The 57,671-nt window shown below is 36.9% G+C and carries 41 protein-coding genes and 1 riboswitch (2 of these 42 only partly in view); of the genes, 15 read left to right on the top strand and 26 right to left on the bottom strand.

Annotated elements, in window-relative coordinates; all coding sequences use genetic code 11:
- The 3 genes from K5X82_11330 to K5X82_11320 all read right to left on the bottom strand — a co-directional run.
- A protein-coding gene (locus tag K5X82_11330) for a TonB-dependent receptor (protein ID QZT35885.1) crosses the window boundary here: on the bottom strand, positions 1-53 show its beginning. The gene continues 2,359 nt to the left of window position 1, outside the view; the window shows 53 of its 2,412 coding nt (coding positions 1-53); its start codon is at positions 51-53; its stop codon lies off the left edge, out of view.
- Positions 54-58: 5 nt separating this feature from the next.
- Entirely contained in the window at positions 59-1,267 is a 1,209-nt protein-coding gene (locus tag K5X82_11325) for a DUF4249 domain-containing protein (protein QZT35884.1), read from the bottom strand.
- A 256-nt stretch (positions 1,268-1,523) separates the two neighbouring features.
- A riboswitch (cobalamin riboswitch) is annotated at positions 1,524-1,724 on the bottom strand.
- Between the two features lie 129 nt (positions 1,725-1,853).
- Positions 1,854-4,217 carry a transglycosylase domain-containing protein gene (locus K5X82_11320; GenBank protein QZT35883.1) on the bottom strand — a complete coding sequence of 788 codons (2,364 nt, stop codon included), beginning with the start codon at positions 4,215-4,217 and terminating at the stop codon, positions 1,854-1,856.
- A 193-nt stretch (positions 4,218-4,410) separates the two neighbouring features.
- On the opposite strand from K5X82_11320, the gene topA reads away from it, so the two are divergent.
- The 7 genes from topA to gldN all read left to right on the top strand — a co-directional run bounded on the left by topA (position 4,411) and on the right by gldN (position 14,475).
- Positions 4,411-6,870 (top strand): type I DNA topoisomerase, encoded by a 2,460-nt coding sequence (gene topA, locus K5X82_11315; protein QZT35882.1) that lies wholly within the window; start codon positions 4,411-4,413, stop codon positions 6,868-6,870.
- A gap of 490 nt (positions 6,871-7,360) precedes the next feature.
- Entirely contained in the window at positions 7,361-8,509 is a 1,149-nt protein-coding gene (locus K5X82_11310) for a hypothetical protein (protein QZT35881.1), read from the top strand.
- Positions 8,510-8,560: 51 nt separating this feature from the next.
- Complete coding sequence (locus tag K5X82_11305; protein ID QZT35880.1) at positions 8,561-9,517, top strand: type IX secretion system membrane protein PorP/SprF; 957 nt, start codon at positions 8,561-8,563, stop codon at positions 9,515-9,517.
- Positions 9,518-9,576: 59 nt separating this feature from the next.
- Positions 9,577-10,890 carry an SUMF1/EgtB/PvdO family nonheme iron enzyme gene (locus K5X82_11300; protein QZT39124.1) on the top strand — a complete coding sequence of 438 codons (1,314 nt, stop codon included), beginning with the start codon at positions 9,577-9,579 and terminating at the stop codon, positions 10,888-10,890.
- Between the two features lie 223 nt (positions 10,891-11,113).
- Complete coding sequence (gene gldL / locus K5X82_11295; GenBank protein ID QZT35879.1) at positions 11,114-12,034, top strand: gliding motility protein GldL; 921 nt, start codon at positions 11,114-11,116, stop codon at positions 12,032-12,034.
- A gap of 3 nt (positions 12,035-12,037) precedes the next feature.
- Positions 12,038-13,579, top strand: coding sequence for a gliding motility protein GldM (gene gldM, locus K5X82_11290; GenBank protein ID QZT35878.1), 1,542 nt, complete (start codon positions 12,038-12,040; stop codon positions 13,577-13,579).
- A 92-nt stretch (positions 13,580-13,671) separates the two neighbouring features.
- Complete coding sequence (gene gldN / locus K5X82_11285) at positions 13,672-14,475, top strand: gliding motility protein GldN (GenBank protein ID QZT35877.1); 804 nt, start codon at positions 13,672-13,674, stop codon at positions 14,473-14,475.
- A gap of 101 nt (positions 14,476-14,576) precedes the next feature.
- On the opposite strand, the gene K5X82_11280 is transcribed toward gldN, so the two are convergent.
- Positions 14,577-15,677, bottom strand: coding sequence for a mannose-1-phosphate guanylyltransferase (locus K5X82_11280; GenBank protein QZT35876.1), 1,101 nt, complete (start codon positions 15,675-15,677; stop codon positions 14,577-14,579).
- Positions 15,678-15,862: 185 nt separating this feature from the next.
- Between K5X82_11280 and K5X82_11275 the strand changes: the two genes are divergently transcribed.
- Entirely contained in the window at positions 15,863-16,603 is a 741-nt protein-coding gene (locus K5X82_11275; GenBank protein ID QZT35875.1) for an ABC transporter permease, read from the top strand.
- On the top strand, positions 16,600-17,358 hold the full coding sequence (locus K5X82_11270; GenBank protein ID QZT35874.1) for an ATP-binding cassette domain-containing protein: 759 nt from the start codon (positions 16,600-16,602) through the stop codon (positions 17,356-17,358). Before K5X82_11275 ends, K5X82_11270 begins: the two co-directional genes overlap by 4 nt.
- Before the next feature lie 92 nt (positions 17,359-17,450).
- On the opposite strand, the gene K5X82_11265 is transcribed toward K5X82_11270, so the two are convergent.
- From K5X82_11265 to K5X82_11230, 8 genes are all read right to left on the bottom strand, one after another.
- Positions 17,451-17,630, bottom strand: coding sequence for a hypothetical protein (locus tag K5X82_11265; GenBank protein QZT35873.1), 180 nt, complete (start codon positions 17,628-17,630; stop codon positions 17,451-17,453).
- A 98-nt stretch (positions 17,631-17,728) separates the two neighbouring features.
- Entirely contained in the window at positions 17,729-18,496 is a 768-nt protein-coding gene (gene trpA, locus K5X82_11260) for a tryptophan synthase subunit alpha (GenBank protein QZT35872.1), read from the bottom strand.
- 4 nt (positions 18,497-18,500) lie between these two features.
- Positions 18,501-19,688: a tryptophan synthase subunit beta gene (gene trpB, locus K5X82_11255; GenBank protein QZT35871.1), complete on the bottom strand. Its 1,188-nt coding sequence runs from the start codon at positions 19,686-19,688 to the stop codon at positions 18,501-18,503.
- A gap of 242 nt (positions 19,689-19,930) precedes the next feature.
- Positions 19,931-20,551 carry a phosphoribosylanthranilate isomerase gene (locus K5X82_11250; GenBank protein ID QZT35870.1) on the bottom strand — a complete coding sequence of 207 codons (621 nt, stop codon included), beginning with the start codon at positions 20,549-20,551 and terminating at the stop codon, positions 19,931-19,933.
- A gap of 41 nt (positions 20,552-20,592) precedes the next feature.
- Complete coding sequence (gene trpC / locus K5X82_11245; GenBank protein ID QZT35869.1) at positions 20,593-21,372, bottom strand: indole-3-glycerol phosphate synthase TrpC; 780 nt, start codon at positions 21,370-21,372, stop codon at positions 20,593-20,595.
- A 6-nt stretch (positions 21,373-21,378) separates the two neighbouring features.
- A complete protein-coding gene (trpD, locus tag K5X82_11240; GenBank protein ID QZT39123.1) occupies positions 21,379-22,371 on the bottom strand; it encodes an anthranilate phosphoribosyltransferase in 993 nt (330 codons plus the stop codon).
- Positions 22,372-22,375: 4 nt separating this feature from the next.
- Positions 22,376-22,942 carry an aminodeoxychorismate/anthranilate synthase component II gene (locus K5X82_11235; protein ID QZT35868.1) on the bottom strand — a complete coding sequence of 189 codons (567 nt, stop codon included), beginning with the start codon at positions 22,940-22,942 and terminating at the stop codon, positions 22,376-22,378.
- Positions 22,939-24,345: an anthranilate synthase component I family protein gene (locus tag K5X82_11230; protein QZT35867.1), complete on the bottom strand. Its 1,407-nt coding sequence runs from the start codon at positions 24,343-24,345 to the stop codon at positions 22,939-22,941. Before K5X82_11230 ends, K5X82_11235 begins: the two co-directional genes overlap by 4 nt.
- A gap of 394 nt (positions 24,346-24,739) precedes the next feature.
- On the opposite strand from K5X82_11230, the gene K5X82_11225 reads away from it, so the two are divergent.
- Positions 24,740-25,339 carry a hypothetical protein gene (locus K5X82_11225; protein QZT35866.1) on the top strand — a complete coding sequence of 200 codons (600 nt, stop codon included), beginning with the start codon at positions 24,740-24,742 and terminating at the stop codon, positions 25,337-25,339.
- Positions 25,340-25,898: 559 nt separating this feature from the next.
- Positions 25,899-26,246, top strand: a complete 348-nt coding sequence (locus K5X82_11220; protein QZT35865.1) for a TonB family protein — start codon at positions 25,899-25,901, stop codon at positions 26,244-26,246.
- A gap of 561 nt (positions 26,247-26,807) precedes the next feature.
- Here K5X82_11220 and K5X82_11215 read toward each other — a convergent pair.
- The 3 genes from K5X82_11215 to gltX all read right to left on the bottom strand — a co-directional run bounded on the left by K5X82_11215 (position 26,808) and on the right by gltX (position 32,494).
- Complete coding sequence (locus tag K5X82_11215) at positions 26,808-28,403, bottom strand: metallophosphoesterase (GenBank protein ID QZT35864.1); 1,596 nt, start codon at positions 28,401-28,403, stop codon at positions 26,808-26,810.
- A gap of 343 nt (positions 28,404-28,746) precedes the next feature.
- A complete protein-coding gene (locus K5X82_11210; protein ID QZT35863.1) occupies positions 28,747-30,612 on the bottom strand; it encodes a sulfatase-like hydrolase/transferase in 1,866 nt (621 codons plus the stop codon).
- A 352-nt stretch (positions 30,613-30,964) separates the two neighbouring features.
- The gene (gltX, locus tag K5X82_11205; protein ID QZT35862.1) at positions 30,965-32,494 is read right to left on the bottom strand and encodes a glutamate--tRNA ligase; all 1,530 of its coding nucleotides are present in this window, start codon (positions 32,492-32,494) and stop codon (positions 30,965-30,967) included.
- A gap of 270 nt (positions 32,495-32,764) precedes the next feature.
- Here gltX and kbl point away from each other — a divergent pair, with 270 nt between their 5' ends.
- Positions 32,765-33,955 carry a glycine C-acetyltransferase gene (kbl, locus tag K5X82_11200; GenBank protein QZT35861.1) on the top strand — a complete coding sequence of 397 codons (1,191 nt, stop codon included), beginning with the start codon at positions 32,765-32,767 and terminating at the stop codon, positions 33,953-33,955.
- Positions 33,956-34,338: 383 nt separating this feature from the next.
- On the opposite strand, the gene K5X82_11195 is transcribed toward kbl, so the two are convergent.
- The 8 genes from K5X82_11195 to K5X82_11160 form a co-directional block, all read right to left on the bottom strand.
- Positions 34,339-35,034: an ABC transporter ATP-binding protein gene (locus K5X82_11195; GenBank protein QZT35860.1), complete on the bottom strand. Its 696-nt coding sequence runs from the start codon at positions 35,032-35,034 to the stop codon at positions 34,339-34,341.
- Positions 35,031-36,467, bottom strand: coding sequence for a TolC family protein (locus K5X82_11190; GenBank protein ID QZT35859.1), 1,437 nt, complete (start codon positions 36,465-36,467; stop codon positions 35,031-35,033). The genes K5X82_11195 and K5X82_11190 overlap by 4 nt, the downstream gene beginning before the upstream one ends.
- A gap of 37 nt (positions 36,468-36,504) precedes the next feature.
- On the bottom strand, positions 36,505-37,845 hold the full coding sequence (locus tag K5X82_11185; protein QZT35858.1) for an ABC transporter permease: 1,341 nt from the start codon (positions 37,843-37,845) through the stop codon (positions 36,505-36,507).
- An 11-nt stretch (positions 37,846-37,856) separates the two neighbouring features.
- On the bottom strand, positions 37,857-39,095 hold the full coding sequence (locus tag K5X82_11180; GenBank protein ID QZT35857.1) for an HlyD family efflux transporter periplasmic adaptor subunit: 1,239 nt from the start codon (positions 39,093-39,095) through the stop codon (positions 37,857-37,859).
- A 212-nt stretch (positions 39,096-39,307) separates the two neighbouring features.
- Positions 39,308-46,678 (bottom strand): cell surface protein SprA, encoded by a 7,371-nt coding sequence (gene sprA / locus K5X82_11175; protein QZT35856.1) that lies wholly within the window; start codon positions 46,676-46,678, stop codon positions 39,308-39,310.
- A gap of 82 nt (positions 46,679-46,760) precedes the next feature.
- The gene (gene ruvA, locus K5X82_11170) at positions 46,761-47,342 is read right to left on the bottom strand and encodes a Holliday junction branch migration protein RuvA (GenBank protein ID QZT35855.1); all 582 of its coding nucleotides are present in this window, start codon (positions 47,340-47,342) and stop codon (positions 46,761-46,763) included.
- A 128-nt stretch (positions 47,343-47,470) separates the two neighbouring features.
- Positions 47,471-48,547: a 4-hydroxythreonine-4-phosphate dehydrogenase PdxA gene (pdxA, locus tag K5X82_11165; protein ID QZT35854.1), complete on the bottom strand. Its 1,077-nt coding sequence runs from the start codon at positions 48,545-48,547 to the stop codon at positions 47,471-47,473.
- A 177-nt stretch (positions 48,548-48,724) separates the two neighbouring features.
- Entirely contained in the window at positions 48,725-50,155 is a 1,431-nt protein-coding gene (locus K5X82_11160; GenBank protein ID QZT35853.1) for a leucyl aminopeptidase, read from the bottom strand.
- 160 nt (positions 50,156-50,315) lie between these two features.
- On the opposite strand from K5X82_11160, the gene K5X82_11155 reads away from it, so the two are divergent.
- Positions 50,316-50,852 (top strand): hypothetical protein, encoded by a 537-nt coding sequence (locus K5X82_11155; GenBank protein QZT35852.1) that lies wholly within the window; start codon positions 50,316-50,318, stop codon positions 50,850-50,852.
- A gap of 92 nt (positions 50,853-50,944) precedes the next feature.
- The gene (locus K5X82_11150) at positions 50,945-52,393 is read left to right on the top strand and encodes a transposase (protein ID QZT35851.1); all 1,449 of its coding nucleotides are present in this window, start codon (positions 50,945-50,947) and stop codon (positions 52,391-52,393) included.
- 657 nt (positions 52,394-53,050) lie between these two features.
- Here the strand turns inward: K5X82_11150 and K5X82_11145 are convergent.
- From K5X82_11145 to K5X82_11135, 3 genes are all read right to left on the bottom strand, one after another.
- Positions 53,051-53,620, bottom strand: coding sequence for a hypothetical protein (locus K5X82_11145; protein QZT35850.1), 570 nt, complete (start codon positions 53,618-53,620; stop codon positions 53,051-53,053).
- 53 nt (positions 53,621-53,673) lie between these two features.
- Positions 53,674-54,237 (bottom strand): hypothetical protein, encoded by a 564-nt coding sequence (locus K5X82_11140; protein QZT35849.1) that lies wholly within the window; start codon positions 54,235-54,237, stop codon positions 53,674-53,676.
- A gap of 411 nt (positions 54,238-54,648) precedes the next feature.
- Positions 54,649-55,812, bottom strand: a complete 1,164-nt coding sequence (locus K5X82_11135) for a hypothetical protein (GenBank protein ID QZT35848.1) — start codon at positions 55,810-55,812, stop codon at positions 54,649-54,651.
- A gap of 1,429 nt (positions 55,813-57,241) precedes the next feature.
- Between K5X82_11135 and K5X82_11130 the strand changes: the two genes are divergently transcribed.
- Positions 57,242-57,671: the 5' portion of a hypothetical protein gene (locus K5X82_11130; protein ID QZT35847.1), read on the top strand. 2 nt of this gene lie beyond the right edge of the window; 430 of the gene's 432 nt are visible here — the first part of the coding sequence; its start codon is at positions 57,242-57,244; the stop codon is cut by the window's right edge — 1 of its three bases falls inside, at position 57,671.

The raw sequence follows: 57,671 nt of genomic DNA, 5'->3' as shown, positions 1-57,671 counted from the left end.
TATAGCGTTAAAACCATGGTGGATATGGTTTTAAGTAGTGTGATTGTTTTCATAGAATCTAATAATATCTTTTATAATAGTAAACTGCAGCTTCCGTGGTGTTTTCAGCAGCAAATATCCCTACGCCATTTTTAACATTGCTTTGTACCTGTATGATAGGAGCAAACATTTTTGATTTGATGTTTTGTTGTATTTGAGCATTCTTAAAATATCGGTTTAACACAGGGCTTTGGTGAGAGATCAAGAGTTTCACTTCATAGTGTTCCCAACCTTTTCGTCTAAGTATATCTTCTTTATCTAGATAGCACTTATAATCTTCGTCATATTGCTCGAAATTAATGTTTAAGGTCTGTCCATGATAGTGATCCAGGTTGCCTATTAGACAGTTCACAAAGTTTTTGTTGCTAGAGAAGATAATATTATTCGAAAAAATTTTACTGTTTTCGTCCTTGCGCATTTTGTATACAATGGGAATAATATCTTGCAGTTCATAGATATATGGATTAATCCAATTGCCGTACTTTTCTTCCCAAGCTTTTATCTTTTCTTCCGAAAGATTAGGGGCATATATTTTTCTATCTCTCGTTGCATACTCCGATATATCGTTAAAGCCACCCCAGAAATGGTGATTGCCTGACACATTTTCAATGAGGTGTATCATCTCTTTACTCAGGCCTCTTTTTTGTAGTTCTTTTTTATAATTGTCTTTAACCTGAAATGCATGTGCTGTTTTACGGTGAGTAGATTTTCTTATAATTATAGAAGAATGGCTGTTGAAATGGCTTTTAATTTTTAAATCACAACAGTAAGTATCAATAAAATAGTTCGATTCTACATGTTGTCTCTTCTTCTTGAAATGGAAATCAACAATCTCGACTTCCAATTTTGCAGGAACGATATCTTCAGCAGTTACTGTCGGAAGATTAGGTCGTTCAATGATCAGCTTATAGTGAGAACCAACCTTAGGGTGAAGGTCACTTTCATAGCATTTGTTTTCAGTATTGTAGGTGAGATTGATCTCTTTTATACCATCCTCAATAATAACAACACTACTCACATTGGGTTCGTTTGTTTGTTTGTCTTGTTCATTAAACTTAGAGGTCTCAAATAGGTATATACTCCATGGTTTTTTGGGAGAAAAGACACACTCTAAGCCTAGTTGTGGTTTTTCGTTGGTGACATACTCATTCGTAACATCTTTTTTACAGCTTGAAGTCAAGATTAGTATCCAGATGGTAGAAGAGATTAAATATGCAATATTCTTCATTAGATCTTCTAAATGTTAATTATTGCTGTAAATATATCAATTTATGTTAATTAAACGGCAGCTTTATTATGCATTTATAATATAGACTGGGTCTCTAATGATGGAGTGAATTGGTCTGGATGGCAATAAAAAAGCCGAAAGTTATGGAGGTAACCTTCGGCTTTAGTAAACAGTATTTTTTCGGAAAGAGGTTATGGCAGCAACCTCTTGCTTTTTTAATGGTGTAATCGTATCCCAATATTATCACTCTTACTCCCGAAAGCATTTCCTATCAGGTCGGTCTTCTGGCTTACTATTATCTTGCGATCTACTCCTTCCCATCTACACTAGACAGTGGATAATGTAGGGCAATTACAGAAAATTATATATGAACTGTGAATAGCTTACAGCTGCGGGTACAGCTTCCGATTTGAACGGAATTCCCCAACACTATATCATCTAAATAAATAGTAAGATACAAGTGTTTTTTCCCTGATACTACGCAATATAGAAAAAAAAATCCAATCATTAAAGGAATTGAATGATTGGATCCTAAAATATGAACAAATGAATTGTTTTACTCTATTTGTCCAGTTTTTGTGATGATTTAAAAGAAGTCTGTACTTTCATCTTCAATAACAGTATTTGTCTGTTCTTCAATTTCTTTTTCAACGTCTTGATCACAGTCAATATTGATATTAAATCCGGCAGGTTTTTCAAATTGGGTATCTTGTGTATATCCTAAAGTTGGGTCATCATAGACTTTATGCATATAGAAACCATATATCGGGAGTGCAAGATTAGCACCTTGTCCCATACGAATATTATCAAAGTGGATACTACGCAAATTGGCACCTGTCCAAATACCAGTAACTAATTCAGGAGTTACCCCCATAAACCAACCATCAGAATGGTTCTGTGTCGTGCCTGTTTTTCCTGCCATAGCAGCAGTAAATTGGCCATACTCTTTATTCCAACGAAGCCTTGATCCTGTACCTCTATTGATAACCCCTTGTAGAAGATTGATCATCAAATAGGCTGTATTTTTACTTATTGCTTCATCTCTAAATGGTTCGAAGTCAGCAACAATGTTACCATTTTTATCTTCGATACTGGTTACGAATATCGGTTTCGTAAAGATTCCTTTGTTTGAGAAGCAACCAAATGCCCCTACCATTTCATAGATTGATATTTCGGTGGTCCCAAGAAACATGGAAGGTACTGCGTCAATACGACTTGTAATACCCATCTTTTTCATCACTTCCTTCATTCCACCTGGATTATACTGACGCATTATCCATGCAGAAATGTTGTTAACAGAATTTGCAAGTCCCCACTTTAGGGTTACATTTTCACCATAACGTTCTGACCCTGCATTTTGTGGTGTCCAAGTAGAACCGTCTGGAAGTGTAAATGTGTACTCGATATTTAATGCCTTAGTACATGGTGTTAGTCCATTCTGCATAGCCAATGTATAAAGAAATGGTTTCACCGTTGATCCTACTTGGCGTTTCCCATCTTTCACCATGTCGTACATGAAGTGTCGATAGTTTGGTCCTCCAACATAGGCTTTGATATGTCCAGATCTAGAATCATAAGTCATCATTGCAGATCTAAGGAAGCTCATGTCATATTTAATAGAATCGAGGGGAGACATAATGGTGTCAACATCCCCTTTCCACGTAAAAACAGACATATCTACAGGCTTGTCAAATATCGTAAGAATATCTTCAAACTTTTTGCCTTTACTTCTTAGTACACGATACCTTTCACTTTGACGAATAGACATATTCAAGATACGCTCTCTCTCTTTTGGTGTTAAATCATTGGAGAAAGGAGGGTGTTGATAATGCTTTAAATTCTTAAAGAATGCAGGTTGAAGATTTTTAGAGAGATGATGTTTAACAGCTTCTTCAGCATACTTTTGCATCTTTGAGTTAAGTGTTGCATGTATTTTTAATCCGTCGCGATAAAGGTTATATGGGCTTCCATCCATCTTACGGTTTTTATGACACCAACCAAACAGTGGGTTTTTATTCCACTCATTAAGGTCCTCCTTGAATTTCTGATCTTGCCATGAAGCATAATTCTTTCTTTCTGGTTTTTTATGCTGCATGATTGTTCTTAGATATTCTGTAAAATATGTTCCAACTCCTTCTTTAAAATCTTCTTTTTGATATTTTAACCCTAAAGGGAGTTTTTGAAGAGAATCTTTTGTTGTCGTGTTGATGAAATCATATTTGTACATCTGAGATAGTACAACATTCCTTCTCTCTTTCACCATTTTAGGGCGACGGAGTGGGTTGTAAAGGGCTGAATTTTTAGCCATCCCGACTAACATCGCAGACTGTTCGAATGATAATTTATCGGGGGTTGTACTAAAATAGATTCGAGAAGCCGATTTGATGCCAACTGCAAGATTAAGAAAGTCATACTTATTTAAGTACATAGAAATAATTTCTTCTTTCGTGAAATTCCTCTCAAGTTTCACAGCAATAACCCACTCTCTAAATTTACGAATTACTAGTTGCCATTTATGATCAAATTTCTCTCGGGGAAACAACATTTTAGCCAGCTGTTGAGAAAGTGTACTACCTCCACCGGCATTATCATTTCCGGTAACAACCCCTTTGACAACACGTACCAATCCAATAAGATCGATGCCTGAATGGTCAAAGAATCGAGCATCTTCAGTCGCTACTAATGCTTCTACTGTTGAAGGGCTAATACTATTAAAGTCAACGTTTGAGCGATTTCGGAAGAAAAACTTTCGCAACAATACTCCATCTTCAGAATATACTTCTGATGCAAAGCTGTTTGGTGGGTTCTCAAGTTCTTCAAGGGTTGGCATATATCCCATCCAACCGACTGATATGCCGTAGAAGAAAATAATGAGTCCAATGATCCCACTAGCAATAATAGCCCAAAATATGATGATGTATTTCTTAAAAGAAGTGATCTGTTCTTTCATTTTTGATTCTTTATTATCCAATTTTTCAAAGATAATTAATTATATTCAAGATGTTGAAATTATTGTATGTTTGCATTCTTAAAACAGTTATTTTTGTTATTTTGTAATAAACGCGAACGTTTTTTTGATCAACGTTTTGCTTTTTCTTTACTTTGCAGTTAGTATTTTAGCTGATATTTCAAATCCGATTCAGATGAAGGAAGAAAATCTGGTAATAGTCGAGTCCCCAGCCAAGGCAAAGACAATTGAGAAATTTCTTGGAGAAGATTTCTTAGTCATGTCAAGTTTCGGGCATATCCGAGATCTTGATAAAAAAGACTTTGGGATAGACTTGAACAATAATTATACACCACGTTATGTGGTTTCAGAAGATAAAAAAAAGGTCGTAGCCGAATTAAAGAAAGCTGCGAAGAAAGCGAAGACTATATGGATCGCTTCCGATGAGGACCGTGAAGGGGAAGCTATCGGTTGGCATCTTATGGAGGTACTAGGTTTGAGTCCTGACTCAACCAATCGTATCGTATTCCATGAGATTACCAAAAGTGCGATTACTAAAGCTATTGAGAGCCCTCGTTTGCTAGATCTAAATTTAGTAGATGCACAACAAGCCAGGCGTATTTTAGATAGATTGGTAGGTTTCGAGATTTCTCCAGTGCTCTGGAAAAAGGTGAAACCATCGCTTTCAGCTGGACGTGTACAATCAGTTGCTGTAAGGCTTATTGTCGATCAGGAACGAGATATACAAAAGTTCAAACCGACATCTGCCTTTCGTGTGACTTCCGTTTTTGATACTGAAGATCCAAAGCGAGGTAAGGCCGAGTTGAAAGCTGAGCTTGGTACACGATTTAAGACTCACGGCGAAACCCAAGAATTCTTGGAGAAGTGCAATGGTGCTAATTTTCATATCGATTCGATTGTGAAAAAACCTGCCAAGAAGTCTCCAACTCCTCCATTTATCACTTCGACACTACAGCAAGAAGCTAGTCGTAAGTTAGGTTTTCCTGTAAGCATGACCATGTCTGTAGCTCAAAAGTTATATGAGGCAGGGAAAATTACTTATATGCGTACTGATTCGACGAATCTGTCGCAGTTAGCCTTAGATGCATCGAAAGATGCAATCGTAGATAAATATGGCGAAAATTATCATCACTTAAGAACTTTCAAGACGAAAGCAAAAGGTGCACAAGAGGCTCATGAGGCTATTCGTCCTACTTATATGAATCAATCAACGGTGGATGGAACACCGCAGGAGCAGAAGCTTTATGAATTGATTTGGAAAAGAACTATTGCTTCCCAAATGGCTGATGCTAAATTGGAAAGAACTACGGTAAAGATAGGATTTTCTGGTAGTGATGAGTTGTTTATAGCTACAGGAGAGGTATTAGTTTTTGATGGTTTTTTGAGTGTATATTTAGAATCGACAGATGATGAAACACAAGAAAACAGTATCCATAAAGGATTGCTTCCTCCATTAAGTGAAGGTCAGGATCTTATACCAAAAGAGATAGTGGGAACACAACGTTTCTCTCAAAAACCTCCTCGTTTTACGGAAGCAAGTTTAGTTCGTAAATTAGAGGAGCAAGGTATTGGACGTCCTTCTACTTATGCTCCAACGATCACAACAATCCAGAATAGAAATTATATTGTAAAGGAAGATCGTGAAGGTGTTGTGAGAGAGTATCAGATGTTGACACTGAAAAATGGAGGTATCCATTCCGAAACATGTACTGAGATCACTGGTGCTGAGAGAGGGAAATTATTTCCTACGGATATAGGTTTGGTTGTAAATGACTTTTTGGTGAAGAATTTTGACTCTATTGTGGATTATAAGTTCACTGCAAAAGTAGAGAAGGAATTTGATGAGATCGCTGAAGGAAAAAGAGTTTGGACCGAGATGATAGATGAATTTTATGTGCCATTTCACGAGATAATTGAGGATGTCATTGAAAATTCGGAGAGATCAACAGGAGAACGTCAATTGGGTATAGATCCAAAGACCGAAAAGCCTGTTTCAGTGCGTATTGGTCGTTATGGACCTATGGCTCAATTAGGAGTGACACAGGAAGATAGTGAAGAAAAGCCACAATTTGCGAGTTTACGTCATGGTCAGAGTATCGAGACGATTACTTTAGAAGATGCATTGGATCTATTTAAATTGCCTCGTCAATTGGGCGAATATGAAGATAAAGTAGTTACAGTTGCTGTTGGTCGTTTCGGGCCTTATGTTCGACATGATAGTAAATTCGTTTCGTTGAAAAAAGATGTTGATGACCCTCTTTCTATTGAGTTAGATAGGGCTGTTGAATTGATCGAAGAGAAAAGAGAGAAAGATCGTAAAGCTTTACTTCGTACTTTTGATGAAGATCCTGATTTAAGAGTGATTCAAGGTCGTTGGGGCCCATATATTGCATATCAAAAAGCAAATTATAAGATTCCTAAAGATACAGTTGTTGAAGAGTTAACCTTTGAAGGCTGTATGAAAGTTGTTGAAGAAGGCCCTAAACCTAAAAAAGGTGCAGCGAAGAAAACGACAGCAAAGAAGACGGCAACAAAGAAAGCTGCACCTAAGAAAGCTGCACCTAAGAAAGCTGCAACAAAAAGTACTGTAAAGAAAACGGCAACAAAAAAGAAGCCCACGACAGATAAAAAATAAAATTTGAAATATATAATAGTAGAATGAGGCTACCCTATGGTAGCCTTTTTTTGTAAAATACCCATATGATGATGTTGCCTTGTTATTGACTTTTAAAGCCTCAAATTGTATGTCAACACTTACTCCATTGATGGGGATTAAAAATAAATCCTTTTGGGAAAAATATCGAATAAGTTTCCTAGTGATCATTAAACGTTTTTGGTTGTGTGTGAGGTAATTAATTTAAGTATGTGATGTTCGTCAGCGAGTAAGTTGCTTCTTAGGTGGAATCATGACTTTTATTACGCTATTTTTTATAAGATTGATGGTGTTGAAAATAGATGTTATCATACAATTAAATATAAAGCATGCCTATTTCTCTATTTTGAAATATGGAAAAATGTTATATTTCTTTAGATCGTATATTGATATCAATTACAATTTTTGATAGCTTTATAAGAATGTAATATTTGTATGTTATTTCCCCTAAACAGAATAAGGTTTAATTTGTATGGAATTAGTAGATCTAATAGAGCCAATTGATTTTGATGTGTTTCCTTCGACTGTTTTTAGTGAGGGAAAAGTAGGTGTAAAAATCAAATACTTGACAGAATTGTCGGAGCCTGGTACGTTTTCTAAGAGAGAGGTCGTGATATTAGGATTGTTAGAACTTGGTGCTTCAAATTTTGGAAGAGATAATTATGATGCTTTAAGGGAGGCCTTATACAATATGTATGATCATTTTACCATGTTGAAGATACGAGATCTTGGGAATGTGAAAAGTGGACGGACTGTAGTGGATACTAAAGTTGCATTTGATGAGGTTATTGCCGAAATAACAAGACAAGGTGCTTTTCCATTAGTTTTAGGGAACCAATCCTCTCTATTCCATGTTTTATTTAAAAGAAATCAAAGAGATGGTAATGTCATTTGGTTTGATTCACGAATTCCAAGTCTTAAGAATGATGAGGTTTGTGGATGGAACTACCATTTGCAAGATGAAGATAAAAAGATGCTAATTGTATTAGGAACGCAGAAGTATTTGAATTCAAAGACAAATATGGATGATTTTCAATCGTTTGGTGGACATCATTTGGGTGTTGGGAAAATTCGTGATGAGATGTGTCTTATGGAGCCCGAATTAAGAGATAGTATTGCTGTAGGGGTGCATCTTGATGTGATGAAATCTGTTGATACACCAGGAGGTATTACTCCACATCCTAATGGGTTGAGTTCAACCGAGATGTGTCAAATGATGTGGTATTATGGCATGGGAAATCGCCCTTCTTCTCTCTCTTTCTGGGGATATCATGTAGATTTTGATCCAACTTTATTGGGTGCATATTCTATTGCACAAATGATTTGGCATTTTTTAATGGGGCTCGAGAGTTTCGATAATGATTTTTTTACTGGAACAGAGGCAAAGTGTATGGATCATTATGTAATACCCTTAGATTCGTATGGTGTAGTTCTCTATTTTATGAAGCATAGAATAAGTGAACGGTGGTGGTTTGCTGTTCAATACAATAATCTACGTTCTGACTACGTTTCTTGTTTAAGAGAGGATTATGAATTCTCTCGAAAAGGTGAAATTACAGAACGTCTTTGGCGTTATATTGTACATAAAAGAATGAATGTTGTGCATAAAGATAACAGCTGAGAAGTGATCATCTATGATATTTGTATAATGTAAAACAAGTATGGAACTAGCATGAATAAAATTAAGTTAAAGTCATTTGTAATCATTAATTATAGTTTATGTTTTTTAGTTTTAAATATAATAACTATTTTCGTTGCTAGAGCCCAACAAGATCCGCAATACAGTCAATATATGTTCAATATGTTGACAATCAATCCTGCAGCGGCGGGAGAAGATCGCTTTATTGATGCTTATATGTTAAATAGAATTCAGTGGTCGGGGTTTGATGGAGCCCCTAGATCTACCGATGCTGGAATTAGTGCCCAGTTACCATTATTGGGTAAGATGGATGGTGTCGGATTGAACTTTAGTAGTGACAAAATTGGTTATTATCAGAACGTTACTGTGAAGCTAGACTATTCATATGGAATGGTTGTTGGGAGCGGAGACTTACGTTTAGGGTTGTCATTGGGGATACTGAATAAGCAGTTTAAACCGCAATGGAAAGACCCTAATTTTGGTGACGATCCAGCGATTCCTACCGTTGATATTGCAAGTGTAGCCTTTGACTTAGGCGGTGGTGTTTATTATAAACATAAATATTACTATCTTGCTGCTTCTATTTCACATATTAATCAAGCCAAGTTTCCAACTGAAGGGAATGACCTATTTGTAAATAGGCATTATTATTTCAGTGCAGGTGGAAATTTAAGTTCTCAATGGAAGGATGTAATCTTACACCCTTCGATACTATATAAGTATGATGGAGTAGTTTGGCAATTAGACATGACCGCAATGGCGACATATAAACATCGTTATTGGGGAGGTATAACATATAGACTAGACGACGCAATAGTTGTTCTAGGTGGTATTGAATTAAGAAATGGTTTGCGTATTGGCTATTCATATGACATTTCGACATCATCATTGAGTTCATATAGCTCTGGTTCTCATGAGGTGTATTTGTCGTATCGAATAACGATGGCCAGTAAGCGAAGTCATCATTATAAGAGCGTGAGATTTTTGTAAAAAAGGAAACTATAGTGCCATATTCAACGAAAATTATGAAAAATTTTTTCTTATTTGGAATGATTAGTTCTTTCTTGCTTTTATTGGCAAGCTGTAGCCAGTCTTCGGAAGGTGAGCTTGTTGGAGTAGAAAGATCAGGAAAGTACTTTGAGCCGAGTCCTTATGGAATGACTTATGTTCCTAGGGGGTCATTTAACATGGGGCCAAGTGATCAAGATATCACATCTGGATTGTCTCCAAACCGAACTGTTACAGTGGAAGGTTTTTGGATGGATGAAACAGAGATTACAAATAACGAATATCGTCAGTTTGTCTACTGGGTTCGAGACTCTTTGGCTCGAAGGAAGTTAGGCGAGGTGAATGCCGACTTTCTTATTAGTGAGGATGATAACGGAAATCCTTATGATCCACCAATACTAAATTGGGATGAAGACATCGAATGGACAGACCCTGACAACCAGGTGGCGTTGGAAGATCTTTATTATAAAGAAAAAGATCGAATCTTTGGTAAGAAATCCATTGATCCAAACCAATTGATATTTGAGTATTATTGGGTTGATTTAAGACAAGCTGCAAAGAGGGAGAATGCGTATAATGCATCTGAAGATAAATATGAAGGATTTGTATATGATCTTGAAGGAAAACAAGTCCCAATTGAAGGACGTTCTAGTTTCATTATGAATAACAAAGTAATGGTGTACCCTGACACTTTGTGTTGGATTCGTGATTATACTTATTCATATAACGAACCGATGGCAACTACTTATTTTTATCATCCAAGTTTTGATGATTATCCGGTTGTTGGTGTGACATGGAAACAAGCGCGTGCATTTTGTGCTTGGCGTACACATTACAAGAATGATGCACTTCAAAAAGATGGACAAGAGCCTGTTCAGGCCTATCGTCTTCCTTCAGAGGCTGAGTGGGAATATGGTGCTCGTGGAGGATTGGCTCACTCGATGTATCCATGGGGTGGTGTTTACACTCGTAATGAAGAAGGTTGTTTTATGGCAAACTTTAAACCAATACGTGGTAACTATAGTGATGATAATGGAATGACTACTACGGAAGTTGCAAAGTACGATCCTAATGGGTTTAGTTTATATGACATGGCTGGTAACGTAGCAGAGTGGACAATATCTGCTTATGATGAAGCGACATATAACTTCATGCATGATGCGAATCCAAACTATGAATATAATGCATTACCTGATGACCCACCTGCATTGAAACGTAAAGTTATCCGTGGAGGTTCATGGAAAGATATTGCATATTTCTTGCAAGTGGGTACCCGAACTTATGAGTATCAGGATACTGCAAAAAGTTATATAGGTTTCCGTTGTGTTAGATCATCATTTCAAGATGAGTTTTAATATAATGTTTCGCACATAATACATTGTTGTTGAGATTGTTTTAGCAGATATTTTGTTTTACACAGAATGCCTGCTAAAATAGATATGGAGGTACTTGTCATTTAGTGATTTAACTAATTGCATATAAATTATCGGGTCTAATTGTGATCCATGCCATTATTGAATGGGTGTTCAGGTAGAATTGAGTGAATATAAACGTATATAAAATTAAAAAAATCAGAAGATGGGTGTAGGTGATTTTTTGCATTCGAATAAAGGAAAGAAGATTGTAGGTTTTTGTTATAGTTTCTTCTCTGCGGTAGTGCTATTAGGTGCTCTTTTTAAATTACAACACTGGCCAGGTGGTGGAACTATGTTGACTATTGGTATGGGGGCTGAGGTATTTCTTTTCTTACTAGGAGTATTCGATAAGCCTGTTGATATTCCAGATTGGAAAAGAGTGTTTCCTGAACTTCGTTCAGAAGAAGATCGTTTGTTAGATGAACAAGAAGGAGTTTTAAAACATAATTTCTATGATCAGTTCGATAAAGTAGCATCGGGTGCCGTCCCTTCAAATGGTGCAGTTGCTGCTCCAGCAGGTGCAATCCCTGGGGTTTCTGAAGAGGTGTTGAAAAATCTAGAGAAAAGTTTAAAGAACTTGACCAATACTGCGAATGGTTTTGCTGATATCTCTAATGCGACTGTTGCTGCAAAAGATTATATGCAGAATATGGAATCAGCATCTGAAGCTATGGGTAAATTTGCCAAGACCAATGAATCAGCTTCTGTTAAGATGGAGAAATCAGTAAGTGGCGTTGTGGATTCTTATAATAGTGCATCATCTGTATTGGCAAATACACACAAAGCTTTAGGTGATACTTTAGAGAAAGAGTCAACTCAATTTGGTACAAATATGTCCAAAGTGAATCATCAATTAACTGCATTGAATTCTTCATATGAGGCTCAACTGACTTCAGCGAATCAATATGCAGCAGCTGCAAATTCGATCTCAGGTAAGATGGGCGAAATGGAGAGTGCTTTTGGTGGTACTGTTGAAGAAGCGAAGAAATATCAAGCACAGGCACAGCAGTTAAATAATAATATATCAGCATTGAATGCCGTTTATGGTAATATGTTAGGTGCAATGAACGTTAATATCAAGTAAAATATGGGAGCAAAGTTTTGTGCTGAAGCACCGAGGCAGAAGCTGATTGGTGTGATGTATTTGGTATATACAGCCATGCTTGCATTGAATGTTGATAAGAACGTATTGAACGCATTTACGACGGTAGATCATGGTCTGGAAATGACGATCCAGAACTTTAATGCGAAGAATATACAGACTTATGCTCGTTTTGATCAAGCGGCAGCTGTCAATCCAAAGAAAGTCGGGAAATATAAGACAAAGGCAGATTCTGTTCGAAATAAAACAGATCGATTAGTGAAACATATTCAAGACCTTAAAGAGTTTATTGTATGTAAAGCTGATCAAAAGCCAAAGGCCGATTTTGATAATATTGAGAAAAAGGATGATACCCATATTGCGGCAGAAGTTATGCTGAATGAGGGAAAAGGTAAGGTCCTTAAAGAGATGCTCGAAGGTTACCGTGAGAATTTGGTAACTATGGTAAAGCAAGATACTGCTTTGGTTAGTGCCTTGAATAAATCTTTAAGTACTGACAAGCCTAAGAAAATAAAAGGTGAACTTCCTCAGACTTGGGAATCATCTCGTTTTGATGGCTATCCTTTGATTGCAGTCGTGACATTGATGACTAAAATGCAGTCTGATTTAAGGAATGCAGAGGCGGATGTGATTAACTATCTGTTTAAACAGATCGATGCCAAGTCGTTTAAGGTTAATAAATTGTTATCTCAGGTTATACCTAACTCTACCTATGTATTAGAGGGAGGAACTTATCAGTCTCAGATTTTCCTTGCAGCAGTAGATACTACATCATATCCGTCGATTACAGTTAATGGAAAGAAGTTGAAGGTTAATGGTAATGGTAAAGCAATTTTCTCAGTTCCAGCAACCAAAGCAGGTGATTATTCATATAATGGAAAGATTCGTTTTAAGATGCCTAATGGCAGTTATAAGAATTTTCCATTCAAAGGAGAATATCAAGTGGCTCGCCCTACTTTAACGATATCTCCTACGAAGATGAATGTATTCTACAAGGGGGTACCTAACCCAGTGAGTATTTCTGTTCCAGGTGTATTGCCAAGTCAATTAGAACCACAGGTTTCTAATGGTAAAATTAAGCGAACAAAGAGTGGTTATGAGGTGTATCCAACAACAGCAGGTAAAAAAGCTGTCGTTTCAGTATATGCGAATTTACCTTCTGGAAAGAAATTGATGGGTAAAATGGATTTCCGAGTGAAACGTGTGCCTGATCCAATTGCAGAGATTTTTGGATTATCTAATGGTGCAGTGTTAAAAGGGAAGTTCAAAAGAGGTGTGCAGGTTGAAGCAGTGTTAAAGGATTTCGATTTTGATTTGAAGTTTAAGGTAAAAACTTTTGTTGTTTCTACTTCAAAACGAGGTTTTGTAGTGGAGAAGAAATCTAATTCTGACCGTTTAACCTCAGATCAAATTAAGCTGATTAAAGGAGTTACTAGAGGAAGTCGTGTTTATATTGAAAACATTATTGCCCATGGTGATGATGGAACAGATCGACGTCTTCCAAGTATCAGTTTACGAATCAACTAAGAGAATTTTAATTAACTCATTATATGAGAAGAAGAGAACTATTATGGTTCTCTTCTAATAATAGGACGTGTTTTATCAAAAGAATTTGCATTATGAAAAAGGTACTATTCCTAATAATGGCAATAATTTGCCTCAGCAGTACGCTCCTTCATGCACAGTATGTGCCGCATATCACTTCAGAGAGAAAGCCTGCTCCTCTACCGAAGGTGAGAGAGGCAGATATTATTTGGAAAAAGACTTTGTGGCGTATTATTGATCTTCGAGAGAAGATGAACCAACCCCTTTATTATCCAACCAAGGAGGTAAATGGGAAGAAGAATTTGATGACAATTCTATTTAGTGGAATTGAGAAAGGTCAGTTTTTAGCATATAGCCCAGATGAGACAAACGAATTTGATGTTCCAATGGATTGGAATGAAGTTGGTGATAAACTTTGGACATATTCCGATGAACCATTCCAAGAGCCTTTTACATTAGATCAAGTAAATCTTGGAGATGTGAAGCAGTTGATGATCAAAGAAGTTTGGTTTTTTGATAAGCAGGCATCTTATATGCAGGTACGTATTTTAGGGTTATGTCCAATTCTTATATATCCTAAAGATCCAAATGATCCAAAATCTCCTATCAATAAGAAACAGGTTTGTTGGATTTATTTCCCAAATACAAGGAATATCTTGAGTCAATGTGAGGTATTTAACCCTTTCAATGATGCAAGAAACCTAAGTTTTTATGATGTATTCATTAATCGTAAGTTTGATGGGTATATTTATCAAGAGTCGAATATGTATAACAATCGACGTATCTTATCTTATGCAAAAGGCAAACATGCCAGTGCAGAAGCTCAAAGAATTGAGAATGAGATTTTCAATTGGGAACAAGATGTATGGGAGTATTAAGCAGATATTTCGATAAAATACATAAGTCCTAAAAACATAACGGTTGTATCACTGTATTATAGTGTTACAACCGTTTTATTTTTTTATGATGAGCAAATTGTTTAATGTACTACTTCTTTCTGCTCTTCCAAAAGTTTCATATCTGTATTAAACTGTCTCAATAGATGTTCTTGGTCCTTTTTGCATACGAGAAGAATATCATCTGTCTCTACAACTATAAAATTATCTAAGCCTTGGATAATTGCCTTTCTATTTTTAGGGAGCTGTATTATAGAGTTCTCACTCTGATAAGTAAGGATAAGATCGCTATTTTTAACATTATGATCTTCATCTTTTGAGAAATTCTCTTGGAATGAATTCCAAGATCCTAGATCAGACCAACCTAATTCAGATATAAGGGTGTATACATTCTGTGCTTTCTCCATTATACCATAATCTATTGAAATATTGGGACACTCCGCATAAACCTTTCGAATAAAATAGGGTTCATTTTCTGTCGATAAGTTGTGTCTTCCAGACAAAAATAGGTTGTGAATATCTGAGAGGTATTTCGCAAAACCTTCAATAATAGAGTTGGTCGTAGTGATATATATACCGCTATTCCAATAGAACTCCTCCGATTCAATGAATATCTTAGCCATATCTCGGGAGGGCTTCTCGGTAAAAGTTTTTACTTGATACAGGTTGGAGATATTTTTATATTTAATCTTTTCGTCAACTTGTACATAGCCATATTCGGTCTCTATTCTTGTTGGCTTGATCCCAATAGTTAAAATAACGTCATTTTGATTTACAAAATCCAATGCATTTTCGATCTCCTGTTTGAATAGAAACTCATCTGTGATCATATGATCAGATGGGGTAAATACGATGTTTGCATCTCCTTGTGTGTGATGAATCTTATGAGATGCGTATGCCATACTCGATGCCGTATTCCTTTGGAATGGTTCTAAGAGAAGGTTCGTACTATGTACTTCTGGAAGTTGTTTATTAACAAGCTCTTTATACTTGTCTAATGTAACAATCCAAATGTTCTCCTTCGGAAATACTCTACTAGCCCTTTGATAAGCAAGTTGTATTAGTGTTTTTCCAGTTCCTAAAAGATCTAAGAATTGTTTCGGTTTTTGACTAGTACTGATTGGCCACAGACGTGCCCCTGTACCTCCTGCAAGTATTACACAGTGATTGTTTTTGCTTTCCAATTTTTTGTGATTTTAATTCAACGTATCCATTAATTTCAACATTGTCATTAAACAAAACATCTCTAAAGATAGTTTGTTTTGATCTAAGTAACGAGTTTTACATCTATTTTGAGAAAAATTAAAAGAATTGTGTATGAGCACTATTATTGTGTATTTTTATCATCAAATAATTAAAGTAAGTCATAATGAAGATATTTGAGTCTATAGGAGACTATTGCGTATTGATGGCTAAGGTGTTTAAAAAACCACAAAAAATGAGTGTGTTTTGGGAACATCTTTTGAATGAGATTGATAAGCTTGGTGTTGGATCAATGAGGATTGTAATGGTCATTTCTATTTTTATGGGAGGTATCTTGACACTTCAAGTATCTTATAACCTGACCAATCCATTTATGCCCAAATATTTGATTGGTTTAGGAAATAGAGATACATTAATTTTAGAGTTCTCCTCTACTATTCTTGCATTAATACTCGCGGGAAAAGTGGGCTCTAATATTGCAACCGAAATAGGGAGTATGCGAGTAAGTGAACAGATTGACTCTCTGGATATCATGGGAGTTAATTCTGCGAGCTATCTTATTCTTCCGAAAATCATAGCTTGTATTGTATTTAATCCGGTATTGTATATATTGAGTGTTGCTACCGGTATTGTCGGAGGGGCTATTGTTGGTCCTGTTACAGGTGTTGTGTCTATGGGAGATTACGTAGAAGGACTCGTTCACACTTTTAATCCTTTTTATGTGACTTTTTCATTTATAAAGTCTCTTGTTTTTGGATTTATTATTGCATCAATTCCTGCATACTATGGATATAATGTTAAAGGTGGAGCGCTAGAAGTTGGAAAGGCTAGTACTGACTCTGTTGTGTTATCTAGTATTCTAATTCTTTGTGCGGACTTAGTTATTACCCAACTATTTTTCAAATGATAGAAGTAAAAAATATTAAGAAGTCTTTTCAAGGACGAGAGGTCTTAAAAGGTATTGATGCCGTTTTCATGCCTGGTCAAACAAACCTTATAATAGGTCAGAGTGGATCAGGTAAGACGGTGATGCTAAAATCAATTGTTGGGATACATGAAGTAGATAGTGGTAGTATCCTTTTTGATGGCAAAGAGGTGTCCTCTATGAAGTTTAAAGAGAGACAGAAGCTTCGCCAAGAGATAGGTATGGTTTTTCAAGCCGGTGCACTTTTTGACTCTATGACTGTTGCTGACAATATTCGATTTCCAATGGATATGTTTACCAATATGACCAAAAAAGAGAAAGAGATGCGCGTAGATCGATGTATCGATATGGTTGAATTGGAAAATGCACATAACCTTTTCCCTTCAGAGATTAGTGGCGGAATGCAGAAGCGTGTTGCCATTGCAAGAGCGATCTCTCTTGAACCCAAATATCTTTTCTGTGATGAGCCTAATAGTGGATTAGATCCAGTTACTTCTATTGTGATAGACAAGTTGATACAGAGGATCACAAGAGATCTTAAAATTACGACCGTAATCAACACTCATGATATGAATTCAGTGATGGAGATTGGTGAAAAAATACTGTTCTTATATCAAGGTGAGAAAGGATGGGAAGGTAGTTCAGATGAGATACTTCATGTCGATAATGAGGATTTAAATAGATTCGTATTTGCATCTAATATTCTTAAGAAAGTTAGAGCAATAGAGACCAAATAGAAAGCGACCCTTTTTTGAAGAGTTACTCTCTTTAACCTACTTGTAGCTTAGAAACAAAAAAGAGTCGACAATGTCGACTCTTTTTTTATTATTTAGCTGAAAACTCTTCTAATAATATTACCATGTTCGATGCCAAAATTATCTTGGCAGAATTGTAATAGTTCATTTAGGTTGTCGGGACCGACCCATTCAATACACTTTAATAACTCCTTTTCGAATAACTCTTCCGAAAAACTTACTTTGGGAAGAATAACACGTGCATAGTCAAGCATAACAATTGATCTTGTTGTAATTAATATATGAGCAAATTTAGGGTAATATTTCTTTATAATTTGTTTCCGTAATGTTATTTTTTCTGTAAATAATGTCTTTAAGATTTAACTATTTCATCTACAAATGATTTAATGTGTTTCGTAGAGCATGAACTTTCGATATGCTTTACAAAGCTACTACCGATGATTGCACCATTGGCATATTCACATGCATTAAGGAAGCTCTTATTATCTTTGATACCAAAGCCTATAAGTGTCGGCGTTTTTAGTTGTAATGACTTAATATGGGCGAAATAATCGTTGTGAAGTATCGCTTTATTATCCCCTGTTGTTCCATTTGAGGATACCACATAAATAAACCCATTGCTTTTTTTGTCTATCTGTTTTATTCTTATATCATTCGTTTGTGGCGTCACCAAGAGAGTATTTGTGATCCTATAGTTCTCAAAAATAGACTCATAATGTCGTTCATACACATCTAATGGAAGGTCTGGGATAATCACCCCATCAATTCCAACTTCGCTACATCTCTTGCAAAACTCCTCTACACCATATTGTATAATCGGGTTAAGGTATCCCATTAGTAGTACCGGAATTGAGACCTGTTTTCTTAGATCCTTCAGTTCTTCAAACAGTTGTTTTACACTCATTCCATGGGATAGAGCTGTTTCACTGCTTTTCTGAATTATAGGCCCATCTGCTACTGGATCAGAGAATGGCATACCTAATTCAACGATATCTACCCCACTATCTTCGAGATTTTTTATGATCTCAATGCTCTTGTTGAGTCCTTTGTATCCAGCGGTAAAATATATAGATAGAATATTTTTCTTCTTTTTGTTGAAGGCTTCTGAAATACGATTCATATGGTTATTGTGCTTTTTGTTTGTAGTAATTTAAATAGGTTTCCATATCCTTATCCCCTCTTCCCGAAAGGTTAAGAACAACGACTTCATCTGTACCAATCTCTATCTTTTCTAATGCGGCTAGAGCATGTGAAGATTCCAATGCTGGTATAATCCCTTCGATCTTCGTTAGTTGAAGTGCTGCATCTAGTGCCTCTTCATCGGTAACATTAACAAATGTAGCCCTATTGCTATCAAATAGATGTGCATGGAGAGGTCCAATACCAGGGTAATCAAGTCCAGCTGAAATAGAATATGGTTCAATGATTTGCCCATCTTCAGTCTGCATAAGAAGGGTCATGGCACCATGAAGAACACCTAGATTTCCAAGAGCTGTTGTAGCTGCAGATTCTCCTGTTTCAACTCCTTTTCCTGCTGCTTCTACCGCAATTAACTCTACCTCTTTTTCATCCATAAAGTGGTAAAATGCACCTGCGGCATTACTACCCCCACCAACACATGCAATCACTTTTGAAGGGTTTGCCTTCCCTGTTTTTTCGAGCAGCTGTTTCTGAATTTCTTCGCTGATAACAGATTGAAACTTTGATACCATATCAGGGTAAGGGTGTGGCCCGACTACTGAACCAATAATATAATGGGTACTTTCTGGGTTAGATATCCAATCTCTGATTGCCTCGTTTGTGGCATCTTTCAGTGTCTTATTTCCAGAAGTAACAGGTATGACTTTTGCTCCAAGAAATTTCATCTTCTCTACATTGGGTTGTTGTCTTGCTACGTCTGTTGCACCCATATATACGATACATTCAAGGCCTGCTCTAGCACACACTGTTGCTGTAGCTACTCCGTGTTGACCTGCTCCTGTTTCTGCAATAATCCTTTTTTTACCTAAGTGCTTCGCTAAAAGAATCTGTCCAATAGTATTATTAATCTTATGCGATCCGGTATGATTGAGATCTTCTCGTTTAAGATATATTTTTCCTCCATATAGATCAGAAAGTGCTTGTGAAAAATATAGTGGTGATGGTCGACCTACATAGTCCCTAAGAAGGCTCTGGAAGTGGACTTGAAACTCTGGCGCTTCAATGATCTCAAGATATTTAAGTTTTAAAAATTCAATATTTTTATGCATCATCTCAGGGATAAATGCTCCTCCGAACTTACCGTAATAACCGTTGTCGTCTACTGTGTACATATCTTCTAATGTTGTGTTTGTATATCTTAATAATTTACCCGTCTACCTAATGGTTATAAACATTGTGAATTGTGTTGTAATAAGGTTATGAGCATACGGTATATCGCCTCCTTTTTTTATGTTTTTCAACATATTGATAACTCCATTTATGTCATTTACCTCTGTTGATATGTAGGGTATATTATTCTGTAATCTATTTATTTTTAATGCTTCTCACTTATTTGTTAATTGTGTCAATAACTTTAGACCATCTTGACGTTGTTTAGATCTCTTAGGTGATTAACAAATGTGTTGATATCATTAATTTCTTTTACGCCTGGGGATACCTCAAATCGACTATTAACATCTACTCCTATCATATAAGGATGAATGTTATTCTTCAATGTTGATAAGTCATCATTAGAGATACCACCACTTAAAAAGAATGGAGTTGAATAAGGATATGAATGAAGCAGATCCCAATTGAATTTAACACCTGTTCCACCATGCTGTATGGACTTCGTATCAAAAAGGAAAAAGTCAATATTGTCGATATACTTTTCACATTCTAACCATTCAAACTCACTATCTACACCAAGAGCTTTTATCACAGTATAACCTAAATTTTGTAGTGCTTTACACATACTAGGGGATTCCTTTCCATGGAGCTGTATAGTAGTGATGGGAGTATTGAGAAGTACTTCTCTAATCTCTTCTATCGGGTTATTGACAAAGACTGCAACAGGCTTTATTTTTGTACCTTTGAGTAGTTCCCAATCAATATCTTTTAGGTCAACATACCTAGGAGATCTCTTATATTGTATTAGCCCTAAAAGGTTAATGTCTATTTGGGTTAGATCACTAATGTTATTATTCTGGGTCATGCCACATACTTTAATCAACATCTTGTATTCCTCCTCCTTATCTATCTTAACTGGTCAATAAATGTCTTACATGCAACTCCTGGAGCAGCATGTTTCATAAAGTTCTCCCCCATCAAAAATCCTTTAAATCCTTTTTGATATAAGTGTGATACTACTGCCGTATCACTCAAACCACTTTCGGAGATAGAGATGAAGTGGTTATCTATCATATCAAGTAGTTTTATGGAGCGATCATAGTCGATATCAAAGGTTTTAAGATCCCTATTATTTACACCTAGAAGATCTACTTCGGTACAAGCTTTTTCCAACTCTTTTACATCATGAACTTCAAGAAGCACCTCTAACCCTATTTGATGTGCATGTGAAGTGAAATCATATATCTCTTCTTTGGTAAGAATTGATGCAATCAATAGAATAATATCTGCCCCTGCTGCTGCAGCTTGGTCAATCTGTATCTTATCAATGATAAAATCTTTTCTTAAAATTGGAAGGTTGACTTGGTCTCTTAAAGAGATAATGTCATTCAGTGTTCCACCAAAGAAAAGTTCATCGGTCAGTATGGATGCAGCAACAGCCCCTGCTTTTTCATACTGCTTGACTACCTCAAGAGGTTGCTTTATTGTGCTTATTATGCCTTTACTTGGTGATTGTCGCTTAAATTCTGCAATGATGCCTGGGCTATTAGCACGATTTATATTACTGACTAATGAACGCGTATAAGTTCTATTCTGAATGGATTCATCAAAACATGGACGTTGAATATATAGAGATCTCACCTCCTCTATCTTCTTTCGGACAATATTATCTAATATGTTTTGCATCACTTGTTACTTGTTGATTAGTTTTTGAAATACACTAAGTGCTTTTCCACTTTCTAGACTTTCTCTAGCTTCTGCTACCGCCTCTTCAAATGAAGATCGAGGATTAATGGTTTGAATTGCAAAAGTGGCATTACAGATCACTACCTCTTTTTGCGCCGTTGTAGCACTATTAGATAGTACATCCATGAATATCTTGGCTGTACCTTGAATATCACCAGAAGAGGCAATATCTCCTGCATTGATTCGAGAAAAGCCTAAGCTTGATGGGTCGATGATCTCTTCTTTATCTTTGCTGATTAGTTTAAAAGGACCTGTAAGTGAGATCTCGTCATACCCTTCCAATGTATGTACAATTGTGAAGTTTTTATCACTACGTTGAAAAAGGTATTGGTACATTCGTGCTAATTCTAAATTGAATACTCCTACCATCTGGTTCTTGGGTTGGGCCGGATTAACCAATGGACCTAGCATGTTAAAGAAAGTTTTTAATCCCAATGCCTTCCTTACTGGAGCTACATGTTTCATTGCAGGATTGAATAGAGGTGCATGTAGAAATGTGATCCCACATCTATCTAATTCACTCTTGATTTCACTCTCATTATTCTTAAAATTATACCCGAGGTATTCCATAACATTTGATGAGCCACAAGAAGAGGATGCTCCGTAATTCCCATGTTTGGCCACGTGATATCCAGCACCAGCCACAACAAATGCAGTTAACGTTGATATATTAAAAGTGTCTTTTCCATCACCACCTGTTCCACATAAGTCAATCGTATTGTAATTGCTAAGATCAACAGGAATACAAAGTTTTAGTAGTGCATTTCGAAAGCCATCTAGTTCGTCAATAGATATCTGTCTCATATTAAAGACAGTCAAAAAAGAAGCAATTTCGGACTCACTAAATCTGCCCTCTGCTATCTCCATCAAGATCTCCTCAGCTTGAGAAGATGATAATTGGTGGTACCCGAATAAGTATGATAGTATCTCTTTCATGATAGTCTTAGTTATTTATCCATTGTTTGATGATTTTCTCTCCAGTCGGAGTAAGCACTGATTCAGGATGAAACTGCATTCCCATGATGGGTAGTTCCTTATGTTGAATGGCCATTATCTGTCCTGCATTGTCCTTTGCGATAATTTCAATGCATGATGGCAATTCATTATTAGAGATGGCCCATGAGTGGTAACGTCCAACGTCGATGGTTGGTGTCAGTCCTTGAAAAAGAGTTGTATCATTGTTTACATGAATCTCATCTTGGATGCCATGGAAAACCTCTGTCAGATTCTCCAATGTAGCACCAAAATGTTCACCAATAGCTTGATGTCCAAGACATATGCCAAGAATTGGTTTCGATTCAGCATATGCTGCAATTGTCTCCATTAATAAACCAGCTTCAGAAGGAATACCTGGCCCAGGAGATAGAAGTATTTTATCAAAAACATCAAGTTCTTCTATCTTATATTTATCGTTACGAAGTACCTCTACTTCTACCCCATCAAACTGTTTAAGTAGATGTACTAAGTTGTAAGTAAATGAGTCGTAATTATCTATGATTGCTATCTTCATGATTCAATAGTTTGGGCGATTTCAATTGCTTTCTTTAATGCAGCTAACTTGTTGTTTACCTCTTGAAGCTCACTCTCTTCCGATGATTTAGCGACAATCCCTGCGCCAGCTTGATAATAAAGCGTTTGGTCCTTACTTAAAAAAGATCGAATCATGATCGCATGATTAAAATCGCCTTGAAAAGATAAGAAGCCAATGCTACCACCATAGAAACCTCTACTTTGATTCTCATATTTGTCTATGAGCTGCATGGCCTTATACTTAGGTGCTCCTGAGAGTGTTCCTGCAGGGAATGTATTCCCAAAAACATCAAATAGATTCTGATTTGCATTTAATGTCCCAGTAACCTTCGATACCATATGAAGAACATGCGAGTAATATTGAACCTCTCTAAAAGTCTCTACATGCACATGATGCGCATGGATACTAAGATCATTTCGGGCTAGGTCAACTAGCATAACATGCTCTGCATTCTCTTTTTTATCTTCTGAAAGCTCCTTAGCTAATGCTTGATCTCTTAAGTCATTACCTGTACGTTTAAACGTTCCTGCAATAGGGTGTATGGAAGCGCTGTTTCCTTTAATCTGTATTTGAGCCTCTGGTGATGAACCAAATATCTTATAACTCCCGTAGTCGAAATAGAATAGATATGGAGATGGATTTACACTTCGTAATGCACGATATACATTGAACTCATCACCTTGGAATTTTTGTTGAAATTGTCTCGATAAAACCATCTGAAACACATCACCACGATAGCAATGTGCTTTAGCTTTTGATACCATCTCTTTGAAGGTATCATTATCGATATTCGACCTCTCCTCTTCTAACGCTAAAAAAGGAAAAGTAGAGAATGGTGATTTCAATATTAACTGCTCATAATAGTTAATGTTTGAGGCCTCTGATTCACGGCAGTTCTCTATAATTTGAATGGTATTCTTATGATGATTAATAACGATAATCACTTGGTAAAAATCATAACGTATCTCAGGAATGTGATACGATGTATTCTTAGTACTATGAAATTGGATATCTTCAAAATAAGGGATTGCATCATATCCTACATACCCAAAAATACCATTCATCGGCACCTCTTTGCGGCGGTCAACAGCGAACATCTTATAGAAAGACTCCAATTTCTGGGCAACGCTTATATCTTTCGTTACTTTAGAGATACTTTTTTCTCCAAAATAGTCCTCTGTGATGGTATTGTCATCCACCACAAATGAAGCCAATGGATTGAATGCGATGAAAGAGTGACTGTCTTCGTTACCATGATAATCAGAACTCTCCAAAAGTATCGCTTTAGGAAATATATCCCTGATCTTTAGGAAAATACTTACTGGTGTAACGGTATCTGCTAAGATCTGTTTGGTGTTTGTTTTGATTAATATTTTATTCATAAGTGATGATGATTTTAATTTTTGGGCAAAAAAAAAGCGTTTTATCGTGATTCGATAAAACGCTTTCTTACATCTTGTATAAGTATATAAAGCTACATCTCGTCACGTATTTGCGATAAGATAAGCCATAGCCAAGAAGTATTTTGAATAATATATATCATTGAGTCTTTTAGTTCAAAAAAATCAATATGGCTTGAACATTCTCTTGCGTTAGAGCGCCCCACCATAGCCATATTGCAATTAAAATAAATAATAAAATCAACGGGATCTATCCCATTGTTGTTCTCCAAAGGAATATATTTTTTTTGGTAAATCAAAGCAAATTGATAGGTTGTGGTGTATTTTTGTGTATTTTAATATTCTGTAAACATATGAATAGTGATAAATTAACACAATGAGAATAAGTAGGATAACATCGGATATTTGTTTTCAACACAACAAAGCCTATTGGTTAAGCAGGGAACATACAATGATGGGATCGAAGGATGATATCGACTTTTGGTGTGATCGATTACTAAATAATCTACGATACTTCGAGCACCTAATTACCCGATGTGCTGATGAAAAAAATTACTATAAACATCGGCTATATTGGATGATGGATCATATGATCGTTGCCAACCCAATATGGTCCCGAATATACCACAAAGAACTTCTGTCGATCTTTATAGATTGTAATGATATGAGTGTCGTTCGATCTGTTACAAGAGCCATTCTTGTCAACCCTATGGTCTATATTCATGAGCCCTATTTTTTAGACCGATGTGCTTCTTTGTGTGTTGACAGATCTATACCAGTAGCAGTAAGATGCAATGCATTAACGTTATTTACCCAAGGTGTTGTTCATATTCCAGAATTAGCTGGAGAGTTAGAGTGGATGTTGGGGCTAATGGGTGAAGAGAACTCTCCTGCCATTAGAGCTCGTATTAGAATGAGTGTTAGTCTGTTGAAAAAGAGTAAACAAAGGGTGAATAATAAATCATTTGAACTGTAAATGCAATTGACTATTTTCTAGAATAGATCATTTCATAATCGTATTGGACAGATAGTAACGAAGTAACTACTTCATAGTACTCTCCTCCGTGGCTCCTTCGACTCTCCTTCGACTATTGCTCACATAGTAGATATATATCGTTGATATATTGGTGATGCTTTCTTCACAAATATGTGAAGGAGGTGTGGTGAATATGTGACTAATATGTGAACAATATATGAGCAATAGTCGAAGGAGAGTCGAAGGAGCCACGGAGGAGAGTCCTATGAAGTAGACTTATGGTATCTAAAATTTATTAAGTATTTACTCTAGTTGCGGACGGTATAGAATTATAACAGTGCGGTTGGCGTTCTTGTTTTATCGGTCTTGATCTGAATATTTACACTCTATGTCTGATTGAATATTCAGTTTAGTGTACGCCCCATAATTGCGATCTGTAATTTTATGTATTATGAATCTTAAATTTGTCACATCTTTATTTATGTTTACTATGATTGGTTGTGAAAAAAATGTACATTAACAGATGTTAATTTTATTGTTATACTAAATAGTATTAAAGATGAAAAATCCCTTACAATATCTAGTATTTACTCTAACGATTCTTTTATCGATTGCCTGTACTAAATCAGAGACGATAGAGGTGAAATCATTAGATGCTCTTTTCATTGAAGTCGGGTCGAATATTAAATATCCATCTACCGCTTTAGAAGACTCTATTCAAGGAAAAGTATTTATCTCATTTAAAGTAGATGATGATGGTTATACTAACGATGTGGAAGTTATGAGAGGAATCCGAAGTGATGTTGATGAAGAGGCAAAAAGAGTAGTGCAATTACTTCATTTTGAAAATCTTCCAGATAATATGAAAACAGGAATGACTATCCCTATTTCATTCAATTTAAATTGATTAGATTAAGCTTAGATATTGCGTAATTAGTAATATCTATCGTTTTTTACACAGAGTGACGAATAACCTCTTCTCTTAATAATCGTCTTACAAGAGAAGAGGTAAACGTCACGATCCCCGATATAGATAGTTGGTTGTTTGATGTAAATAAGAACAGATTAATTCTTGTATTTTCTTTAAATATGACTGTTGAGAAAATGGCTATTAGAAAATATTAATCATACAACTTTATTATATCTCTATATCAAATATAGTTATAATTTAACAAAATAAACAAAATGTCTGTTTTATCTTGATACATACTCTACAGACATCCATAAGATATGTTGAATATACCCACAACCGATATCATACTTCACGATTTATTGGATACAAAAAACCCCATCATAAATAGATTATGATGGGGTAAAAACCAAAATTTGCCTAATCATCTATCCTACAAGAATTAATAGAAATGATCTATTAACTAGTGCTTCTTTAAGGATATTGTGCAAATATATAAAAATGTTATTATAATATAAAACTAATGTTAACTGAATGTGTATTTTTTGTTACCTATTCTTACCATACTCCAAGCTTGGGAACAGAATATTCGACATCGCTTCGAGGAAATAGGTCATTTGCCATATTATTTAACATGACACCTGCATCATGAATTTTTCCTTTTCCATCTTGTAACATGATGATACCGATTTGACTATTCTCATCAAGCTCACTTTTCTTTTCATCCCCGTAGGCATGCATTACACCAACCTCGGTTGCGGCATTTGTTCCAATTGTTAATAGAGAACCCGTAACCCCATAATTCTTACTTAGAATATTATTGATATATACTGAATAGTGTTTCTTAAAATCATCTTTTGCTCTTTCTAAGAATAAGGCACCTTGACTACCTTGATAGAAGTCACTGAAATTGTGTGTCTTGATCGAAAGATTTTGATCTGTTTTAAGTGTAATAATTCTAAAAGGATTCGGATATGCTAATAAGGCTCCTGTGCTGATTTGAGTTATCCTATTTCCTTCAGGAGAAGTGTGTTCACTAATATCTTGAATGTGATTGTGTCCAGTAAATATTACTTTTATTCCTAAATTTGCTAAGGTATTCGCAATGTTATCAGCATCATCAATGAGGTTGTTGGTGAAATGTGTTGCTTCTCCAGTAAAACTCTCTGCTAAAGCTCCATGCATAAATGTAATGACTGTTTTTCTCTCATCTTTAGCCTGAGAAACAATACTCTCTATCCATTTAAGCGTCTCTGGCTTGATACGACTCTTCTCATTATATGGGTTTGATGCATTGTTCCCCTCGAAACTGTTGGAATCGATCATGATCATATATACTCCCTTTTGAGGCTCGCAGGCGTAGCTTAGAGAGCTTAAGTCTTGACTGAAAGTGATCTTGTCATCATTGTATCCAAAATTATGGTAAAGGGTTTTATATTTCTCTTGCGTGATGTTCGGAACGGAAACTTTGTTTGATCCACTATATCTAGATGCATTATAGTTGTTAATATCACGACAGCCTGGAACTACATAAACCTGCATGTCAAGTTTTTGTGCTTTATCAAGAATTCCTACCATTGCTTGATGAGAAGCCAATGAGCCATCTTTTGTAAGATCGCCATTTATGATAAGAACTTTAGGATGAAAATTGCTAGCAATCATTTCGATAGTTTGTGGAACAATGACATGGCTCTGTTCAAACATCAATGGGTTTTTGTTCTTTTCATTGATAAGAGCAGTTCCCACTTGACCTAGTAGTGACGGATCCATAAAATGAGGGTCAGAAATCACGGCAAAACGAAGATAAGGAGGTTTGACTTCTACCCCAAATTTGGTCTCCGTATAGTCCCCCATATTGTCTGTTGCACGTAGTGTAATCTTAGTTGTACCATTCCCTTTTTCACTAATGATTAACTCTTTTCCTTCAATTCGAGTTGCTACTACTTCTATTGCATTTGATAATGCAGATATTTGCAGTGGTTCCCCATCTTGATCGGAAAAGATCCCTTCTAAATTCATGCGTTGCTCTACAAAACCCTGATTTAGTTTTATATTCTCCGGTGGAGAAATAACATCTGGGATATAGTTTAGTTCATTCTTTTGACATGAAAAGAACAAACATGATATTAATAGGCAAAAAAGAAGCAGTCTCATACTCGTATAAGATTTTTATGTAATTGATACCCTGTTTTGTTACGATAATCGTTTCAGAGCTATAATTTACAAAAAAAATACTTTAATACATACAATACAAATGTTATGTTAGATTTATTCATTAAAAAAATGGATTGAACCATTTGATAATGAATTGTTATCAAAAACTATGATTCTTGTTTGTCAATGCTTAATGTTAATTTTAGGGTTCTTTAAAGAGTGCTTGGTGTTTAATATTGACATAAGGTTTCTGATTAACATATTAGAGTGCTTTGGGTCGTTGTGATAGAATACTCTACTACTGCAAAATAGAGTAGAAGAGTATTCTTAATGTTGCATGTTTTTATATAATCAGACCTTCACCATTTAGGTATGAGACTAGATTCTTGACCCATACAGTCTCTTTTTTATCCCAATCTGGGGAGATAAGATTAGGGTTAATGTGAAAATTAAAGTTCGGTTGGTGCATCTTTATCATGGAGGCACTATTAAGTATCTCTACGATCTCCATCACGTTTTTAGACTGATTCACCTCATCTGTTATATCCTTAATGACCTTCTTGTCTCCCAAAAGTCCAAGGTATTCAATGGCTCTTACTCTAACTAGCCTCTCATCATCCTGAGATGCGATGGTTTGGATAACAGGAAGTAGTTCTTCTGCTTGTCTGCCAAAACTTGAACATACGATTAATGCCCAATATCTCTTCCATGGATTCGACGCATTTAAGTTGGCTACGATAGATTCCTTCGCTTCATCAAAAGAAAGCAGTTCAAGGTTTGCGATGTCCATTAACTCGTTGATCTCTTTTTTATGCTTTATTCCAAAACTAGAAGGATCAGAGAATGCCACTTTTTGTAGGTAAGACTCTGGGAAGAAGCTTAGGTCATTTAAATCTTGCTCTTTCTGTATCATTTTAGATCTCATCTTACTTAAGATATCACGGTAATGTGGGTCACTACTTAGATTCTTAATTTCGTGTGGATCTTTCGATAGGTCAAAGAGCATCTCTGCAGGACGATCTTTAAAGAAGGCACTCTGCTGTGCTGTTAATTCTCCATCTCTGTAGAGGTTATACCACTCTCTATATGTCGCTTGTTTATATCTGTACATATTGTACTGTCCATCGATATAAAAAGGTTGATAACTTCTGATGTACTCGTAGTTGCCTATGCGAATGGTTCGAACCATATCACTTTTTTCATCAAAACGATCGGCAAATGAAAATACTTCATCTCTACTGTTAAGATCTTCTTTTGTTACACTCTTGCCTAAGAATGGTTTCCCGTCGAGTTCGTTTGGTATTTTACAGCCAGTGATAGATAATAATGTTGGAGCCAAATCGGTGAAGTTAACCATCGCTTTACTTCGATTAGGTAGCTCGGTTGGAAATAGATGTTGGTACTTCTTCGGAAGGTATACAACCATAGGGACCTTGGTTCCATTATCATAAGCATATCCTTTACTTCTCGGTAGTATTCCCCCGTTATCTCCATAATAGAAGATAATGGTATTGGAAAGTAAACCATCTTCTTTTAACTGTTTTACCTTCTCACCTACTTGCTTATCCATCTTCTGTATTTGATCATAATATCTTGCGTAAGTGTACCTGAACAATTTGGTGTTTGGATGATATGGGAACACAGTAATGGTGTCGGGGTTAATGTTTGTTGGTTTTGTTGTCACCTCTTTAGGGTCAAAATGTAAACAACTTTCATGTGTGGTCCCGAAGTTCCATACTTGAAAAAATGGTTGTCCCTCTTTACGATTTCGATAGCTTGCTTTTCGAGAGGATTCATTCCAACCTTTGTCTGTAGTCTTGTAGTTGTAATCCTCTTTGCTATTGTTTGCTGTATAGTAACCAGCATCTTGAAGTAACTTAGAGTAGAATTCTACACCATGAGGAAGAGGGACATCCTGCGATGCACGATGGAACTGTGTACCTGTTCTAACATTGTTACATCCCGATATGATGGCACTTCTTGCAGCAGAACATACTGGTGCCATACTATATGCATTCTCAAATAATATCCCCTTATTGGCCAGCTTTTCAATATTTGGGGTGGCTACCCCGTTAGAGGCATATAAGTTCATAAAGTGTGCAGAATTATCTTCAGAAACAATCCATACAATGTTGGGACGATCGTTTGTAGTTCTCTGCTTACAACCATGTAAAATGATGCATAAGAGAAGTAGTGTGATTTTATTCATTTTTCTGTTTTATAAGTAATTCAACCTAATAAAGTACGATTTTAGAGATAGGATGAAAAGTGTAATAACTTAATATCTCGTTTGTCTTATAAAGATAAGAATCATTAATTCTGAGAATTAATAAAAATGTCCATTATCTATCCCGATATGTCTTAATAGCCGAAATTATACATACCGATGTATAATACCTTACGTCTATGATCTGAAATTGGGAACGGAGAATAGGGTGGAACGAATAAAAACAGACGTGTTAGGATGAACTGGAGAAAAATGATATCAAAGATCACTTATAACGAACAATGCATCATCCAGATATGAATGATGCATTGTTTATATTTAGTGAAATAAGGGCTTAACGCTGGATATTCTGTATCGCATTATCAAGACGACGTAATGTCGCTTCTTTGCCAATGATTTCACATATATCAAATAGGTCAGGACCAAAACCTCCACCTACAATCGCAAGACGAAGTGCATTCATGATCAACCCGAACCCCCACTCTTTACTATTAACAAGATCAGATACTGCTGATTTGATGTCTGCAGCATTCCAATTATCTACAGCTGCAACGACCTCTTTAATCTCTGTAACATAACCTGGAACAGCCTCTTTCCATCTCTTCTTAACCACTTTGGGGTCATAAGATATTGGGTCTACAAAGAAGAATGATGTTTGTTCCCATAGCTCGTTGACAAAGTTAACTCGCTCTTTAACCATACCTACAACTCTCTCTAGGTCAAGTCCTGAGACATCAACACCTTCAGCTAGTAGTGTTGGCATAAATAGCTCCACTAATTTTGAGTTGTCAAGAGTTGAAACATATTGATGGTTGAACCATTTTGTCTTCTCTGGATCGAAACGAGCACCTGATTTCGTAACACGCTCTAGTGAGAAAACTTCACAAAGTTCATCCATGGTGAAGATCTCTTGTTCTGTTCCAGGATTCCATCCTAGAAGTGCTAGCATGTTAACAAAAGCTTCTGGTAGATATCCATCTTCACGGTATCCACGAGAGATATCCCCTGATTGAGGATCTTTCCACTCTAATGGGAAAACAGGAAATCCAAGTTTATCCCCATCACGCTTGCTCAACTTTCCTTTACCTACTGGTTTAAGGATCAGTGGAAGGTGTGCAAATTGTGGACGCTGGGATGTCCATCCTAACTTCTCATATAATAGAATATGCAGAGGAAGAGATGGTAACCACTCTTCACCACGAATAACATGAGAGATATTCATTAGGTAGTCATCAACCACATTTGCAAGGTGGTACGTTGGCATACCATCCGCTTTATATAGTACTTTGTCGTCAAGAAGTGATGCTTGGAACTTTACCTTACCACGAATAAGATCTGTGTCAGAAACTTCTTGATCTGTTGGCATCTTAAAACGAATAACTGCAGGAACACCCTCTGCAAGAAGCTTCTCTACTTCTGCTGCATCCATAGAAAGAGAATTCCTCATAGACATACGAGTCGCTGCATTGTAAGTGAAAGTCTCTTTCTTCTCTTCGTGCGCTGTTCGAACTGCATCTAACTCCTCAGGAGTATCGAAAGCATAATATGCATCCCCACTCTGTACAAGTTGTAAAGCATATTCGTGATAGATCTCTTTTCTCTCACTCTGTCGATATGGACCACATGTTCCAGGGTTTTCTGGACCTTCGTCAATATCCATACCACTCCATTTTAAGCTTTCAATGATATAGGCTTCAGCTCCTGGCACGTATCTTGTTTGATCCGTATCTTCGATACGAAGAAGGAAGTCACCACCATTTTTCTTTGCGAATAGGTAGTTAAATAATGCAGTTCGCACTCCTCCTATGTGAAGAGGTCCTGTGGGACTCGGTGCAAAACGAACTCTTACTTTTCTTTCACTCATGACTAAAAGTACTTTGCTAATTTTTTTAATAGTACAAAGATAGGAAATTGAATGAATGTGACGTAGGGTATTAAGCGATCATGAATAAAAAAGCAATACTTAATGGTGTAAAAGAGTGATTTTTTTCATCACCATCATGAGATAAAAACTGTCTTTATAAGGGTGTGATAGATTAAAAGATTTTATTACTTTGTATAAGAAAATAGAAGAAGCGACTCTTCTATTTTGAGATTAATGAAAATCATTTCAATCAGTAATCATTATATAGTTATGTACGGTAAAATTAAAGAACATCTTCAAAACGAGCTAGCTGAAATTAAAGATGCAGGCTTGTTTAAAAGCGAACGTATTATTGTAACACCACAAAATGCAGAGATTGCATTAGATAACGGACAGGACGTATTGAACTTCTGTGCCAATAACTATTTAGGACTGTCTGATCATCCTGAACTTATTAAGGCTGCTAAAGAGAGTCTTGATGCAAGAGGTTTTGGTATGTCATCGGTACGTTTTATTTGTGGAACACAAGATGTGCATAAAGAGCTAGAGCAGAAAGTTGCGGAGTTCTTCGGTACGGAAGATACTATCCTATATGCAGCATGTTTTGATGCTAATGGGGGTGTTTTTGAACCACTTTTTACTGCTGAAGATGCGATCATCTCAGATTCATTAAACCATGCTTCTATTATTGATGGAGTGCGTTTGTGTAAGGCACAAAGATACCGTTATAAGAATGCTGATATGGCTGATCTTGAGCAACAGTTGATTAAAGCACAAGAGCAACGTTTTAGAATTATTGTTACGGATGGTGTATTCTCAATGGACGGAAATGTGGCACCAATGGATGAAATTATTCGTCTAGCGGAGAAATATGATGCTATGGTGATGGTGGATGAGTGTCACTCTGCAGGAGTTGTTGGTGAAACAGGTCGTGGTGTAACAGAACTATATGATTGTCGTGGTAAGGTAGATATTATCACAGGAACTCTAGGAAAAGCTTTTGGTGGAGCTATTGGTGGATTCACGACTGGAAAGAAAGAGGTGATTGAAATGCTAAGACAGCGATCACGTCCTTATCTGTTCTCGAACTCTATTCCTCCTTCGATTGCAGCAGCAGGGATTCGTATGTTTGATCTAATTAGTGATAACAACGAACTACAAGATCGTTTACATGAAAATACAAAGTATTTTGTCTCTCAAATGGGAGATGCTGGTTTCGATACCAAACCGACTTCATCTGCTATTTGTGCAGTGATGCTTTATGATGCAAAACTATCTCAAGACTTTGCTTCTATGTTATCTGATGAAGGTATCTATGTAACAGGTTTTTATTATCCAGTTGTTCCAAAAGACCAAGCACGTATTAGGGTTCAACTTTCGGCTGCACATACAAGAGAGCATCTAGATAAAGCAATTCAAGCATTTATTAAAGTAGGCAAAGAGCTAAAGGTAATTTCTTAGGTCTACTATATTTATATATGTGAGGTGGGTGTATGGAGACATACACCCATTTCTATATCCATATGTATCAAGGATATTTTCATTATAATTATTTTTGATCATCATTTCGAAAAACGGTTATTTATTATCGGGGTATTACATTTATTAATCCGATTAGTATTTTTTGTAAAAGAGAGAGAAAGAATGATCTGTTGATAAAGAGAAGTCTTGTATGGTTACTGTTTGGTGCATACTTTTTGTTCTCTTCTCAAACAACACTTGTGTCTGTGTGGTACCGTTAATCCTCGTATAATTCAGTTGTATAGAGCATCCCAAAAAGAGCCTAACAATACGAAAATAAAGCAGGCTCTTTTTCAGGAAGTAAGACGAATGTGTACCGATCATCACTCTTGTTGATTATTAAGGGTATCTTTCTCTATATATCCATCTCTCATACGAATAACTCTTTTCGCATATTCTGCAATCTCCTCCTCATGGGTCACCATTACAATACTATGACCTTTAAGATGGAGTTCCTCGAAAAGATCCATAATCTCATAAGATGTTTTGGTATCGAGTGCTCCTGTTGGTTCATCTGCTAAGATCAGCGAAGGGTTATTGACAAGTGCTCTGGCTATAGCCACCCTCTGTTGTTGACCTCCAGATAACTCAGAAGGTTTGTGGTCCACACGATTGCCAAGTCCAACCCTTTCAAGTGATTGGTAGGCTTTTTCAAGTCGTGCCTCTTTTGCAACTCCTGCATACACAAGAGGTAATGCAACATTTTCAAGGGCACTACTTCTTGGAAGTAGATTGAAGGATTGGAATACAAACCCTATTTCATTATTACGAATGGCGGCCATTTCGTCCGCTTCGATATTAAAAATACTTTTACCATTAAGATGATAACTTCCATCTGTAGGAAGGTCTAGGCAGCCAATGATATTCATTAAGGTCGTTTTACCTGATCCAGATGGTCCCATAAAGCTAACATACTCTCCTTCTGATATACTAAGAGAGACATGGTCTAGTGCTCTTACATTAGAGCTACCCATATGATAGTCCTTGATAAGGTCTTTTATTTCTATAATCGTCTTCATGGTTTTTCCTCTTCTGGAACATTAATAATAGGATGCTGATTCTCAAAATCATACATCGTTAACATTCTTAATTGATAGTACGAAGTCCAGAACTCTCGTAATGCTCTTAGATATGAGCTACTAGCACTATCCTTCCCTTTTAATGAGAGGTTCAAGTCTGTAATGCTTATATTGGCTACCATATATCGCTGTCTTGAGATTTCGTACTGTTTCTGAGCAATCTTATTGGCCAGCTCTGTCGATTTAACACGATCATATATAATTGGAATCTTCTGTGCTAGAACAATGATTTCTTGTTCAAATAGTTGAGACTCCTGTGTGATCGTATTCTCCGTAAGTTTTTGACTCGCCTCGGCCATCAGTAATTTAGATTTACGTTGTTTCCAATCTACCAATGGAATATTGAAACCAATTCGTAAACGTTGTTGCTCATTAAAATCTTTGTAGGCGAGGTGTATATCATCTGCATATTGTGAAACCCCGTAACTACCAATAACATTTACATTAAGGGAAGAATTTCCTTTTGCACGAGCCACTTCTCTCTTTGCTTCAATTCGTCTACGCTTAAATGCCAAATACTGTTTACGATTCTTTTTTGCCTCTTCTAAAGCTAGTTGAGGATCGATCTTAAATATAGGTAGTTGATCTGGGCTGATAAGTTGGAAATCCTCTCCTTTAGGTCTACCTATAAAAGTGTTTAGATTCAATCTAGCACTCTCTAATGCAATCTTTGCTGTGGATACATCTCGGCTAGAGGATAGGGTGTTAAGTTGTAGTTGCAACAGTTCATTCTCTGCAATCTTACCTAAATTGTATCTTCCCTTTCCTATATTATAGATGGTGTCATTATTCGCTTGATTCTTCTGTGCAATGGCTACATCTACTTGGGCAAGAAGAAGCTGAAAGAAGTTTTGTGTTGCTCTATAGCTAATGTTCTCAAACTCTTCTTGAAACTCTTTCTTCGACTCTTCATAGAGTAGTGGTGCAATCTTCCTGTCCCATTTAAATTTATTAAATGCAAAGACAGGCTGCTCTACAGTTACATAAAGAGGAGTGGTCGAGTAAGATACGCCTGTATCTTTTCCTTCTAGGATATCAATACGACTAAGTTCACTATTTAAGGATATCTTTGTACCCGTCCATGGTATATTCTGAGACAAGCTAACTCTAAGATCTGACGATGCTTGGCTGTTTTTACGAAATGCCGTTGAACCATCATCTTGATTAACCGGACTAATACCACTCTTATAGTTCGGAAGGTTTCCTGAAAGGCTTAGATTTGGTAAGGTTGTAGCAAGATAATTACGATACTCCCAATATTTGTTATCCTTTTTATTTACTGCAATTTGTGCATTCAGTGACTTCTCTTTTGCTAGTGCAATGACCTCTTCTAAGGTCAGTTTTGTTAACTGTCCATAGCTGAAATTTGCCATAAGAAGACAGCATAGACATATACAATATAAAGGTAATCTATTCATGACGTAATGAGGTTATAGGATTTTGATTGGCGGCCTTTCTAGCAGGAGTAATCCCAAAGACAATTCCAATAATAGTGGATACACCAAAAGAGGTAATAATGGAGATAAAAGAGATTATTGTAGCGATCTCTGCTACTTTAGAGATGATTACGGATAATAGTACTCCAAGAATGATCCCTATAATTCCACCAACCAGACTAATAAGCATTGACTCACAAAGAAACTGTTGTATAATATCACTCTTCTGTGCTCCAAGAGCAATTCTAAGTCCAATCTCTTTGATACGTTCCATGACAGAGGCCAACATGATATTCATAATACCTATACCTCCAACCAACAGTGATATTCCCGCAATGGCTCCTAAAACCATATTAAAGATCTCTTTGGTCTTCTGTTGTTGCTTGAGAAGTAGTTCTGGAACTGTGATCTCAAAATCAATATTATCATTATGCCTGCGCTTTAGTAGGCGATGAATAATTTCAGCCGTATTCCCTAACTCCTCTGTCTCTTTCACTTGAATGACGATCTTATCTAACTGGTGAGTTGTTGATTTCTTCTTACTAGAGGCTGAAGCATTATCTTTATCATCATCATTACCACTATTGGCCATCAAGATGGCTTGCTTGGTGATCATACCTCTATTCTTATAACGAAGCAACATGGTTTGAAGTGGTATATAGACATCTAGATTGGTGTTTCGAATACCTAACTCTTTAGAGTCCGTTGTAACAACACCTCTATCTTTTAATACGCCGATAATTGTAAGCCACTGTTGTCCACATTTAATTCTTCTTCCAATGGGTATTTGGTTATTAAAGAATCTCTTGACAGCCTGTTCTCCAATGATACATACTGGTAATCCGTGGTTCGATTGACTTTGCGCAAATGTAGCACCTGCTAAAAAGTTGTAATTAAACATCTTAAAGTAGCCACTATTTACTCCAAGAATTTTGATGGATTTACGTCGACCATCATGAATCATATAACTGTTTAGAATAACCTCCCCACTCATCTCTTCAATATTCTGTAGGGTATATGAGATGTTCTTTAAATCTTGCATATTAAGACCAGGAGAAAAACGTTCTTTATGTCCCGTTGCCTCCTCTTCTATCTTCTCATCTGACTGTTTCTTGATGGGTGTTATGATAATATTATTCACCCCTACAAGCTTCATCTGGTCTAAAATCTCTTGCTGTGCTCCAGCACCAATAGCCATCATCGAGATAACAGCACTTACCCCAAATATAATCCCTAGAGCAGTTAGAAAAGAGCGTAGCTTATTTGATCGAATCGCCTCTAAGGCGATTTGAAAATTGAATATAAAACGATCCATAGCTTGATGTCCTATTCTTCAATGCGATTCAGAGATACCACATCGTTATTCTCTATTCCTGTAAGAATTGCTACATCATGATCATTTTGATCTCCTACAGTTACCACTGTCTTTTTGAAACCGAAGCCCTGTTTCTTATAGATATAAAAGATAGAGTCATTATCTGTATATAGAGCCTCTATAGGAATGAGTTTTTGATCCTCTACAATCTTTGTTATAATACGATTCGAAGTGGTCATCGATGGTCTAAAAATAGGATCTGATTCATTGATCGTAATTTCGACCTCAAAGACTTTTGCATCAGAGTTTGGTTTCTGCTCTCCTACATTTGCTACCTTAGTTACCACACCACTGTACCTTTTTTCAGGAAATGCATCCAATCCAATTTCTACTTTTTGTTTTAATTTAATGCGACGAATATCCACCTCATTGATAAATGTTTTCGAAACCATCTTACTCAGGTCAGGAAGCGTTGCAACAACAGGGTTGAAACCATGAATATTGGACCCCTCTTTGACTTTCTGTCCCGACCACTCATCTTTGTGATAAACTACCATACCGTCTTCAGGTGCAAAGATTACAAACTCCTTTTCAAGTTTTAATAAGAAATCTAGTTGACGTCTTTTCTTTGAGAATTTAGTGCTAATCTGTTTCATCTTAGCTTCCATCTGATCACACTTAATGCGATAATTCATTTTAGCTTGCTTTAATGAACGCCTATTCTTCTCTACATTCATCTTCGCTTGTTTGATTGTTGCAGGTGGTTCAAATGCAGACTGTTCTAGTTTGATGATTGACTCTTCAACTTGATATTTTAAGTTTAAGATATTGTCTCGTGACTGGCGAAGGGTAAGTGTCGTATCCAACTTCTGTTGAATCATATTCGATTCAGCTAGTGTAACATCATCTGTTGCATTTTTTATTTGATCACTAAGAGATGATTTATCTATTTCAGCAACGAAATCCCCTTTTTTCACTGTGGTACCCTCTTCAATAAGTCGATTAATCTTTGCTTGCCATATACGTGCTTTTCGCATGCCATCAGGCCCTTTTATCTTTACAGAATTTAGTGCATCCAGCTCTCCTGTTGTCTCCACTGTAATAACTAGGTCTTGCTGAATGGCTTTCGCCGTGAGTATCGTATTTTTCTCATCTCCTTTTCGAAATACAAAGTATCCAATGATAAGTGTTGCTACTATACCTAAGGCAATCCATCTTCTCTTAGATGTCAGGTTTGTGTCTTTGCTCATTTTAGTTCTATTAGTTGTGTCAATTGAAGTTTTCCGAACTTACCATTCTAAAAACGGCACCATAAAAATAAACATATTGTTTTATAAAGCAGATGAAAATTAGAGTATTAGATAATATTATGATTCCATTAATGTGATTATAAGTCCCAAAATAAAGACCTAGCTCCCAAAATAAAGGGAACTAGGTCTAAGTTTGTATACCTATTTATGTTTTACTGTTGTAGATTGAAACGAATACTAAAACCAAAATTGGTGTTTGCAGTCGGATATGATATCGAAACATAAGGAGTATTTACAATTCGATCATAATACATACGCAATGTGAGCTGTCTACTCAAGGTATAGTCAGCCGTAACTTTTAAGGTCAATGCTTTCTGCCCTGCAGTAAGCTGATTGTCTAGCTCCGCAAGCTTACGTATTATCGTTTTATTCTCTCTAACCCCCATGTCAAAACGCATGTTAAGGTCATTAGATATGGCCTTCTGACCACTGTTTTTATTATAGAAGATCTGTAGGTTCTCGATGCGATAACCTAATCCAACACTATATTCATTACTATGTACCTCGGTCAGTTGATTGTTCGAAGTGCTTAGGGTCAATGATCTTGTTTTACGAATCTCAAATCGTGATGAGATATTGTTTTTCCACATCACATCCACATTAATAAGAGGACTGAAAGACTCTTTAATATTAACGGTAGAGATATCATACACTGGGATATAGTTCTGTTGTGCTAATTGAGCTTCTAGTAGCGTATATTGTGTATCCGAGAAATTACTATTGGTAATATATGAACCCACACTATAAGTCGAACGATAAGAGTGTGAAATATTCACTGTTCTGACCACTGATTTAATCCCTTTAATCTGATCAGTCAAACCATTGTATTCGACCCTCCAATTGGGACGAATATATTGAGCTGATGGGAATGGAGAGAGTTCGACAGATGCTGCGTCTTGTCCTGTATACGCCGCAATAAATGCAGGAATCAGAACCTCTTGTTGGTTCTCCCCAAATCGTTCAGGTTGGGATGGATTCTTCTCCTCCACCATTCTCTGTTGTATTATAGCCCTATTACTCATAAATTGATCATAAGCCTTACTTTCAGGAATACCTTGCCCTGAAGTGCTTTCAAAAGCACTACCAATTGAGATGATACTCATCGAGAAACTACCATTTTCCATATAGTTCGCTGGGGTCATATTCCAACTCTGCTCCGAATGGTTATAGTTATAATATTCACTCTCATTACTACTCATCGTTCTATTTCCCGTAAGACTAATTTTAAGCCCTTTTATAGGTTCGATATTAGCACGTAAATTTAGGGTTGTATTAGATGTTCGGAGCACTGGTTGATTGAGCAATGAATCGGTCGTAATCCATCCACTATCTATCGCTTTTGTAGCAAAATCGGGATCTTGCCATCCAAAGACAAAGTCCCATCCCGGGGCTGCTCCTCCAGTAGTACTGTTACCAAACCACTTTGGTGTTGGTAGGAATCCTGACATGGTTGTTCCCCTGGTATCTGTATATGTCGCATTGAAGTTTCTTACCGACATCAACAGTCTCGTAAAACCATCGACTACGGTCGGATTATTACTTTTGTCTTCAATCTCAACTGTTCCTGAGATATCTACCGTTGCCTTTTTATATGACCTAGAAGGATAGATTGCGATCTTGTTGTTATCTATAAACTTCGTTTTTGCCCTAATTGTTTTCCCATTCTGATCTTTAAAGGAGATTTGAAGAGTCTTACTATTCAACTTATGCTTGATCACATTCTTCTTCTTTCCTTTCAGATTGATCGTATCTTGGTAAGTTACATTTTTCGTTTTTACTCGTCCTCTTGAACGACTGCTACTACTTCTTGCAAATTTCCTATTCACCTTCTTCAAGTAAGGAACCTTGTTATAAAGGCTCACAAAGTTCAGGCCTGCAGTTCCTTGAATAGAGTAACCATTACCTATTGTATTTCCTAAATTGACTTCTGAATCTTTGATGATAGGATCCGCTTTCCAATCGTATCTTCCTTGGTACCTTAATGTCGATGAAGTCCAATTTAATAGAGGGATCTTATTAATAGGTAAGGTGTAACTCGCATTAATCGTTTGGTTGTACGCAGTGTTACGACCTCCTGTGTGTAAGCTGTCTAAGATAGACTGCTTATATGCTTGATAAGGATCATCTTCTTTACGTATCCTATCTTCCTCTTCCATATATAATGGCACATCAATACGTGATCTGTTTTGTGCCGCAAAGTCTAATTTGATCGATTTAGTCAAGTCATATCGGAAATTGTAATAGCGATACCAATTAAAGTCTTGGACATATGATGTCGGTAACTTAAAGTCTGGTTGTGATAAGTTACGATACTGCATAGCACTATAATAGCTCTGCATATCTGAACGGAACGACAACTGCGAAGGTGACAGATAGAAGTTGAAGTCTCTGATAAGTCGGAACATAGGACTACGTAGTGCTTTAACATTACGGAATGGCTCTACTGGTTTAGGCCGTTTCGTATAGTTATAGCTGAATAAGAATTTCGACTCTTTCTCGTCATTCTGCTGCGTGTTGATATCCTTATGGGTCGTCGTATTATGAGATAATGTGAATGAGAAGTTCGAGACATCATAGAAATGACGCTTCTTCGACTTCTTCTGAGGCTCTATACGAACGTCTGAGAAGTTGATACTCTTCTTTACAGTCTTATCTTGTACCTGTGCATTTAATTCATCTCTTAATGATTGTGTCTCTAAAGCATCTAAAGCATCTGTCATCTTTATATCAGGATTCAGAGGATTGTACTTCGGAGTCTTTACATTTTGTGATATACCATAGTACATCGGTATTTTTACCCCCCATTTCTTAGGGAAGAATTTACCGAATGAGACAGTAGAACTAAAGTCATACACACTATTGTCATCCATGCTTCTTTGAACCGAACTCTGTTCTATACCACCAAAACCTGATGACATATGGCTTCCCGCAAAAGAGAAGGTCGCTAGATCTGCCAGATTACCTCGAATTCTTGTAGAAGCTGCCCATCCTCCTTCGTTATCTACATCCGTTAAACGTAGCTCATCATACCAAACCTCTACCGACTCCATGGATCCATCGTTCGACTTAGGATTTCTTACCCCAAGCATCACAATGCGGACATCGCCTAAGTTCGGGTTACCCTTAATCCGGATAATACGAGGATGTCCATTATAACTAATTTGTGATTCAAAGACATCGGTCATTTCAATTACACTACCCTCTTTTCGCATCTCTTTATTTCGAGAGAGCTTAAGATCAGTAAGGTCTTTCAAAAGAATGTCCATACGGTTCTGCTCTGGCCAAACTGTTTGTCTATCACGATCTAATTGATTATTATAATGCCCTGGAGGTGTCATCTTCAATGGAACCTCATATTCATAGAAGTTATCCTGATAATCCGAACCAATGCGAATGAATGCCCTTACCTCATTATCTTGGGTCTGCATATCTTCTAACTGTTCGGCATGCACTTCCACCTTCAGACGCTTATACATCCTCATATCGGTGGTGATATTTTTATACGATGCTCTTGCATCACCATCCTCTAAGTCTTCTACTTTTAGAAGTAGAGATTGCTCATTAAGCTCTCTTAGCTGAGGATTGGCTGGATCAATAACACGGTCAATACCTGGAGGCAATACATAATTTACAGGTTGTTTCTCGTAGTTCTCTTCAATGTTTACTGCAGAAACTTCAAATTCGGTATTCTCATTATTTACTTGTGTCGGATCTTCCAAGTTCACCGTATATTTTCTCCAATCTGCTCGCACTAAATTAAGAGTTGCAAATCGAAGGACCACAGGAATCTGCCAATCTTTCATCATCATACGAATGAAGCGAATAGAACGATAGTCAGAGATAGAACCGATTGTTTTACTACTCTTGGTCACTGGGATCTTAAACTGATACCACTCCACCTCTCGCACTTCCGAGTTCTTTAATTTAACTTTTGCTATTCGTTTGTCCGTAATGAAATTAGAACCAACTTGGAAGTCATTAGGTCGCATACTGATCTTATACTCAAAATAACTCTCGTTTTCTGACAAGGTATTATCTTGGTTGATATCTTCCCCATCAGGTAAAGAGGTAGAAGAGGTATTATAGGACTCAGGCGACTGTGCATCTGTTGGTGAGTTACCATCCACTCCATTATAGTACTTGTAACGCTCTAGGATACCCAACTGCTGTTGGTCGTAATCACTTCCTCTAAAGTAATGGTAGTTATCTCCCGAAGGGTCATTTTGGATCTTCTCTAGGCTTGCTCCTGTGACGATCTTGCTCACTTCTGTAATATAGTTATTATAGAAGTTACGCTCCTCTTCATCGGCCAAACCGTCTAAACCAATATCTTGATACTGTCTAGAAGATGGGTTATTATCAAAAGCATTTACTGTGGGTTGGTTTCTTGAAACCCTACCCCATGTGGTATTATCTGTAATCGCATCATAATTGCCATCGATAGGTAAACCATTCTCGAATGATTTACGTGAGTCACGTAGAATATCCTCGGAGATATTACCCAAATGGAAATATAGATCTCCTCCTGAATTCAACTTCTCCGCGTCAGTAAGTTCTGCATAAGGGTCCATCACCCAAAACTCGATATATTCAATATTTGCATTCTCAAAATCAGGAGTCTCAATCTTACGCATTATCGCTCCCCAGCGACTCTCTGGACTTTTCAATGTTCCATCTGCATTAACCCCAGATGAATTGGACGTTGGTGCAGTGTCAAAGTTGTACTGACCTCTCTCATTTGGATAGAAAGCCAAGTCAAACGTTGGTATATTGGTGGGTTGTCCTACAGCATTATTGGTGTTTGGAAAGATCTCATCTTGATAGACCTCACGAGTACTATTCTTCGACTGCTCTTCATCATTTCCCTTGATATTGGATGGTGTATTCGGTGTATCCCTCTGCATTAGTGGATCAATCACATACCATGACAGAAGTGCTCTGTTATATCCAGAGGTCAGATCATTGGTCTTCTCTCCTTCAGGGATATCATTCTTCCCCTGTGGTACACTGGCCAATTTCCATGTATATTGTGTCTTTAATGAGATACTTGTTTGTGTCCCTTCGAAATCATCTAAATATGCAGCCCCAGACTCACCAATAGCATTCGATGTACCTGGGTATAGTTTAGCGAACTCCCCTTCAACGGAGATGTTAGACACCTCTTTGGTATCGATAAGTGGTATCTTATCCACCAACGAGGTAAGAAATTGCGACTCTGTTTTGTATGCTCCATTGAATCCTAACATCAAGTTAGATATCGGTTCTTGACCGTAGTTTACCTTACTAGTCAGAGGCTTCTCTTGAAGATACATCACTGTTGTACCTAGGTTGAAATTATCTGTAAACTGATAGTTCAGCTGTGTACCAATCAAAGTCTTGCGTTGCATGCTAAACATCTGCTCACTCTCTGTAGATATCGAGATGGCTTGTCCAGATTCAATCAATGCTTGGTTTAATATTCTTACGCGCCCCAAGGTATAATCGACCACATAATCTACATTCTCAACCAGTGTACGTCCCCCAGCAGTAACTTTTACAGACCCTGGCGTTAAATTGATTGTATTCAGTGGAATATCCGAATTGGAACTACCTTGGTAACTACCCATAAATGCAAACTTATTCTTTTCGGCTTGCTGCTCTGCAATCGTCTTCGTGTTATCATAAAGAGCATGGTAGACATACTTATTGATTGCACTTTGATCGCCTGCAAGTTTCTTCTCCAAGTAGTCACCGAAAGGTTCAACTGATGGGAAGATGATCTTTCCACGTTCCGAATCAATCGTATAACCTGGGATAAAGTCAAAAAGTCCATCTGACTGCTGATCCCCTTGCATATTGACGTTGTCCAAGTTCATCACTTGGATCAGTATCTTCTCTTTTAAAGGTCCGTCAGGTAGATAGTTTAAGTTAGAACCTGTTTTACTATCTTGATAGACTACATCCAATCTAAAGCCATCTTTATTCACTTGATAGGCATTTAAATCATAGATGTTCTTCATCATTAACTTCCATAAGTTAAACTTAGGGTTGACATTGGTCCCTTTCAATAGTTTAACAAATAGAGTCTGTGGTGCCTCTACACCCCCAGTAGAGAAATCTCCTACCCTAAGAGTCTTTCCATTAATGGTGTACTCAAAGGATACTGCAAGCACTTCATCAGGGCTAAGAGACCTGTTTAATGAAATATATCCGAGTTTCTGATTGAAAGTATATTCAGAGGAGGTAAGCATGCGTGCATTCTCCACCTTCTCGTAGTCTTGTGCTGGAAGAAATCCATCACTCTGTTTGAGAGGGCCTAATGTGCTTGTCACCTGTGCAATGTCACGAATGGCATTGTAGTCATTGTTCATCTTATCGTATAGATTGTTGCTACCATTCCATGGATAAGTATTGTCTGGATAAGGAAGTCCGGCTGCATCTGTAGTAAGAGTCGTATTATTCTGTTTGTTGCGACCACGTTCACCCAAATCAGTAAAAGCAACAATATTACGAGACTGGGTATAGTTTCCTGTCTTGTTCGTAATCCACACCTCTAGTTTGGTGATATTGATACTCGAAGAGATGATAGGCATTTTTGATAATGACTGATCATACTGGTCATAGAAGACCTGCCCCAAGAAGAAGTGTTTATTGGCTTCATAGTCCAACACCTGAATATTAAAATCAGTTTTTGTCGCCCCCCCTTCTGTGTTGATCACCTTACTCTCTCCCTTCTGTTGAGAAAGAACTGTCGAAACACTTAATTTACCGAACTGTAGATCTGTCTTCACACCAAAAAGGTTTACCCCTCCTTTGATCAGTGAGTTATCTGACGACATGGACACATTACCCGCTTCAATATTCTTCACGATATCATCTTCCTCTCCTTTGAAATTAAGATTCATACGATTCTCAAAATCAAATGTCGCCTCTGTATTGTAGTTAACCCCCATTGAAAGTCTATTCCCAATAGATCCTTTCACACTAAGATTGATCTTCTCATCAAAATCAAAGGTGGTGGTTTTTCGTAATCTTTCTGATAGTGCTGGATTATCAATCCTATTGGTCTTAGTTCCAAAAGAGAGCTCTATATACCCTTGTGGTTTAATTGAGATGGTATTGTTACCAAAGATCTTAGTGAAAGCTTCTCCTCCAATACTTATCGATGGAATAAGTGACTTCTTCTTCTCCTCCATCGTTTTAGAGGTCTTCTCCTGCCAATACTGTTGAATGGCACGATCAAAATCGTAGTTCACATAGTCATCTAGACTGAATGCTCTTGTGGGTTGATAATAGAGATCCCCCACCTTGTGCTCAATCACAAATTGATTGGTCGTAGGGTCATAATGCTCCTCCGTCTTCATGTTATCAGGAAGCGGGAGGGTGAGCTCCGTAGAGTCTGGGGCTGCTTCATATGGTGCCACCATAGCTTCAACGACAGAACTCGAGGCTGCATCGTTGAAACGTTCAAAATGAGTAGACGTGTGATGGCGTCCAAATGCTACGTTCGTTTTATTGATTGCGATCCCCAAGCATAGAATCATGCAAATGGGGATCCATATTTTACCTAATTGTCTCAACCTGTTTCCTTGGGCTTGAATGGTTACACACTATATGGTGTTAGGACTACAAGCTTTTCAGTGCAAGTTTGATAATCGGCTCCACTTCCATTGCTGGATTATCTTTCAAAATCTTATCAATAACCTTCTCTGCTGCTTTCTTGTTAAATCCTAACATTACCATAGCAGATAACGCTTCATTTTTATTCGTATTGTTCTGAGAGGCTACAATCTGACCTTCACCCTCAATTTTACCCACTTTGTCTTTCAAATCGATCAGAATACGCTGTGCCGTTTTAGCTCCAATCCCTTTTATGCTTTTCAACACATTAACATTATCGGTTTGAATTGCTTGCAATAATTCTTGCGTTGGGTAAGAAGATAACATCACCATCGCGGTGTTTGCTCCAACACCATTGACCGAGATTAAATGACGAAATAGAGCTCTCTCCTCTCTATCTGAAAAACCATATAGCGATTGGGCATCTTCTCTCACCACAAAATGTGTCCATAGCGTTGCTTGTGGTTGCGACTGTACCTTTTGATAACTGGTCAGAGAAATAAACACTTGATAGCCGATACCTCCTGTCTCTACAATGGCATAGGTTGGCGTCACCTCAGTCAAGTTTCCTTTAATGTATTCGTACATAGTTTGATCTTTTCTGTTGTTCAAAAAAAGAGGCCCTCTGTATGGAGTGCCTCTTTGCTAATTCTATATCAAATGGAGATGCATATGGTACATAATCATCTATGTCCCCTAGCGACCTTCTATCTGTCTTAAATTGATCGGTCTCCCATCGACTGGCGATCTTCTAAATCATATTTCTGTAACGGGTCATTCGACACTTCATTGTAGATCTCACGATTACGGTAAAGGTCGATGGCAAGATACATTGCTTTACGGAAAGAGTTCTCTGATGCTTTGCCTTTACCTGCAATATCAAAAGCCGTTCCGTGTCCTGGAGACGTTCTAATAATAGGTAGTCCTGCAGTGAAGTTTACCCCATCATCAAATGCTAGTGCCTTAAACGGAACCAATCCTTGGTCGTGATACATCGCAAGAATAACATCAAAATTACGATAAGTCCCATTTCCAAAGAATCCATCTGCTGGATATGGTCCCATAGCCATAATGCCCTCTTCCTGTGCTTTTTTCAATGCCGGTGTGATAATCTCTTCCTCTTCTTTCCCTAAAAGCCCATTATCTCCTGCATGTGGATTTAATCCCATCACGGCAATCCTTGGGCCATCAATACCAAAGTCTTGCATCATGGTTTGATGCATCACACGAATCTTACTTAGTAGCAGCTCTTCTGTGATAAATTCCGAAACCTGAGAAATAGGCACATGACCTGCAACTACTCCAATCTTCATCTGTTCACTGACCATAAGCATTAGGTGATCTTTCGATTCGAACTGCTCTGATAAGAACTCCGTGTGTCCAGGAAAGTTAAAATCTTCCGATTGGATATTGTCCTTGCAGATAGGAGCCGTTATCAGTACATCAATCTTACCCTCTTTCAGATCTGCACACGCTTTCTCCAACGCCATATACGAAGATTCACCAGCAATTGTTGTTGATTTCCCCAACTCCACACGAGTGTTTTCAGAGATACAATTCAAAATATTAGCTTTTCCCTCTTCGGATTCCGAAGCATCTACAATCTGGTTAAAAGAGACCTTAGTATGATCAATGGCTTTTTTATGGTAAGCTGCTACCTTGGGTGAACCATAAACAATGGGAGTGCAAGATTCGAAAATACGATCGTCCGATAGAGACTTAATGATCACCTCATATCCGACACCATTGATATCGCCCTGAGTGATTCCTATTTTGATTTTTTGAAAGTTCATAATGATATATGATTGTTAAGCCTCCTTCGAAAATGACCATGGCAGGTAGATTCCTTCGTTGGGGAATCTAGCCAAAGACATAAAGTCATGACTTATTGTTCTTTGTTTAATGAATCAAATTTAATCAATTTTTCAGTTCTTCTTCACTCCCTTTGTCATCTTTTGTGCTTTATCTTATTATTTGGCTCTTGTTTTGATCCATTCAAAAAGAAGACGTACACCATAGCCACTACCTCCTTTTTTGATATATCCCTTCTCACTATGAAGGAAGGCAGGACCTGCAATATCTAGATGGATATAAGGACTTTCGGTGAAATTCTCCAAGAATTTACCTGCTGTAATTGCTCCGGCTTCTCGTCCTCCTAAGTTTTTTAAATCGGCAATGTCACTCTCAAGCATCTTACTATATTCATCCCAGAAAGGGAAACGAACACTTCGCTCATGGGTTTCAAAACCTGCTTTGTCAATCTCTTCGAAATATGTCTCCTTAGCATTCCCCATTATTACAGCACCTTCTGTACCAATAGCAATAGCTGCTGCTCCTGTTAATGTAGCGACATCCATCACCACCTCTGGCTTATATCTATCTGCATAACTTAATGCATCGGCAAGAATTAGTCTGCCTTCAGCATCCGTATTTAATACCTCTACAGTCTTGCCGTTATACATTTTTAGAACATCTCCAGGTGCATAAGCATCCCCAGATGGTCTATTGTCCGTCGCAGGAACAAGTGTGATCACATGGTAAGGTAACTTAGCCAATGCAATAGCATATGTCGCACAAGATACAGCTGCTGCACCACCCATATCTGATTTCATATAGTCCATGCTCGCTGCGGTTGGTTTTAGACTTAAACCTCCGGTGTCATAGACGACCCCTTTCCCGACAAATACTATCGGTTCGCTATTCACCGCTCCCTTAGGCTTGTACTCCATAATGGTGAAAGTTGGAGGGGCAACACTCCCTTTGTTTACCCCAAGGAGGCCTCCCATGCCGAGCTCTTCGATCTTCTTCTTTCCTAAGACGGTTACCGAGATATTTGCTTCCTCTCCCATCTCAATCATCTCCTCAGACAACTGCGTTGCTGTCAAAAATGACTGTGGTTCATTCACTAAGTCTCTTGCCTTAATTGTAGCTTTCAACACAGATGTAAGCTCTAACAGGGCCTCTTCTGAAATACGATCATCTATCTCAATAGAGCATAGTGGATACTCCTCTTTCTTGGTGAAATACTTCTCAAACTTATAGTCCGCTAACACCATACCCTCTACAAAAGGAAGGGCAATACGATCCATCTCCGTTTGGTTTTTAACTCCAATAGAAGCGATACGCTGCCCTTTTATCAAAGCAACAACCTTTGCGCCTAACTGACGTAGCGCTTCCGCCATCTTAATACAGTCATCGCTCTTCTCCACCGCTACCATCCACTGAAATGAACTATCGCATGATGGCATCCCTATGATTGTCTGCTCTTTATCTAATTGATTCTTAATATAATTGATTTGATTCTCATCCAATTGAGAAAGCACTTCAGGTTGTTCCTTTGGGAAAAGAACTACCTGATCTTTTGAAAGGTCACTTGCTGCAACCAATAATATATTTTTCATAACTTCTCTTGTTTAACCATTGTCATGCTGGTATTCCTTTTAAATGGCATGCCAACTTAGTAGTAACAAATTTACAAAAGAATTGTTATCAAATTCATCTGCTTTTACTATATTCAGTAAGTATTAAGATCTCTATAACCCGAAATGAACAATACCTTTAATGCAAATAAACTCTACTCAATACAAAAATCCAATAACAGATAATTGTAGAAGCCTAAATGATATCGAGTTAGAACTAATTAAATGGAGGGTGAAACGAAATAAATATACCAGCATTGAAATTGGAATCTTCTTTATTGGTTGCTTTGTTACTGTTTTCACCTTGATGTTGGTTACTTGGGCAGATGGGGAAATTCTTATAGGAATGGTCTTCTTCTTTTTCTCTTTGATGTTGGCATTTGTTAGTCTTGCCATTTGGTGTAATTACAAAGACTATAGGTTGATCTCACTAGAGAACCTTTTCGTGAAAAGAGGTAGTGGTATACTTTCTGCAGAGATGGAAGGAGTAAGTAAATCAAAATCCTTAGTCTATAGAATTGATGGTAATAAAGTGAGTTTCATCCTTCCCTTAAAGAAATTTAGGTTGCCCTCTGTGGGGGAGTCAAAATGTATAAACTATGAGTCTGTGCGCCTCTTTGATGAGACTCCTATGTTGGGCTCTGATCATTTAATAACTGATGTTTCCCATGTAGGCTAACATCTTGATTTACAGCATAAAAAGAAGCATGTTTATTTTGATAATTCATTAATTATCAGTAAATTAATGTTGTTCCAATAACCAAATAAATCATGCTTCAGAATAAAAGTACAAAAGTTTTTTCAGAGACACAGAGTTTTTTCAGTTCAAGTGAAAAAGGAATTAATCGAATTATTAGCCTTTACAAGTTACTCAACTTAAGACAACTGAAATTAGGAAATAAAGAGTTGCCTCAGTCTACTTACTTCAAAGGTGACATACTATTAGGCTTACTACTTTTCCCAATTTTCTCTATCCCTAATATTTATAGCTACAGTAAGCATTATCTATCAGAGATGTTAGAAGCACAAAAGAATACATTCTATCGATTTAAAAATAACAGCCAGATAGATTGGCGTACTATAGTTTCATCATGTAATAATAAACTCTTTGGTCAAATAGCCAAAAACTCTCACTCTGATGACTGTAATCAAGCAGAAAGATGCTTAATTATTGACGATACTGATTTTGAGAAGTCTACCTACAAAACTGAACATGTTAGTAAAATATGGTCGCATGTAACCCATCGTTATATATTTGGTTTTAAAGGATTATTTCTAGGTTTATGGGATGGCAAAAGCTATTTTACATTGGACTTCTCTCTACATAAAGAAAGAGGGAAGAATAAAAAGACTCCATTTGGACTCACTGCCAAACAACGTAAAAAACAGTTCTCAAAGAAACGATCAACAAAGAGTAATGGGTTTAACCGAGAGAAAGAACTCGTTATTGATAAAATAACGATGGCAAAAGAGATGATGGTAAATGCTATTAAACAAGGAATTACAGTAGACTACATACTTATGGACAGTTGGTTCTTCTGTGATTCAATATTAAAAACTGTGATCTCTAATGGTATGCATCTTGTTGCAATGGCTAAGATGTCTAGTGCTAAATATTCTTTCAAAGACAAAGAATATAGCACCAAAGAACTTGCTCTCTTACTTAAACAGCGAAAGAGAGTAAAATGGGTAAAGTCACTTAGTCTATATTGTGCAGAAGTCACAGTGAAATATAAAGGTACAGATGTAAAACTATTCTTTTGCAAGAACAGTAAGCGAGGGAAATGGCATTTATTGGTATCTTCAAATACAAAGCTGAGCATAGAGAAAGCTTATCAGATATATAGTATTAGATGGAGTATTGAGGTCTTTTTTAAGGAATCAAAGAACTATTTTGGTTTAGGAAAATCTCAATCGAGTGATTTTGATGCTCAAATAGCAGATCTATCTGTAGCTATTATTGAGTTTAACGTTTTTAGTTTAGCAAAAAGGTTCGAGGCATATGAGACGCTAGGTGGAATCTTTGCTCATGTAAAAGATCAAGGAATGGAACTTGTAATAGTACAACGAATTTGGGGTTTTATCCTCGAATTGATGAGAACTCTCGCAGAAATCATCGATAGTGATTTTAATGAATTGATAATCAGTGTACTTAAAAATAAACCCGAAAATAATAAATTCTTTAGGCTCATTGAATCAATGGTTTATGAACCTGAATAAAGACATGGGAAACATCAGTTAATAATATCTATTGAGGGTAATAGACTAACAATAGAATATCTCAGGTTTGCAGAGAAGAGTATCTATATTGGTTTTTGTTCAATATTAGTTAGCATTGCGTTTCTGTTCCTGTGTATGATAAGTCTTTCCATTGGTCAGATCCTAAATGACTTTCCTTGGCTTGTCCTTATCCTAGTTCTCTTTTTTGGAGTATTTATTCGAACGATCATGGGGGTATCCTATAATATGAAGTTGAGAAAAGAGTTGCTATGATGATAATTGTTGTCACAATCAATTTAGCGACCTTATTGTTTACAAGATGAATGAAAATATCTTTTCAACAAATCATTATCTTTATAAGCTTTCCTTATTTGATAAAATGTTGTCGTCCACAATCTTCAAAAAAGCTAGACTTTTGTCGATCCCAAATATCTTGATAATACTCCTTGGTCTCAATATATCTACTATAGATATATCTGTAGCACTTTCAGTGAATGTGGCAGTATACAAAATACTTCGTGTCTTTGCGTCTTAGTGGTTCTATTTAAAAATCTGTGGAAATCCGTATGATCCGTCGAATCCGTGGCTAAATTCCCTGCGGTTCAATCCACAATGCCGTTACGGTGCTTCCTCATGCAATTTAACTTAGGTGGTGTTCTAGAAGAAGTGTTGTCGTCCACAATCTTCAAAAAAGCTAGACTTTTGTCGATCCCAAATCTCTTGATAATACTCCTCGGTCTCAATATACCTTCTATAGATATATTCCGTTTTATAGTTCATGCTTGTAGGTGGAGTTAATACTTTTGATGATAATATTATTGCATACCCAACCTCCCCATTTTCAAATATGTAACGAACATAATTAACTTCTGGAGCCAAACGAAAGTTATCTTGATATTCAAACACGTCATAGTGCCAACAAGTTTTCTTCTCTTCTTCGGTAGGATCATATATGAAATCAGAGAGCCTATCACGAACAAGAAATGATCCTTCTGGATAGATGTCGTCATTTAAATCGACCTTACCATACTTATAAACATCGCCTCCCAACATCGCATCGGTCCACACCTTATCGCGTTCGGCTTGAAAGGTTGAATTCGCTTCTGGGGTAGGAATAAAACTAAAATATTCAGGATAGGGAAAGCCTCGCTCTTTGCGTGACAAAAATTCTCGTTCTCGAATCGGGTCAAACGTCTTGCCTGGGGGCAGTGGCCTATTTCTGTCCATATACCATGTATAGAAACTCCAGGCACGATTGTTATAGCCGGGACCTGCTTTCTCTAAGAAGACCCAATTAGATTTAAAAAAACTCCAAATACCCCCCCCTCATCTGGGATCATTACAACGGGGTAGGTCTGTGTAGAACCGGTACTTCCACTTCCTGAGGTCCTATACTCTATACGAATCTGATCAAATGGAATATCATAACCTTTTACAAAAAATTTACCGGGAACTGTCACCATCTTTGTCTTACGATTAAAAACCCAATACTTCCGAGGAGTAAAGCAGTGGAGAAATACAGGTACTGATAAAGCAAAAAACATGAAATATAATATAAAGAAATATGCTCCCGTAAAATCCTTCTTCACAAAAATATCAACGAAAAAACCATCTTCGATAAATATCTGGGTGAAAGCTCCAAAACATATCAACGCAACAATCCCAAGCCCAAACCAAAATTCAAACCCAGTATATCGTAGAACCAATTTCTCTTCATCGGCCTGCTTTACATTAATTTTCCAACGATAATCAAAGAAGTCGGGTTGTTCTCGGATGATAGGCAATTCATAATATAAACCTTTTCTTCGTCGTCTATCTGTTTTCTCTTTTTTATTGTTATCCATAGGTGAATTCTTTTGTTGTACTTAATATTATCCAACCTTATATCTTAAAGGGTGGATTTAATACACGATAACCAATAGCGTTCTCTAAATAACCTGAGATTCAACCCTTCGTGTCTTTGCGCCTTAGTGGTTTATTTCCCCCTGCAGCCCAACAAACAATAAAAGATCTGTTTCATCGGTCTAATCTGTTTCATCTGTGTGCTATCATTTCCAGAACACATTAGACACGAGCATCGTGTCTCTACCAAGCAACCACCATGATGCAATGCTAAGTTGTCGCTCTACTGATGCACGATGCCGAGCTGGAGTTCAGCGTGCCCAGCGGTTGTCCCATCACTTGTGCTTCAATCCTTAGTGCCGTTGAAGTGCTTCCTCCTGTAATTTTAATTGGGGGGTATTCTAGATGAAATGTTATCGTCCACAATCGTCAAAAAAGCTAGACTTTTGTCGATCCCAAATCTCTTGATAATAATCTTTGGTCTCAATAAATGGACTATAGATATATTCCGTTTTATAGTTCATACTTGTAGGGGGGGCTACAACTTCTGATAATATTACTTTAGAGTACCCAACCTCCCCATTTTCAAATATGTAACGAACATAATTAACTTCTGGAGCCAAACGAAAGTTATCTTGATATTCAAACACGTCATAGTGCCAACAACTTTTCTTCTCTTCTTCGGTAGGATCATATATGAAATCAGAGAGCCTATCACGAACAAGAAATGATCCTTCTGGATAGATGTCGTCATTTAAATCGACCTTACCATACTTATAAATATCACCTCCCAACATCGCATCGGTCCATACCTTATCGCGTTCGGCTTGAAAGGTTGGATTCGCTTCGGGGGTAGGAATAAAACTAAAATATTCAGGATAGGGAAAGCCTCGCTCTTTGCGCAACAAAAACTCTCGCTCTCGAATCGGGTCAAACGTCTTGCCTGGGGGCAAAGGCCTATTCCTGTCCATATACCATGTATAGAAACTCCAGGCACGATTATTATAGCCGGGACCTGCTTTCTCTAAGAAGACCCAATTAGATTTAAAAAAACTCCAAATACCCCCCTCATCTGGAATCATTACAACGGGGTAGGTCTGTGAAGAACCGGTACTTCCACTTCCTGAGCTCCTATACTCTATACGAATCTGATCAAATGGAATATCATAACCTTTTACAAAAAATTTACCAGGAACAGTCACCATCTTTGTCTTACGATTAAAAACCCAATACTTCCGGGGAGTAAAGCAGTGTAAAAATACAGGTACTGATAAAGCAAAAAACATGAAATATAATATAAAGAAATATGCTCCCGTAAAATCCTTCTTCACAAAAATATCAACGAAAAAACCATCTTCGATAAATATCTGGGTGAAAGCTCCAAAACATATCAACGCAACAATCCCCAGCCCAACCCAAAATTCAAATCCAGTATATCGTAGAACCAATTTCTCTTCATCTGCCTGCTTCACATTAATTTTCCAACGATAATCAAAGAAGTCGGGTTGTTCTTGGATGATAGGCAATGCATAATATAAACCTTTTCGTCGTCTATCTGTTTTCTCTTGTTTATTCATAGGTGTTTATTACACAATTAGGTTTAAATCGACCACTCGAATATAATGATGTATTTAGAGCATACTAGGGTGAGAATATAAAATACATGTCTATCATATAGATTACAAATACCTAACATGACTACTCCCTATAGCTACCTTTAAAGAATTAATATAGAAGTATGTTTATAACAGAAGTAGCTCCATCATTCTATTGATACTACAGTCTTATAATATCTAAAATAGATTATATCTCGAAAATATGTTAAATGCATTAATTTGACAAGTAAACTATACAATATTATGCACCCATTCAATCATCAAATGTGACTTACTCTTTACATTTTATATCCAATAATGCTTAGTTTGTGGCAATTCATAGGCATGTGAAGGAGATATAAACGCTTCATCCCTGAACCTTGCACTAAGCTAGATATCCTTTTCAGAGAAAGTGGAAGCATTGTAGTTGGTTGTAGCAGTAAGATATATATGTGTCAACAAATCAATTCTCAAGACAATGTAAATGCATTGGCACAAACTGCTACAATCTATGTCACCTGTTCTATGTCCACATAATGATTGGTCTGCATTAAACTCCTACACCACAGCATTACTTAAAGCTACTTTGTGGTGTTCGGTAATAATAACCCGTTGTTTTTTTAGATAGATAGATGACGAAATCTTGATATGAATTTGATTTGAGAGTACAATTCTTTATCTTTATATAGATCATACTTTTAGGATGCCAGTGAAAAATCACGTTATAGCTTATTTGATCATTTGAATAGTATTATACATATTAAAAGGGCTACAGAGTAATATAGATCGTTTTTACAGATCTCCACACCATACTTCCTAGGTGTCTTCTCCCACTTTCCTTCGTACCATCTCCCACCTTTGTCCAAGATTCGTCCATGGTATAGCCATGATTCAGCCATCGAGACCCCCGAAATCGATGGACAAACCATGGACGAACCATGGCTGAACCATGGACAAAGGTAGGAGGAGGTACCTATCAACCCCCTAGCAAGTAGTTCTCAGGTATAGGTGATTTGATATAGAAAAGGTCATGTAGGTAGTGTAAATTAAAGATGAATCTTGTTTTACAAAAATAACATTCACAAAAAAAAGCTAAACAGAGGAACAATGTTACTGCGTTCATGTTAACTATATCACGTCATACTCTTGAGTTCTGTTTTACACCTTTTAGATTCTGAAATGAGCAATAAAAACTTGTGAATATTTTTTTTATACAAGGCATAAATGGCAGTATCGTTTTTTATACAGAGATATTTTGCAACGAAATAAACAAGATAGAACATGAGGGTCTAGGTCATTTAAATATGTGATTGGTATTATTTACATATGTGAGATGTTGTTTAAAAAATCACTTTGGAGTGTGCATTGTGTTGTTGTTAATTGGATGTTTAATTATTTAAAATATTATGGAATGAGGCGTATTGTTTATACTATAAGTAATCTTTTTATAGGGCTGATATTTTTAAGGTTTAGTATCTCAAAATTGTTAGGTTTTCCTTCAGCAGTAAAAGGGTTTGAGGACATGGCAAAACCATTACATATTGATCCTGATCTTTTTAGGTTCGGTATCGGTTCTACTATGTTGGTTGTCTGCATCAGTTGTCTGTTGGTGACTGTATTGTCATTTTTTAGAAGTTTAAATAATAAGATGTCAATAAATCTAGGATATGTCTCGTCTGTTGGTGTAATTTTATCAATGATCGGAGCGATGTTTTCTGAGTTATTTCTAAGAACGAATCCTGTTTGGCCACTATTTTATTTAGGGGGATCTATTGTGTTGTTAGGATTGTATAATATTTTAATACTTAAAGAGACCCAAAGGTGTTCAGACATAAAATGCT

Source organism: Prolixibacteraceae bacterium (assembly GCA_019856515.1).
Classification (GTDB): Bacteria; Bacteroidota; Bacteroidia; order Bacteroidales; family Prolixibacteraceae; genus Halosquirtibacter; species Halosquirtibacter xylanolyticus.
Note: the sequence above shows the minus strand (reverse complement) of the source record. Positions and strands in the feature narration are given on the sequence as shown.

Excerpts from the sequence above, each read along its gene's own strand:
- K5X82_11140 (QZT35849.1), bottom strand. The coding sequence starts at position 54,237 with ATGGATAACAATAAAAAAGAGAAAACAGATAGACGACGAAGAAAAGGT.
- K5X82_11185 (QZT35858.1), bottom strand. The coding sequence starts at position 37,845 with ATGGATCGTTTTATATTCAATTTTCAAATCGCCTTAGAGGCGATTCGA.
- gltX (QZT35862.1), bottom strand. The coding sequence starts at position 32,494 with ATGAGTGAAAGAAAAGTAAGAGTTCGTTTTGCACCGAGTCCCACAGGA.
- K5X82_11235 (QZT35868.1), bottom strand. The coding sequence starts at position 22,942 with ATGAAGATAGCAATCATAGATAATTACGACTCATTTACTTACAACTTA.
- K5X82_11155 (QZT35852.1), top strand. The coding sequence starts at position 50,316 with ATGCAAATAAACTCTACTCAATACAAAAATCCAATAACAGATAATTGT.
- K5X82_11310 (QZT35881.1), top strand. The coding sequence starts at position 7,361 with ATGGAATTAGTAGATCTAATAGAGCCAATTGATTTTGATGTGTTTCCT.
- K5X82_11300 (QZT39124.1), top strand. The coding sequence starts at position 9,577 with ATGATTAGTTCTTTCTTGCTTTTATTGGCAAGCTGTAGCCAGTCTTCG.
- K5X82_11215 (QZT35864.1), bottom strand. The coding sequence starts at position 28,403 with ATGAGACTGCTTCTTTTTTGCCTATTAATATCATGTTTGTTCTTTTCA.
- sprA (QZT35856.1), bottom strand. The coding sequence starts at position 46,678 with ATGATTCTATGCTTGGGGATCGCAATCAATAAAACGAACGTAGCATTT.
- K5X82_11210 (QZT35863.1), bottom strand. The coding sequence starts at position 30,612 with ATGAATAAAATCACACTACTTCTCTTATGCATCATTTTACATGGTTGT.
- K5X82_11190 (QZT35859.1), bottom strand. The coding sequence starts at position 36,467 with ATGGCAAATTTCAGCTATGGACAGTTAACAAAACTGACCTTAGAAGAG.
- pdxA (QZT35854.1), bottom strand. The coding sequence starts at position 48,547 with ATGAACTTTCAAAAAATCAAAATAGGAATCACTCAGGGCGATATCAAT.
- K5X82_11160 (QZT35853.1), bottom strand. The coding sequence starts at position 50,155 with ATGAAAAATATATTATTGGTTGCAGCAAGTGACCTTTCAAAAGATCAG.
- K5X82_11150 (QZT35851.1), top strand. The coding sequence starts at position 50,945 with ATGCTTCAGAATAAAAGTACAAAAGTTTTTTCAGAGACACAGAGTTTT.
- trpC (QZT35869.1), bottom strand. The coding sequence starts at position 21,372 with ATGCAAAACATATTAGATAATATTGTCCGAAAGAAGATAGAGGAGGTG.
- kbl (QZT35861.1), top strand. The coding sequence starts at position 32,765 with ATGTACGGTAAAATTAAAGAACATCTTCAAAACGAGCTAGCTGAAATT.
- trpA (QZT35872.1), bottom strand. The coding sequence starts at position 18,496 with ATGAATCGTATTTCAGAAGCCTTCAACAAAAAGAAGAAAAATATTCTA.
- K5X82_11270 (QZT35874.1), top strand. The coding sequence starts at position 16,600 with ATGATAGAAGTAAAAAATATTAAGAAGTCTTTTCAAGGACGAGAGGTC.
- K5X82_11325 (QZT35884.1), bottom strand. The coding sequence starts at position 1,267 with ATGAAGAATATTGCATATTTAATCTCTTCTACCATCTGGATACTAATC.
- K5X82_11135 (QZT35848.1), bottom strand. The coding sequence starts at position 55,812 with ATGAATAAACAAGAGAAAACAGATAGACGACGAAAAGGTTTATATTAT.
- K5X82_11195 (QZT35860.1), bottom strand. The coding sequence starts at position 35,034 with ATGAAGACGATTATAGAAATAAAAGACCTTATCAAGGACTATCATATG.
- K5X82_11265 (QZT35873.1), bottom strand. The coding sequence starts at position 17,630 with ATGCTTGACTATGCACGTGTTATTCTTCCCAAAGTAAGTTTTTCGGAA.
- K5X82_11180 (QZT35857.1), bottom strand. The coding sequence starts at position 39,095 with ATGAGCAAAGACACAAACCTGACATCTAAGAGAAGATGGATTGCCTTA.
- gldL (QZT35879.1), top strand. The coding sequence starts at position 11,114 with ATGGGTGTAGGTGATTTTTTGCATTCGAATAAAGGAAAGAAGATTGTA.
- K5X82_11225 (QZT35866.1), top strand. The coding sequence starts at position 24,740 with ATGAGAATAAGTAGGATAACATCGGATATTTGTTTTCAACACAACAAA.
- topA (QZT35882.1), top strand. The coding sequence starts at position 4,411 with ATGAAGGAAGAAAATCTGGTAATAGTCGAGTCCCCAGCCAAGGCAAAG.
- K5X82_11220 (QZT35865.1), top strand. The coding sequence starts at position 25,899 with ATGAAAAATCCCTTACAATATCTAGTATTTACTCTAACGATTCTTTTA.
- K5X82_11305 (QZT35880.1), top strand. The coding sequence starts at position 8,561 with ATGAATAAAATTAAGTTAAAGTCATTTGTAATCATTAATTATAGTTTA.
- K5X82_11230 (QZT35867.1), bottom strand. The coding sequence starts at position 24,345 with ATGAATAAAATATTAATCAAAACAAACACCAAACAGATCTTAGCAGAT.
- K5X82_11250 (QZT35870.1), bottom strand. The coding sequence starts at position 20,551 with ATGACCCAGAATAATAACATTAGTGATCTAACCCAAATAGACATTAAC.
- K5X82_11145 (QZT35850.1), bottom strand. The coding sequence starts at position 53,620 with ATGGACAGAAATAGGCCACTGCCCCCAGGCAAGACGTTTGACCCGATT.
- gldM (QZT35878.1), top strand. The coding sequence starts at position 12,038 with ATGGGAGCAAAGTTTTGTGCTGAAGCACCGAGGCAGAAGCTGATTGGT.
- gldN (QZT35877.1), top strand. The coding sequence starts at position 13,672 with ATGAAAAAGGTACTATTCCTAATAATGGCAATAATTTGCCTCAGCAGT.
- trpB (QZT35871.1), bottom strand. The coding sequence starts at position 19,688 with ATGTACACAGTAGACGACAACGGTTATTACGGTAAGTTCGGAGGAGCA.
- K5X82_11275 (QZT35875.1), top strand. The coding sequence starts at position 15,863 with ATGAAGATATTTGAGTCTATAGGAGACTATTGCGTATTGATGGCTAAG.
- K5X82_11320 (QZT35883.1), bottom strand. The coding sequence starts at position 4,217 with ATGAAAGAACAGATCACTTCTTTTAAGAAATACATCATCATATTTTGG.
- ruvA (QZT35855.1), bottom strand. The coding sequence starts at position 47,342 with ATGTACGAATACATTAAAGGAAACTTGACTGAGGTGACGCCAACCTAT.